Below are 56,566 nucleotides of genomic sequence, written 5' to 3'. Positions count from 1 at the left end.
CTTCACCTACGCGGACACCGAGAACAAGACCTACCGCACCTCCCGCGGCAAGACGCACACCGAGTGCAAGATCAACCCCTTGCGGGACAACGCTCCCCAGACCCTCCCCCGTTACGGGAAGGCCTGCGCCTCCATCCACGTCAACGGCGTCCGCCGGGCGGGCCAGTGCCACCACATCACGAAGTGAGCCGCGCATGACCACCCAGCCCACCCCCGAGGAACCCTCCGGAGAGGCGAAGCGCGGCCCCGCCGGCGTCGCGGCCTTCCTCATCGGAGCCGCCGGGTCGTTCGCGTTCTTCGCCTTCTTCCCCGGCCTGCCCCACGTGATCGACTGGGGCGCGATCCTCATCTCGCTCGCCGTCGGCGCACTCGCCCGCTGGGCCTGGCGCGCCCGCGCCGCGAGGAAGCACGCGGACCCGGGCTGAAGCCCACCCACGTCCGACGACGAAAGTGCGGGCCACTCCCGTGGCCCGCACTCCCTCACCGCGCGCCCGCCCGGCTACTTGCCGTACTGCGCCCACTTCTCGCTCGTCGCCATCTCCTTCAGCTGCGCCATCGTCAGCGCCGGATCCTTGCGGGTCGCGTCGCTCTCCTGGTTCTTGGCGTTGAAGGCCGAGACGATCACGCGGGTGCCGTCGGTCCGCAGCGTGTCCACGTTCCACCAGACCACGTTCTTGCCGCCCTTCTCCCCGGGCGTCTGGCGGGTCACCACCTTCGTGCCGTCGGGCATCACCGTGGCGTGCGTGAACAGGCTGTCCATGCCGCCGTGCTTCCCCGGCGACTGGACCTCCACCGTGACCATCGACTTGCCCCTGCCGTCGTCGAGGACGACGTACGCGCTGTCGCCCTCGCCCCCCTTGGCGACGACCGGGACGCCGTACCCGGCCACCAGCCCGTCCAGGACCGGTGCGGCCGACGCCCCCGGGCGCGGAACCGTGCGCGGCGTCTCCGGACGGGCCCCCGGCAGGTCCTCCAGCGCCCGGCGCCACAACGGCGAGTGCGCGATGGACTTCAGCCGGACCGGCTCCAGCGGAGGGTTGGGCCGCGAGACGGGCTCGCCCTTCTCCGCGGCCGCGTTCCACTCCTGTACGTCCACCAGGTAGCCCTGCGGGGTCACCAGCGTGGCCCGCCAGGACTTCGTGGGGACGCGGCGGTCGGGGTACTCGTAGCCCTGGTAGAGCATGACCCTCGACCCGTCCGCCATCGTCTCGGACGTGCAGCCGTCGTAGTCGAACTTGTTCTTGTCGGGGCAGGTGAGCATCTCGGTGACGCTCGCTCCGTTCGGGTCCACGCGGTTGAGGCTGATCCCGACGGCCGCCTTGCCCTTGCCGTCGTCGAACACGCCGGAGACGCCGGTCCCTCCGGCTCCGTCGCCCGTTCCGCGCCCCTTGAGCTCGGTCAGCTCCCCGTCGGGCAGAAGCTGCCTGAGCCAGGTGACCATCTGCTCGTCGGAGACCGCACCGGTGCCCGACCCCGGCACCTTCCCCTTCGCGGGCGGGGTGCTCGACAGGGCCGGCGGGGCCGCGACCTCGGCCGTACCCACGCCGCCCGTCCCGCCCGCTCCGCCCAGCAGGCCGCCCGTGTAGGCGCCGGCGGTGCCGATCAGCGCCAGCCCCAGCACCGATCCGCCGATCACGGCGGCCCGGCGGCGGACCACCAGCCTGCGCCCGCGCCGCTCACCGCCGGCGACGAGGGCCTGCCGGTCGGGCGTGAAACCGTCCCCCGCCTGTCGCAGGGCTTCAGCGAGCTCATCTTCAAAGGACATGCGAACCCAGACCTTCCACTCAGTAGCGAGGGGGAACGAGGAATGACATCGAGAGAAACCACCGCGGAGGAGCCCGCAGGGCTCAGCGGGCGACCAACTCGGCGAGCGAGCCCCCCAGTTGCCCGCGCAGCCGAGCCAGCGCCCGCGTGCTCCGGGTACGGACCGCCGCCGAGCTGACGTTCATCGCCTCGGCGGTCTCCTCGACGCTGCGGTCCTCCCAGTAGCGCAGCACCAGCACCGCCCGGTCCTTCGGGGCCAGCTGCCCGAGCGCCTGCAGCAGGGTCACCCGCAGCTCCGGGTCGGCGGCGCCGGCCGCCGAGACACCCGACTCGGGGAACTCCCCGACCGGCCGCTCCCCCGCCGAGCGGCGCCGCTGGTGCGTCAGGAAGGACCGTACGAGCACCGTCTGCGCGTACGCGGCCGGGTTGTCGATGCGGGAGACCCGGCCCCAGATCAGGTACATCCGCCCCAGGGTCTCCTGCACCAGGTCCTCCGCGAGGTGCACGTCACCGCTCGCCAGCAGGCACGCCGACCGGTACAAAGGCCCCGTCCGACCCGCCGCGAATTCCCGGAACCCGTCCCTGCGACCCTGCCGCATCTACTCCCCCTCGCGTCCGTCTCACCCCTTCGACGCGATGACGGTCCGGGAATGTTTCAACCAGATTCGCGCAGGCGGAGAAGACCGCCCGCCCGGGTCCCCGTCCTGACGGCATGTCATGATGCCGACACGTTCACGGGGGAGGAGCTGGAGACGATGCCGACGGAGACGCCGGGCCGCACGGCCCGGGACCTGGCCGCCGAGCTGGAAGGCCTGCGGGGGGTGGACTGGGCGTCGGTCTGGGCGGGTCCGCCGCAGGGCGGCTCTCCGGAATGCCGCACCTGGTGCGAGCGCTACGGCTGGGAGCCGCAGACGGCCGACCGCAACCTGGCGGTGCGCAGCGGGACCGGCGGCAGATGGACCTTCGAAGCGGGCGGCAACTGGCGTCCCGTACGCCGCCTGACCCACTGGGCGTGGCACCTCAGGGCGGACGAGGCGTCGGAGAACCCCGCCCTCCTGGCCCGCGCGGCCGACGGCCACCGACACGCCGGGCGGTTCGCGGATCCAGCTGACCGTGAACGCCCCTGAAGGCTCACGGCGGAACCCGTGAGGCCCGACGCCGCCCCGACGCCGGCCGGGACGGCCCGGACGGCCGGGTGAAAAAGCAAAAGCCCCAGGTCACGGCGAGTGAGTCCTGGGGCTTCTACAGAGCCGCCTTCGGGATTCGAACCCGAGACCTACGCATTACGAGTGCGTTGCTCTGGCCAACTGAGCTAAGGCGGCACCGCTGGGAGACGAGAAAAATCCCCGTGGGGAGCCTCTCATCAGCAGCGTCGCCAAGTCTACAGGGTTAAACCCGATGCCCCGAACCAGGGGAGGCCGGCAGGGTCAGCAGCGCTTTCCGGCGGGTGGGGCCTGGCCCTCCAGGAGGTAGCGGTTGATCGCGGAGTCGATGCAGTCGCTGCCGCGGCCGTACGCCGTGTGGCCGTCGCCGTCGTACGTGAGGAGGGTGCCCGAGTCCAGCTGCCGCGCCAGGGCCTCGGCCCACTTGTACGGGGTCGCCGGGTCGCGGGTGGTGCCGACCACCACGATCGGGGCCGCGCCCCGGGCCTTCAGCGGTCCGGCCTTGCCCGTGGCCTTCACCGGCCAGTACGTGCAGTTCAGGGAGGCCCAGGCCAGGCCCGCGCCGAAGACCGGCGAGGCCTTCTCGAAGGAGGGCAGGGCGGCGTCCACCGCCGCCGGGCCGTCGAAGGCCGGGGGCTGGTCGAGGCAGTTCACGGCGGCGTTGGCGAACATGAGGTTGGCGTACTTGCCGTCCGCCTCGCGCTCGTAGTAGCTGTCGGCGAGGGACAGCAGCCCGGCGCCTTCCCCGTTCATCGCGTCCGTGAGGGCCTGGCGCAGGTGCGGCCAGGCGCTCTCGTCGTACAGCGCCGCGATCACCCCGGTCGTCGCGAGGGACTCGCCCAGCGGGCGGTTCGGGTCGCCGGAGGGGACCGGCTGGGCGTCCAGCTTGCGGAAGAACTCCTTCAGCCGCTGCCCCTGCGCCTCCGGGGTGCCCTGCCCCAGCGGGCAGTCGGGCTGCTTCGCGCAGTCCTTCGCGAAGGAGCGGAAGGCCGTGTCGAAGCCCGCCGTCTGGTCGCGGTTGAGTTCGAGCGCCGGCCGCGAGGGGTCCATCGCCCCGTCCAGGACCAGCCGGCCCACCCGGCCCGGGAAGAGGTCCGCGTACGTCGCGCCGAGGAAGGTGCCGTAGGAGGCGCCGACGTAGTTCAGCTTCTCGTCGCCCAGGACCGCCCGGAGCAGGTCCATGTCGCGGGCGGCGTCCACCGTGGAGACGTGCGGCAGGATCCGCGCCGAGTGCTGTTCGCAGGCCGCCGCGAACTCCTTGAACGCCGCCACGAGCTTCGCCCGTTCCTCCTGGTCGTCCGGCGTCTGGTCCACCTGGGTGAAGCGGTCCATCGCCGGGCCGGTCAGGCACTCCACGGGGCTGCTGCGCGACACCCCGCGCGGGTCGAAGGAGACCATGTCGTAGCGGGCGCGCACGGGCGCCGGGTAGCCGATGCCGGCGTACGCCTGGAGGTAGCCGATGCCGGAACCGCCCGGGCCGCCCGGGTTGACCACCAGGGAGCCGAGCCTCTTGCCGGGGCCGGTGGCCGTACGGCGGGCCACCGCGATGTCCACGTCCTGGCCGGAGCCCGGGTTCGCGTAGTCCAGCGGCGCCTTCATCGTGGAGCACTGGAAGCCCTGGACACCGCAGTCCCGCCAGTTCAGCTTCTGCCCGTAGTACGGGCGCAGTCCGGCCGGGACCGCGGACGGCTCGGCCGAGGCCGAGGCCACGTCCGGGCTCCCGGAGGTGCAGCCGGAGAGCAGCAGCCCGGCGGCGGCGATCACGGTCCCGGTGGTACGCAGCACTCGCCTGGTGTCCATGCGGCGAGCGTACGTCCTGCCGGGACGGCTGTCCGTCGGCCGCCGCCCGCCCGGCCGCCCGCCGACCGGGGAAGGCCCCACGCCCGGGCGACCGTCCGGTGTTCCGCGCGTGCGGACCGGGACCGCTCGTACGGGTGAACCCGTCAGCCCGCCCGCAGGGCCATCGTCATGGCCTCCACCGCCAGCAGCGGGGCCACGTTGCGGTCGAGGGCGCCGCGGCAGGCGATGATCGCCTCGATCCGGCGCAGCGTCCGCTCGGGGCCCGAGGCGCGGGCGAGCCGGTCGAGGTCCGGCCGCAGGTCCTCGTTGGCGATGGCCAGGGAGGAGCCGAGCTGGAGCGCGAGGACGTCCCGGTAGAAGCCCGTCAGGTCGGTGAGGGCCAGGTCGAGGCTGTCGCGCTGGGTACGGGTGCGGCGGCGCTTCTGACGGTCCTCCAGCTCCTTCATCACACCGGCCGTACCGCGCGGCAGCCGGCCTCCGGCTCCCGCTCCGGCGCCGAGGGCGGCCCTCAGCTCCTCGGTCTCCTTGGCGTCGACCTCCTCGGCGACCTGCTTGGCGTCCTCCGCGGCGGCGTCGACGAGCTCCTGCGCGGCCTTGAGGCAGCCGCCCACGTCGTCCACCCGCAGGGGGAGCTTCAGCACGGCGGCCCGGCGGGAGCGGGCGGCCTCGTCGGTGGCGAGCCGGCGGGCCCGGTCGATGTGGCCCTGGGTGGCGCGGGCCGCGGCCGCGGCGGCGGCCGGCTCGACGCCGTCGCGCCGCACCAGCACCTCGGCCACCGCCGCCACGGACGGGGTGGTCAGGGTCAGGTGGCGGCAGCGGGAGCGGATGGTGGGCAGCACGTCCTCCAGGGAGGGCGCGCACAGCAGCCACACCGTGCGCGGGGCGGGCTCCTCCACGGCCTTCAGCAGGACGTTGCCCGCGCCCTCGGTGAGCCGGTCGGCGTCCTCCAGGACGATGACCTGCCAGCGGCCCACGGCCGGCGAGAGCTGCGCGCGGCGCACCAGGTCGCGGGTCTCCTTCACGCCGATCGACAGGAGATCGGTGCGGACGATCTCCACGTCGGCGTGCGTCCCGGCCATCGTGGTGTGGCAGCCGTCGCAGAACCCGCAGCCCGGTTCGCCGCCGAGCGCGCGGTCCGGGCTGACGCACTGCAGGGCGGCCGCGAAGGCCCGGGCGGCGGTGGCCCGGCCGGATCCGGGCGGGCCGGTGAACAGCCAGGCGTGGGTCATCTTGGAGCCGGGCGGCAGCGGCCGGCCCTCGGCGGCGGCCGTGACCAGGGCGTCGGCGTCGCGGGCGGCGGCGGCCAGCTGCGCGTGCACGCGCTCCTGTCCCACCAGGTCGTCCCACACGGGCATCCCGCCCACCGCCTTTCACCGTCCGCGGATGCCCCGCACCCGCCTGCTCACATTGTGGCGCGCGCCACCGACAATCCGTCCCCGGCCCGGGGAGCGCCCGCCCGCCGGGTCAGCGGCGGCGGCGCCGTCCGGCGCCGTCGTCCCCGTCACCGCGGTCGTCGCGGTCGTCCCGGTGCGGGCCCAGCAGCTCGTCCGCCAGCGACGGCAGGTCGTCCATCGGGGTCGTCTCGGCCCAGTCGGAGGGGGCGCGGCGCGGCCGGCCGTCCTCGTCGAAGACGGGCAGCTCGCGGGTCACGTCGTTCCCCGAGTCGCGGAAGATCCCCGGCGGCACCCGGTCGGCCGGCGGCTCCTGCGTGTGCGGGGCCGTCGGACGCTCCGCCGGGCGGGTCCGCTCGCCGGGCGCCCGGCCGTCGGGCCGTACGGCGGGCAGGACCGCCGTCTCGTCCGACGCGCGCGCCCCGGAGGCGGGGTCGATCTTGGGCACCGGGACGGTCTGGGTGACGTCGTCGGGCCGCACGACCCGGCGCACCATCGGCGTCTCGACCGTGACGGCCTCGTCCGCCGGGAGCGGGTCCTTGCTCATCACGACCTTCGGCGCGGGCGCCTCGGGGGCCTTCGGAGCGGCGGCCGCCGCCGCGGCGGCCGAGGCCTCCGCGAGCTTGCGCGCCTCCTCCGCCCGCAGCAGGGCCTCCTCGGCGCGCCGCTGCTTCTCCATCCGGCGCTCCTCGGCCTCGGCCCGCTGCCGGGCCTCCTCCGCCTCCTGGAGCCGGATCCGCTCCCGCTCGGCGGCGCGGGCCCGCTCCTCGGCCTCCGCGCGCAGCCGCTCGGCCTCGGCCCGCTCCCGGGCCTCCTCCTCGGCCTTGAGCCGCTGCTCCTCGGCCTTGCGGCGGGCCTCCTCCGCCCTGCGGGCGGCCTCCTCCTCGGCCAGCCGGCGGGCCTCCGCGGCCTCCCGCTCGGCCTTGATCCGGGCTTCCGCCGCCTCCCGCTCGGCCTTCAGGCGCGCTTCCTCGGCCTCGCGCTCGGCCTTGAGCCGCGCCTCCTCGGCCTCGCGGGCCAGGCGGGCCTCCTCCTCGGCCTTCAGCCGGGCCTCCTCCGCCTTGCGGGCGGCCTCCTCCTCGGCCTTGCGGCGGGCCTCCTCCTCGGCGAGCCGGCGGGCCTCCAGCTGCGCGGCGACCTCGGCCTCCGACAGCGGGAGCATCCGGTCCAGCCGGTGGCGCACGACGGTGGTGACGGAGCCGGGGTCCTGGCCCGCGTCGACCACCAGGTAGCGGCCGGGGTCGGCGGCGGCGAGCGTCAGGAAGCCGGCCCGCACCCGCTGGTGGAACTCGGTCGGCTCGGACTCCAGCCGGTCGGGGGCCTCCGTGAAACGCTCCCGCGCGGTCTCCGGCGACACGTCGAGCAGCACGGTCAGGTTCGGGACCAGGCCGTCCGTGGCCCAGCGGGAGATCCGGGCGATCTCGGTCGGCGACAGGTCGCGCCCGGCGCCCTGGTAGGCCACCGAGGAGTCGATGTAGCGGTCGGAGATGACCACCGCGCCCCGCTCCAGGGCGGGCCGGACGACGGTGTCGACGTGCTCCGCGCGGTCGGCGGCGTACAGCAGCGCCTCGGCGCGGTTCGACAGCCCGGCGGAGGAGACGTCCAGCAGGATCGAACGGAGCCGCTTGCCGACCGGGGTGGCACCGGGCTCCCGGGTCACGACGACCTCGTGGCCCTTGCCCCGTATCCAGTCGGCCAGGGCCTCGGCCTGGGTGGACTTGCCGGCGCCGTCGCCGCCCTCCAGGGCGATGAAGAACCCGGTGGTGGACGGGGCCTGTACGGGGTCCCCGCCGCGCAGCGCGTCGCGCAGGTCGCGGCGCAGCGGTACGCCGCCGCGGTCGTCGGCCTTGGTGAGGACCACCACGGCGGCGGGCAGCAGCAGCGCGCCGACCAGCATCAGGGTGTAGGCGGCGCCGCCGTGCGAGAGGACGACTCCGCCGCCCGCCAGCCGGTGCGGGCCGATCGCGGCGGCGAGCAGCGGGGCGGCCACCGCCCCGACGGCCACGGCCACCCGGACCACGGCCTGCAGGTGTCCGGTGACCCGGGCCCGGCGGAACTCCTCGGTCTCCTGGTCGAGCAGGGTGTGGCCGGTGTTGGCGGCGACGCCGGCGGCGGTGCCCGCGAGCAGCGCCAGGAACAGCACGGTCGCCGTGTCCCGGACCAGGCCGGTCAGCAGCAGCGCCACCCCGGCGACGGCCATGGCCAGGGCGAGGAGCCGCCGCCGGGACAGCCCGGGCAGCACCTTGCCGGCCTGGTTGGCGCGGATGCCGGCGGCGGTTCCGCCGACGAGGGCGAGCACCATCAGGGCGTACGAGGAGGGTCCGCCGCCCAGGTCGAAGGCCTGGAGCACACCGACGGAGGCGGCGCAGGCCACGGCTCCGGCGACGGCGGCGCAGGCCAGCACGAGCAGCGGGATCGCGCCCGTACGCCCCTTCTCGGGCCGGTCGCCGGCCCGAGGGGCCCGCAGCCCCTCCAGCGGGGAGCGCGGCCTCGGGGTCTTCACGGCGGGCAGCGTCAGCGGCAGCAGCAGCGAGACGGACGCGGCGAACAGGCCGGCGGCGACGTACGAGCCGAGCGCCGACTGGTTCGAGGCGAACCAGCCCACGCCCAGGCCGAGGGCCCGCCCCGTCAGGGTCGCGGCGAGCAGCGCGACGGCGGCGACGGGCATCGCCGCGAAGGCCGTGCGCAGGCTGAGGCGGCGCAGGGCGTCGAGGTGGTCCGGGAGCGGGCGCACGGTCGCGCCCTCCGGCGGCGGAGCGGGCAGCAGCGCGGGGGCGGCGCTCTCCTTGGCCAGGGTCCACACCCGCTCGGCGGCGCCGGAGACGAAGACGGTGGCCAGCAGGGCGGTCGTGGCGTGCGCCGGGATCCAGTCGAGCCAGAGCGGGGCGACGACGAACAGCACGATCCGCAGCCCGTCGGCGCCGGCCATCGTCCAGCGGCGGTCGAGCCTGCCGCCGGGGGCGGTGAGCCGGGCCAGCGGGCCGAGCAGGACGGCGCCGAACAGGACGGTGGCGAGGACGCGCACCGCGAACACGGCGGCGACGGCGAAGGCGGCACCCCGGTAGCCGCCGCCGAAGAGGTCTCCGGAGGCGGTGGTGACGGTGGCCTGGAGCGTCAGCAGGACGAGCACCAGCAGGGCGAGGGCGTCGCCGATGCCGCTCACCAGCTGGGCGCTCCACAGCCGGCGCAGCCCGGGCGTGCGCAGCAGGGCGCGCACCGCTCGCTCGCGGGAGTCCGCGGCCAGGGCTTCGTCGTAGGTGGGGTTCTCGGAGTCGGTCACGACCGTCGGCTGCTCGGCTCGCGTCATCCGCCCAGCCTATCCGCTGCGCCGGGCCGTTGCCGTGGCCTGTGGACAGGGTCCGGTGTGACCCCGCCCGCAGTGGTTCCCGGGGGCGGCGCCCCCGGGTTCGCGCACCTCGGGCGGCGACGGGGCCGGAGGGTTCCGGCCCCGTCCCCGGGTCCTACTCGTCCGCCGGAGCGGCCGCCGCCTTCTTCGCGGCAGCCGTCGTCTTCTTGGCGACCGTCTTCTTCGCGGCGGTCGTCTTCTTGGCGGCCGTGGTCTTCTTCGCCGCCGTCGCCGTGGCCTTCTTGGCCGGTGCCTTCTTGGCCGTGGCCTTCTTCGCCGGGGCCTTCTTGGCCGTCTTCTTCGCCGGGGCCTTGGCCCGCTTCTCGGCGAGCAGCTCGTAGCCCCGCTCCGGCGTGATCGTCTCGACGTCGTCGTCCCGGCGCAGCGTCGCGTTCGTCTCGCCGTCCGTCACGTACGGGCCGAAGCGGCCGTCCTTGACGACCACCGGCTTCTCGCTGACCGGGTCCGTGCCCAGTTCCTTCAGCGGCGGCTTGGCCGCGGCGCGGCCCCGCTGCTTGGGCTGGGCGTAGATCGCGAGGGCCTCGTCGAGGGTGATCGAGAAGAGCTGGTCCTCGGTCTCCAGCGACCGCGAGTCCGTGCCCTTCTTCAGGTACGGGCCGTAGCGGCCGTTCTGGGCCGTGATCTCCACGCCCTCCGCGTCCGCGCCGACGACGCGCGGCAGCGACATCAGCTTGAGGGCCTCGTCGAGGGTGACCGTGTCCAGGGACATGGACTTGAAGAGCGAGGCCGTCCGCGGCTTGACCGCGTTCTTGCCGGTCTTCGGGGTGCCCTCGGGCAGGATCTCGGTCACGTACGGCCCGTAGCGGCCGTCCTTCGCGACGATCTGGTTCCCGCTGACCGGGTCGGCGCCGAGCTCGAACTCGCCGCTCGGCTTCGCGAACAGCTCCTGGGCGTACTCGACCGTCAGCTCGTCCGGGGCGAGGTCGTCGGGGACGTCGGCCCGCTGGTGGCCCTCGGCGTCCTTCTCGCCGCGCTCCACGTACGGCCCGTAGCGGCCGACGCGCAGCACGATGCCGTCGCCGACCGGGAAGGAGGAGATCTCCCGGGCGTCGATCGCGCCGAGGTCGGTGACCAGTTCCTTCAGGCCGCCGAGGTGGTCGCCGTCGGCCGGGACGACCTCGGAGGCGTCCTCGGAGCCGAAGTAGAACCGCTTCAGCCACGGCACGGACTGGGCCTCGCCGCGCGCGATGCGGTCGAGGTCGTCCTCCATCTTGGCGGTGAAGTCGTAGTCGACGAGCCGGCCGAAGTGGGTCTCCAGCAGGTTCACGACGGCGAAGGACAGGAAGGACGGGACGAGCGCCGTGCCCTTCTTGAAGACGTAGCCGCGGTCGAGGATGGTGCCGATGATCGACGCGTACGTCGACGGGCGGCCGATCTCCCGCTCCTCCAGCTCCTTGACCAGCGAGGCCTCGGTGTAGCGGGCCGGGGGCTTGGTCGAGTGGCCGTCGGCGGTGATCTCCTCGGCGCTCAGCGCGTCGCCCTCGGCGACCTGCGGGAGCCGCTTCTCGCGGTCGTCGAGCTCGGCGTTCGGGTCGTCGGCGCCCTCGACGTAGGCCTTCATGAAGCCGTGGAAGGTGATCGTCTTGCCGGACGCGCTGAACTCGGCGTCGCGGCCGTCGCCCGCCCGGCCGCCGATCTTGACGGTGACCGAGTTGCCGGTCGCGTCCTTCATCTGGGAGGCGACGGTCCGCTTCCAGATCAGCTCGTACAGGCGGAACTGGTCGCCGGTCAGACCCGTCTCGGCGGGGGTGCGGAAACGATCACCCGAAGGCCGGATCGCCTCGTGCGCCTCCTGCGCGTTCTTGACCTTGCCGGCGTAGACGCGCGGCTTCTCCGGCAGGTAGTCGGCCCCGTAGAGCTGCGTGACCTGCGCCCGCGCCGCCGACACCGCGGTGTCGGACAGCGTGGTGGAGTCGGTGCGCATGTAGGTGATGAAGCCGTTCTCGTACAGCTTCTGCGCCACCTGCATCGTCGCCTTCGCGCCGAAGCCCAGCTTGCGCGAGGCCTCCTGCTGGAGGGTCGTCGTGCGGAACGGGGCGTACGGGGAGCGGCGGTACGGCTTGGACTCGACCGAGCGGACGGCGAAGTCGGCGCCCTGGAGCGCGGCGGCGAGCGCCCGCGCGTTCGCCTCGTCGAGGTGCAGCACCTCGCCCTTGAGCTGCCCGTTCGGCCCGAAGTCGCGGCCCTGGGCCACGCGCTTGCCGTCCACCGTGTTCAGGCGGGCGACCAGGGACGACGGGTCGGAGGCGTCACCGGCGCGGCCGGTGCCGAAGGTGCCGGTCAGGTCCCAGTACTCGGCGGAGCGGAAGGCGATGCGCTCGCGCTCGCGCTCGACGACGAGACGGGTGGCGACGGACTGGACGCGGCCGGCGGACAGCCGCGGCATGACCTTCTTCCACAGGACCGGCGAGACCTCGTAGCCGTAGAGGCGGTCGAGGATGCGACGGGTCTCCTGGGCGTCGACCATGCGCTGGTTCAGCTCGCGCGGGTTGGCGACGGCGTCCCGGATGGCGTCCTTGGTGATCTCGTGGAAGACCATCCGGTGGACCGGGACCTTGGGCTTGAGGACTTCCTGGAGGTGCCACGCGATGGCTTCGCCCTCGCGGTCCTCATCGGTGGCGAGGAAGAGTTCGTCGGACTCGGCCAGCAGGTCCTTGAGCTTCCTGACCTGCGCCTTCTTGTCGGCGTTGACGACGTAGATCGGCGCGAAGTCGTGCTCGACGTCCACGCCGAGACGGCGGACCTCGCCGGTGTACTTGTCGGGAACCTCGGCCGCGCCGTTCGGGAGGTCGCGGATGTGCCCGACGCTCGCCTCGACGACGTATCCCGGGCCGAGGTAGCCCTTGATCGTCTTCGCCTTGGCAGGGGACTCGACGATGACGAGTCGGCGGCCGCCCTTTGCGGTCTCGCTAGTCGGGGACAACTTGGCTCTTCTCTCCGGTCGGCACTCGGTCGCGGTACGGCGACGCTGCGGAGTGTGACGGTACAACCCGCCCCCGTGTCAAACGGCACAAGCCCGCAACGGCCACTCGAACGGTAACCCGACAAGTGCCATTTCTGCCGCCCGGATGCCGCGCCGGGCCCCTCCCGGTCACCGGGCCGGGTGGCCTGGGGGCCGTCTGGCCCCGCCCCGGCACCCGTCGCGACGTCGGGTTTCACACACCGCTGGAGATCATCGCCGGTCCGCGCCTCAGAACCGCTGGAGGCACCAGACTCCCAGGGCCAGCGAGCCCGCGCCGGCGAGCAGCGCCAGCGGTACGGCCACGGCGGGGCGCACGCCTTCCGCCACCGGCGCCCGACGGCCCGCGCGCGCCCCCGTCCAGACCAGGAGTGCCGTTCCGAACAGCAGGAACACGCCCGCCGCGAACACCGCCGGACCGCGTTCCATGCCGTTCCCCCTCTACCCCCGGGCCGCTCGGGGGATCCCCCCGAATCCCCCGCTGCCGGGGAGCCTGCCACCCGTGGGGATACGGCGGGCGAACCCCGGGTTACATCACGGGTTCGCCCGCAGCCGGAGCCCGGGAACGGCTACCGGCCCGGCTCCCGGACGGGCTCCAGGAAGCCCTGCTCGACCAGCATCCGGATCGCCTCCGGGGTCCGGTCCCGCAGCAGGACCGGGTCCTCCTCGACCAGCTGGGCGATCGCGTCGAGGATCCGGCCCGCGCTGAGCGAGCCGTCGCAGACGCCGGCGAAGCCCGCGCCGACCGTGTCCACCTTCGTGGCCCGGCGCATCCCGCGGTTCTGCCGCAGCACCACGTGCTCGGGGTCCTCCGCGCCGGGCGCGCCGACCTGCTCCTGGACGACCTCCTCGGTCAGCCGGAAGTAGCCGGCCAGCAGCGCGGCGTCGTCGTGCGCCCGCAGGTAGTCCTGCCGGGCGAAGTGGGCCAGGACGGTCTCGCCGAGCGGCTGTTCCACCGTGTGCGGCCACTCCTCGACGACGATCGAGGGCTCGGCCGCGTCGGTGCGCCGCAGCGTGATCCAGCCGAAGCCGACGGCCTTGGTCCCGCGCGACTCGAACTCGTCCAGCCAGTCCTCGTACCGCGCCGCGTACTCGGCCGGGTCGGTGCGGTGGTCGCCCGCGTCGCGCAGCCACAGCTCGGCGTACTGCGTCACGTCCTGCACGTCGCGCTGCACGATCCAGGCGTCGCATCCGGCCGGCACCCAGGAGCGGACCCGGTCGTGCCAGTCCTCGCCCTCGACGTGCTGCCAGTTGCCGAGGAACTGCGCGAACCCGCCGGGGTTCAGGTGCTCCCCCGCCTGCCGGACCAGGGTCCGGCACAGGTCGTCGCCGCCCATCCCGCCGTCGCGGTACGTGAGCCGGGCGCCGGGGGAGATGACGAAGGGCGGGTTCGACACGATCAGGTCGTACGCGGCGTCGCCGACGGGCTCGAACAGGGACCCGGTGAGCAGCTCGGCCTCCGGCGCGCCGGAGAGCGCCAGCGTCAGCCGGGTGAACTCCAGGGCGCGCGGGTTGACGTCGGTGGCGGTGACCCGGGTGGCGTGCTGGGCCGCGTGCAGCGCCTGGATCCCGGAGCCGGTGCCCAGGTCCAGCGCGGTGCCGACGGGGATCCGGACGGTGATCCCGGCCAGGGTGGTGGAGGCCCCGCCGACGCCGAGGACGACCCCCTCCTCGCGGCTCCCGATGCCGCCGGCCCCGCCGACGGCGCAGCCGAGGTCGGAGACGATGAACCAGTCCTCGCCGTCGGGACCGCCGTACGGGCGTACGTCGACGGTGGCGTGCACCTCGTCGCCCTCCCGGCGCAGCCAGCCGTCGGCGAGCGCGGCCCCGACGGGCAGCGCCTCGGCGGCGTGCACGTGGGGCACGGGGCACTGCAGCAGGAACAGCCGGACCAGGGTGGCGAGGGGGCCGTCGCCGTGGCTGCGGGTGGCGCGCAGGGCGGGGACCGTCTCGCTGCGGGCGAGCGCGGCGTAGGCGGGGGCGCCGAGCAGGTCGAGCAGCCCGTCGGCGGTGAAACCGGCGGCGAGGAAGGCTTCGCGGAGCTCGGCGGCGCGGTCGGGCTGGGGGAGGCTGGTGGTACTCACGGGTCCATTGTGGCCGCTGGTACCGCCGATCCCGTACGCCCGCCCGCGCCCCGCGCGGCGTGCGTCACTTGGGCGCGGAGACCTGGCAGCCCTTCTGGGTGTAGATCACCTTGAGACCCGTCGAGTTGAGCTTCTCCTTGCTCGCGGTCTCGTTGGCGGCGACCTCCGTGAGACCGCCGGCGACCTGCTGGAGGCCGTCCGCGAACTTCCCCTGGTCCTTGGGGTCGAGCGCGTCGATCTTCGTCTTGAGGTCGGTGTAGCCCTTGGAGATCTCGCCGTAGCTCTTCACCACGGCGTCCTGGGCGGCCTTGCCGTCCTTGACCGGGGCCTCACCGGCCGCCGTCAGGGAGCCGGCCATGCTCTTGTAGGAGTCCGAGAGCGTCTGGAACGCGGCCGAGTCGGTCTTCTGGACCTCCTCCGGCTTGCTGCTCTGCGAGGCGACCCGCTTGAGCTCGTCGTTGGTGTCCTTGATCTTGGTGAGCTGGGGCTCCCACTTGTCGCAGACCTTCTTGGCCCAGGCATCGGCCTTCTTGTCGCCGCCGTCGTCACCGCCGCAGCCGGACAGCGCGAGCATCAGTACCGCACCGCAGGACACCGCGGCCGCAAGCTTCTTGTTCACCGGATTGGTCCCTTCGAAGGCTCTCGGCCGGAAGATACACGCCCGCCATCCGAGCACACACAAAGGCGGACGGACGGCGCGTCAGTACGCGCCGCCCGTCCGCCGTTCGGGCGCATCCCCGGGCCGGTCGGCCCAAGGGTCGCGGGCCGTCCTCACGGGCTCCGCGGGGTCAGGAGACGGTCGCCGGGTCCGCCGACTGGGCCACGCGCTCCGCGGCCGCGCTCCCGCCCTCGTCGTCGCCGACGGCGATGCCGCGGCGCTTGGACACGTACACCGCGCCCACGATGACGAGCAGCGCGAGCGCCGCGACGACGGCCCGGACGGTGGCGCTGGTGTCCGCTCCGTAGCTGAACTGCACGACGGCCGGGGCGATCAGCAGGGCCACCAGGTTCATGACCTTCAGCAGCGGGTTGATGGCCGGGCCCGCGGTGTCCTTGAACGGGTCGCCGACGGTGTCGCCGATGACGACGGCGGCGTGCGCCTCGCTGCCCTTGCCGCCGTGGTGGCCGTCCTCGACGAGCTTCTTCGCGTTGTCCCACGCGCCGCCGGAGTTGGCGAGGAAGACCGCCATCAGGGTGCCGCAGCCGATGGCGCCCGCGAGGAAGGAGCCGAGCGCGCCGACGCCGAGGGTGAAGCCGACGGCGATCGGGGTGAGCACGGCGAGCAGGCCGGGGGTGGCCAGCTCGCGCAGGGCGTCCTTGGTGCAGATGTCCACGACGCGCCCGTACTCGGGCTTCTCCGTGTAGTCCATGATCCCGGGGTGCTCGCGGAACTGGCGGCGCACCTCGTACACGACGGCTCCCGCGGAGCGGGACACGGCGTTGATGGCCAGGCCCGAGAACAGGAACACCACGGCCGCGCCCAGGATCAGGCCGACCAGGTTGTTGGGCTGGGCGATGTCGAGGCTGAGGTTCATCTCGCCGGCCTTGGCGCCGACCGTCTTGACCGCGTTGCCGATGGCGTCGTTGTACGAGCCGAAGAGCGCGGCCGCGGCCAGGACGGCGGTGGCGATGGCGATGCCCTTGGTGATGGCCTTGGTCGTGTTGCCGACGGCGTCGAGGTCGGTGAGGACCTGCGCACCGGCGCCCTCGACGTCGCCGGACATCTCGGCGATGCCCTGGGCGTTGTCGGAGACCGGGCCGAAGGTGTCCATCGCGACGATGACGCCGACGGTGGTGAGCAGGCCGGTGCCGGCCAGGGCCACCGCGAAGAGCGCGAGCATGATGGACGTGCCGCCCAGCAGGAAGGCCCCGTAGACGCCGAGGCCGATGAGCAGCGCCGTGTAGACGGCGGACTCCAGGCCGACGGAGATGCCCGCGAGGACCACGGTGGCGGGGCCGGTCAGCGAGGTCTTGCCGATGTCCCGGACGGGGCGGCGGCTGGTCTCGGTGAAGTAGCCGGTCAGCTGCTGGATCAGGGCCGCGAGCACGATGCCGATGGCGACGGCGACCACGGCCAGGATCCGCGGGTCCCCGGAGTGGCCCAGGATCGCGGCGTCCTCGACCCCGGTGAGCTCCTTGTAGGTGGCCGGCAGGTAGGCGTAGACGGCCGCGCCGACGAGCACCAGGGAGATCACGGCGGAGATGAAGAAGCCGCGGTTGATCGCCGTCATCCCGCTGCGGTCGGAGCGGCGGGGGGCCACCGCGAAGATGCCGATCATGGCGGTGATGACGCCGATGGCGGGCACGATCAGCGGGAAGGCGAGGCCGAGGTCGCCGAAGGCGGCCTTGCCGAGGATGAGGGCGGCCACGAGGGTGACGGCGTAGGACTCGAAGAGGTCGGCCGCCATCCCCGCGCAGTCGCCGACGTTGTCGCCCACGTTGTCGGCGATGGTCGCGGCATTGCGCGGATCGTCCTCCGGAATGCCCTGCTCGACCTTGCCGACCAGGTCGGCGCCCACGTCGGCGGCCTTGGTGAAGATGCCGCCGCCCACGCGCATGAACATCGCGATGAGCGCGGCGCCGAGACCGAAGCCCTCCAGCACCTTGGGGGCGTCGGCGGCGTAGACGAGCACGACGCAGGAGGCGCCGAGCAGGCCGAGGCCGACGGTGAACATGCCGACCACGCCGCCGGTGCGGAAGGCGATCTTCATGGCCTTGTGGGCGACCTCGGTCAGGTCCTTGGCGGGTTCGCCCTCGGCGGGGGTGGCCTCGCGGGCGGCCGCGGCGACGCGGACGTTGGCGCGGACCGCGAGGCGCATGCCGATGTAGCCGGTGGTGGCCGAGAAGAGGGCGCCGACGAGGAAGAAGGCGGAGCGCCCGGAGCGCTGCGTCCAGTCGTCGGCGGGGAGCAGGAAGAGCAGGAAGAAGACCACGACGGCGAAGATGCCGAGGGTGCGCAACTGGCGGCCCAGATAGGCGTTCGCGCCCTCCTGCACCGCCGCGGCGATCTGCTTCATGCTGCTGGTGCCCTCGTCGGCCGCGAGGACCTGGCGGACCAGGATCTGCGCGACGACGAGTGCGGCCAGCGCGATGCCCGCGATGACGAACACGATGAGCCGGTTGTCATCCGTGAGTACTGCGGCCGCGAGATCACCGGCGTGATCCACGGCATTGGGGGTGAAGAGCCCCGTCATTCGTCCTCCTTGACGTGATGAGCTCAAGATGTGGACGGATTGTAGGGAGCTCGCCCTGATCAAAACAGTGGGCGTGAAACGGAATTGGCGTGCTCTTGCTCCTCAGCAATAGATCACGTCACTCCTTTACCCCCGAAAGAAGTAATGGGGCAAAGGCATTGACGGTCGATCAGCGATCTAGAGGATTTCCCGGGAAATGAAAAAGGCCCTGCTCAGCAGGGCCTTGATAAAGATCGGAAGATAGGACGGGCGCGGGCTTACGGAAGATCGGAGACCCCGGTGACGGGCCACCGCATCCGGATCGTTCCGCCCGATTCCCCACTGGTCACGGAGACGTCGTCGACGAGCCCGCTGATCACCGCGAGGCCCATCTCGTCCTCGCCGTCGGCGTCCGGGTCCAGGGCCGCGTCCATGCCGGGCACCGGCTCGGAGGAGCCGCCGGCCGGGCCGGGCACCTCGTCGCCGACCTCGATGGAGAACAGCTCCTCCTCCTCGGTCAGCACCACCCGGACGGGCGCGGTCAGCCCGTTGCTGCGGTGCAGTCCGACGGCACGCGAACAGGCCTCGCCCACGGCGAGGCGGACCTCGTCGAGGACGGCCTCCTCCACCCCCGCCCGGCGCGCCACGGCGGCGGCGACCAGACGGGCCGTGCGGACGTGTTCGGGCTGGGCGCTGAAACGCAGTTCAACGGTGGCCATGGCGTCCCCCTCGGACTACAGGCGTGCCTTGACAGGGGCCCGGACCACCCGTGGTCCGGTACCCCCTGCTCCTCATCGGCTCCCGCGCCGCCGGGCGGCGCTCGCCGGGAGCCGTCAGTCGGTGGCGCTGACGGCGTCGTCCACAGAGGTGTGGATCGGGAACACCTTCGTCAGACCGGTGATCCGGAAGATCTTCAGGATGCGCTCCTGGTTGCAGACCAGACGCAGCGAGCCCTCGTGCGCGCGGACGCGCTTGAGGCCTCCCACGAGCACACCGAGGCCGGTGGAGTCGAGGAAGTCCACTCGCTCCATGTCGACAACCAGGTGGTAGCTGCCGTCGTTCACCAACTCCACCAACTGCTCGCGCAGCTTGGGCGCGGTATACACATCAATCTCGCCACCGACCTCTACGACCGTGCGGTCGCCGACAGTGCGAGTCGACAGGGACAGGTCCACGGATCCTCCAGCACCTTGCTATCGAGCGGCGCCCCCCAGGGGCCTCCCACCCGAAGGTAGGGGAGGGATCGGCTGCCGCGATGGCATTCAATCACTTACCGGCAGGCGCGCACGACGCCTTGAGACCATTGTCCCGCACGCCGGTGACACACTCGGTTCCAATGGCCAACACTCACCGCCCCGGTCCGGCCACGGCACCGGCGGACCCACGACCCACCCCCGGCACCGTTCTGGACCGCCTGTCACGGGGGCCTTCCCGGGCTGCGCGCATCACCCATACGGAGCACTTGCCCCCTCGGGAGGGCCGTCATGCGGTCTGGCCGCATGAGGTCCGAACGGATGTCGTAGCCGCGATCCGGGCCGCGGGGATCGAACATCCCTGGGAACACCAGGCCGCGGCCGCCGGGCACGCCCTGGACGGCGAGTCGGTGGTGATCGCCACCGGAACCGCCTCGGGCAAGTCCCTGGCGTACCTGGCCCCCGTGCTCTCCGCCCTCGCGGACGGCGCCGAGGCGCCGAACGGCCGGGGTGCGACCGCCCTCTACCTGGCTCCGACCAAGGCTCTGGCCGCCGACCAGCGGCGCGCCGTGCAAAAGCTGGCCGCGCCCCTCGGCAACGCCGTGCGACCGGCCGTGTACGACGGGGACACACCCGTCGAGGAGCGCGAGTGGGTGCGCCAGTACGCCAACTACGTGCTGACCAACCCCGACATGCTGCACCGCGGCATCCTGCCCTCCCATCCCCGCTGGTCCTCCTTCCTGAAGGCCCTGCGCTACGTGGTCGTCGACGAGTGCCACAGCTACCGGGGGGTCTTCGGCTCCCACGTCGCCCAGGTGCTGCGGAGGCTGCGCCGGCTGTGCGCCCGCTACGGCTCCGAGCCGGTGTTCCTGCTGGCCTCGGCCACGGCCGGCGACCCGGCGACCGCCGCCTCCCGGCTGACCGGGGTCCCCGTGACGGGGATCACCGACGACGCCTCCCCGCGCGGCGAGGTGGTCTTCGCCCTGTGGGAGCCGCCGCTGACCGACCTGAAGGGCGAGAAGGGCGCCCCGGTGCGCCGCACGGCGACGGCGGAGACCGCCGACCTGCTGACCGACCTGGTCGTCCAGGGAGTCCGCACGGTGGCCTTCGTCCGCTCCCGGCGCGGCGCCGAGCTGATCTCCGTGATCGCCCAGGAGCGACTGGCCGAAATCGACCGGTCCCTGCCCCGGCGGGTCGCGGCCTACCGGGGCGGCTACCTGCCCGAGGAGCGCCGCGCCCTGGAGCGGGCCCTGCACTCCGGGGAACTGCTCGGGCTGGCCGCCACCACGGCCCTGGAGCTCGGCGTGGACGTGTCCGGCCTGGACGCCGTCCTGATCACCGGCTACCCCGGCACCCGGTCCTCGCTGTGGCAGCAGGCCGGGCGGGCCGGACGCTCGGGGCAGGGGGCCCTGGCGGTGCTGATCGCCCGCGACGACCCGCTGGACACCTACCTGGTCCACCACCCCGAGGCCCTCTTCCGGCAGCCGGTGGAGGCCACCGTGCTGGATCCCGACAACCCCTACGTCCTGGCCCCGCACCTGTGCGCGGCCGCCGCCGAGCTGCCCCTGACCGAGGCCGACCTGGACCTCTTCGGCCCTGCCGCGGCCGGGCTGATGCCCCAGCTGGAGGCCGCGAGACTGCTGCGGCGGCGGACCGCGGCCTGGCACTGGACCCGCCGGGAGCGGGCCTCGGACCTGGCCGACATCCGCGGCGGCGGGGGCCGCCCGGTGCAGATCGTCGAGGCGGCGACCGGCCGGCTGCTGGGCACGGTCGACGAGTCCGCCTCCCACACCGCCGTCCACGACGGCGCCGTCCACCTCCACCAGGGCCGCACCTACCTGGTGCGGCGCCTGGACCTGGAGGAGTCCGTGGCCCTGGTCGAGGAGGCCGACCCGCCCTTCTCCACGACGGCCCGCGACACCACCTCGATCTCCATCCTGGAGACCGAGACCGAGGTCCCCTGGGGCGCGGCCCGGCTCTGCTACGGCTCCGTCGAGGTCACCAACCAGGTCGTCTCCTACCTGCGCCGCAAGCTGATCACCGGCGAGGTGCTCGGCGAGGCCAAGCTGGACCTGCCGCCGCGCACCCTGCGCACCCGGGCCGTGTGGTGGACGGTGACCGAGGACCAGCTCGACGAGGCCCGGATCAACCCGGAGATCCTCGGCGGCGCCCTGCACGCCGCCGAGCACGCCTCCATCGGCCTCCTCCCGCTGTTCGCCACCTGCGACCGCTGGGACATCGGCGGGGTCTCCGTCCCGCTGCACCCGGACACCCTGCTGCCCACGGTCTTCGTGTACGACGGCCACCCCGGCGGCGCCGGCTTCGCGGAGCGGGCCTTCCACACGGCCCGGGAGTGGCTGACGGCCACCCGGGACGCCATCGCCGCCTGCGAGTGCGAGGCGGGCTGCCCCTCCTGCATCCAGTCCCCCAAGTGCGGCAACGGCAACGACCCCCTCCACAAACGCGGCGCGATCCGCCTCCTCACCCGCCTCCTGACCCCACCCCCCGCCTGACCACCCGCCCCGGGACGGGCCCACGACCGGCGGACCCGCCCCGCCCGCCACCGCCGTCGAAGCCTCCGGCACCTGCACCGGACCCTCCGGCAGCGGACCGTCCGCCGCTGGACCCTCCGGCACTGAACCGTCCGGCACTGAACCGTCCGCCGGCGGACCGTCCGGCGGCGGACCGTCCGGCCGGGTGGCCGTCGGCGGGCCCGCGCGGGAGCGGGACGTCGGGGCGAAGGGGCCGGCCCGGACGGACACCGTGACCTCGGCCACCTCGCCCCCGACGCCGCACCGGACCACCGCCGCCCCCTGGGCCGCCGCCACCCGCCCGGCCGCCGCGCAGGCGGCCTGCGGGCCGTGCGCCCAGGTGGCTGCCGCCGCGAGGGCCGCCAGATCCGCCGCTGCCCCCGCCCGGTGGCGGGCCACCACCGCCTGCCCGAGCAGCAGCACGCCCCCGAACACGGCCACCAGCGCCGTGGCCACCACGGTGGCCCACACCGTCGCGGAACCCCGGTCCCGGCTCACGGCGGCGGCCCCACGCTGTCCTCGGCCAGGGCCACCGCCCGCGCCCCGATCCGCACCGGCAGCCCGGCCGGCCCCGGGGCGGGCGCCGCCACCCGCACCCGCCACAGGTCGCCGGACCGCTCCACCTCCACCTCCGCCCCCGGCGGGGCGGCCTGCCGGGCGGCCGCCAGCACCGCCCCGGCCGGCTCCGACCGGGCCGCCGCCCGGGCACCGGCCCGGGCGGCGTCCACACACCGGATCTGCGCGGCCGCCGCCATCAGCGCCCACACCAGCAGCGCCGCGAACAGCACCAGGGCGGGAATGACGAGCGCCGCCTCGGCCGTCACATAACCCCGGTCCGCGAGGGCCGACGGCTTTCGCTCAGAAGGGCGCATCGAGCGCCTTCCCGATGGTCGACTGAAGGGCCGCCGAGACCACGTCACTCGTCACCACCTTGTACAGAACAGCGGCGAACGCACAGGCCGCGATGGTGCCCATGGCGTATTCCGAGGTCGACATTCCCGCGTCGCTCCCGCGACCGCTCACAGCCGCCCGCAGACGAAACCAGATGATCCTCATGACAACCTCCTGTGGGATTACGTTCTTGATGTGATTTCAGGTTTGAATTCCGGAACTCCGCACCGGACCCGGCGGACTCCGCGCTTTCAGCCGGCCGACAGCAGACCCGAGGCCATTCCGATCACCACCGGCGCCACCCCGACCGCGAGGAACGCGGGGAGGAAGCACAGCCCCACCGGCGCGGTGACGAGCACCGCGGCCCGCTGCGCCCGGGCGCCCGCCCGCCGGGAGCGGTCCGCCCGCAGGGCCGCCGCCAGCCGGGAGACCGGCTCCGCCGCCGGCGCCCCCGTCCGCGCGGCGCGCTCCAGGCACTCCGCCAGCCCCCGGGCCCCGGGTATGCCCGCCAACCTCCCCCACGCCGCGCCCGGTTCACCGCCGAGCCGCAGCTCCGCCCCGGCGAGCGCCAGCCGCTCGCCCACCGGGCCGCCCAGCGACTCCCCCACCACCTCGGCCGCCTCCACCGGGCCCGCGCCCGCAGCCAGACAGGCGGCCAGCAGGTCCGCCGCGAGCGGCAACTGCCGCTCCGCCTCCCGCGGATCGACCCCGGCGGGCGGCCGGGGCCGCGCCGACCACCACCGCACCCCGGCCGCGGCGGCGCACCCGACCGCCGGCCCGAGCACCCCGCCGATCAGCACCCAGCCCGCCAGCAGCGCCCCGGCCGGCCCCGCCCAGGCGGCCACCGCCGCACGCACCCGGCCACTCCGCACCGGACCGCCCCGCACCGGCTCCGCCGGCCGGAAGACGGCCGCGAGCCTGCGCCGGGCGGCCCGCCGCCCCAGCCGCGCCGCCACGGCGGACGCCAGGCACCACACCCCCACCGCCAGGCACAGGGCCATCCCCAGCCTGTGGACCGCCGGCACGCCCATCACCGCTCCCCCGTCCGCACGATCCGCCGGCACCACAGCAGCCCCAGCGCCTCCAGCACCCCGCCCGCCGCCAGACAGCCCCACCCCACCGGGGAGTGCAGCAGCACCTTCAGCGGATCCGCGCCGAGCGCGGTCCCCATCAGCAGCCCCACCAGCGGCAGCAGCGCGAGCACCACCGCCGTCGACCTCGCCCCCGCCAGCTGGGCGCGCAGCGACTCCCTCCGGTCCCGCTCGGCCCGCAGGGCCCCTTCCAGCCGGTCCAGCCCGGCCGCCAGACCTGCACCGCCGTCCACCGAGACCCGCCAGCAGGCCGCCATCCCGGCCAGCCCCTCCGCGCCCGGCTCCCGCGCCGCCTCATGGAGTGCGGAGGACACGTCCCCGCCGAAGGCCGCGGCCGCCAGGACGGCCGCCTCCGCCGGACCCGGGCCCCCCGGGCCGGCCGCCGTACGCCGTATCGCGGCCGTCAGCGCCTGCCCCGGCTGGGCTCCGGCCCGCAACTCGCCGACCACGGCCCCGCACAGCTCCACCACCCCGGCGGCCCGGGCGTCCCGGGCCCGCTCCCGCTCCCGGGCCCGCAGCCACCGCCGCAGCAGCGGCACCGAGGCCGCCCCCAGCACCAGCGGGATCACCGACCCGCCCAGTACGGCGACCAGCAGACCCGCCGCGAGCCCCGCCCACTCCCGCCACCGCGAGGCCCGCGCCCGCACCCCGGCCGCCATCCGCCACCCGGGCGACGGCCCGGCCCGCTCGACGGGGACTCCCCCGGCCAGCACCAGCCGGGCCCGGCGGGCCGCCCCGTCGCCCCCGGCCAGCCCCCAGGCGGCCGCCCCGGCGCAGAGCACCCCGGCGAACACCGGCACCGACCCGAGCGCCCCGGCGTTCACCGCGCACCCCGCAGCAGCGGGCCGAGCCGCTCCCAGCCCCGCTCCCGCACGAAGCCGCGGGCACCCCACCGCAGCGCGGGCACGGTCACCACGAGCCCGGCCGGATCCCGCTCCAGCACATGGACCTCGGCCACCTTCCGGCGCCCCGACCGCTCCCGGGACAGATGGACCACGAGGGTCAGCGCGGCCGCCAACTGGCTGTGCAGGGAGGCCCGGTCGAGCCCGGCGGCGGTACCGAGCGCCTCCAGCCGGGCGGGCACGTGCTCGGCGGCGTTGGCGTGGACCGTCCCACAGCCCCCTTCATGACCGGTGTTCAGGGCGGCCAGCAGGTCGGCCACCTCGGCGCCGCGCACCTCGCCGACCACCAGCCGGTCGGGGCGCATCCGCAGGGCCTGGCGGACCAGGTCGGCCAGGGTGACCAGTCCCGCGCCCTCCTGGTTCGCGGGCCGGGTCTCCAGCCGCACCACATGGGGGTGGTCCGGCCTCAGTTCGGCGGAGTCCTCGGCCAGCACGATCCGTTCGGCGTGACCGACCAGTCCGAGCAGGGCGCTGAGGAGGGTGGTCTTGCCCGTGCCCGTCCCACCCGAGACGAGGAAGGACAGCCGGGCCTCGACCATCGCCCGCAGCAGCCGCTGCCCGCCCGGCGGCAGGGTCCCGGCGGCGACCAGCTCGTCGAGCGTGAACGCCTTGGGCCGCACCACGCGCAGCGACAGGCACGCCGACCCGACGGCCACCGGCGGGAGGACGGCGTGCAGCCGGGTGCCGTCCGGCATCCGGGCGTCCACCCAGGGCCGGGCGTCGTCCAGCCGCCGCCCGGCGACGGCGGCCAGCCGCTGGGCCAGCCTGCGCACGGCCTCGGCGTCGGGGAAGGTCACCGCCGTCAGCTCCAGCCCGCCGCCCCGGTCCACCCACACCCGGTCCGGGGCGGCCACCAGCACGTCGGTGACCCCGGGGTCGTCGAGCAGCCGCTCCAGCGGGCCCGCGCCGACCAGTTCGGACCGCAGTTCGGCGGCCACGCCGAGCACCTCCGCGTCCCCGAGCAGTCGTCCCTGTGCCCGCAGGGCCGCCGCGACCCGGGCCGGTGTGGGCTCCGCGCCGCTCTCGGCCAGCCGCCGGCGCACGGCGTCGAGCAGGACCGCGCTCATGCCGGCACCCCCTGCGCCGGGCCGAGCGCCCGCTGCCAGAAGCCGTCGCAGAACCGGGCCAACGCGCCCCGCGCCCCCGGCGGTTCCCCTTCGGCCACCCGCCCCGGGAGCCCCACCTCCACCGGCACCTCGCCGGCCAGCGGCGCCCCGAGCAGCCCCGCGACGGCTTCGGCGTCGAGCCCCTGGCGGCAGCGGCCCCGTACGACGACGCGGACGTCCCGGGCCACCATCCGCACCCCGGCGGCGACCCGGCCCGCCGCCGCCACGGACCGCAGCTCGCCGGGGACCACCAGCAGGACGAGGTCCAGCTGGGCCAGCACCTCGGCCACGGTCTCGTCGATCCGCCGGGGCAGGTCGACCACGACCACCCCGCCCCTGCGGCGGGCGGCGGCCACGACGGACCGCATCGCGGCGGGCGGCACCACCACCCGGTCGCCCCGGTCCCAGCTCAGCACCCGCAGCGCGTGCAGTTCGGGCAGGGACTCCTCCAGCGCGCCGGCCCCGACCCGGCCGCGCGAGGCGGCGAAGTCCGGCCAGCGCAGCCCCTCGGCACCCTCACCGCCGAGCAGGACGTCCATGCCGCCGCCGAGGGGGTCTCCGTCAATGAGGATGGTGCGCTCCCCGGCGCGGGCCGCGCGGAGCGCGAGGGCGCAGGCGAGGGTGGAGGCGCCGGCGCCTCCGCTGCCGCCGATGACCCCGACGGTGAGGGCGGGCCGCCCGGCCCCTTCGACCACGTCGGCGAGGCGGTCCACGAGCCGGTTCTCGGCTTCTGGCAGCCGCAGCACCTCCTCGGCGCCGATCCCCACCGCCCGCTGCCAGACGAAGGGGTCGTCGAGGTCGCGGCCGACGAGGAACACCCCGTCCCGCCGCGGCGCCCCGCGCACCCGGCGGGCGGCGTCGTCCCCGACGAGGACGAGTGGGGCGGTGTCCCAGCCGACGCCCGCGCGAGCCCCGGCGGCGCCCGCGTCACTCCCGCCACCGGGGTCACCCCCGGTTCCGCTTTGCTCAGGCACCGCATGGTGCACGTGCGGCTCGGCGCCGGCGGCGGCGCACAGCCGCAGCAGGTCGTCCAGGAGCAGCGGGTCCTCGGTGATGATCAGCGGCCGCCCGCCGCCGGGCCCGGCCCCCGCGGCACGGGCGGACGGCCCGCCCCCACCCGCCACGACGGGCTCCAGCGCTTCACACGACTTCGATCCAGCCACGATCTCCGCCCCCTTCTCACTGCAAATCCACACGCCGCGGACTTCGCGGCTGGAATCACGGTGGAGGGATCCGGAAAAAGAAGTGGATCTTGCTCGAAAACTGTGGACGGGAAGGCGCTTGTGAATATCTTCGCCACCCCCGCGGGTGAGTTCCGGAGTGCGCCGGAACGACTACGCAGCGTCACGCGTCAGAGGGGGTGAGGGCCGGCGCAGGGCGGGCCCGTCGAGAAGGAAGGGCCGGGAAGATGTCCGTCGGAACACCGAAGTGTGGGGCGCAAACCGCGTCCGGACATGCGACGACCCCCGCCGGGGGGGAGAGCGGGGGTCGTCCCCACGGTCCGACTCGGGGGGGGAGGAGCCAGACCGGGTTAGCACGGTCGCGAACGATCCGTGACTTCCATGGTGTACCCGAGAGCCTTCTCAGGCAAACCCACGCGCCACACCTTACGCCGAATGGTGGGCGCATATGCTCGGTGCGTGGAAAATCAGCCCTTGCCGCACTCCTCGCCTCGGACCGCCGCCTTCTTCGACCTGGACAAGACGGTCATTGCGAAGTCCAGCGCCCTGACGTTCAGCAAGTCCTTCTACCAGGGCGGCCTGATCAACCGTCGGGCCGTCCTGCGGACCGCGTACACCCAGTTCATCTTCCTGGCCGGCGGCGCCGACCACGACCAGATGGAGCGGATGCGCGAGTACCTGTCCGCCCTCTGCAAGGGGTGGAACGTCCGGCAGGTGCGGGAGATCGTGGCCGAAGCGCTGCACGACCTGATCGACCCGATCATCTACGACGAGGCCGCGTCCCTCATCGAGGCCCACCACACCGCGGGCCGTGACGTGGTGATCGTGTCGAGCTCCGGCGCCGAAGTCGTCGAGCCCATCGGCGAGATGCTCGGCGCGGACCGGGTCGTCGCCACCCGCATGGTGGTCGGCGAGGACGGCTGCTTCACCGGGGAGATCGAGTACTACGCCTACGGCCCGACCAAGGCGGAAGCGGTGCGCGAGCTCGCCGAGTCCGAGGGCTACGACCTCGCGCGGTGCTACGCGTACAGCGACTCCATCACCGATGTACCGATGCTGGAGGCCGTCGGGCATCCGCACGCGGTCAACCCCGACCGGGCCCTGAGGCGCGAGGCGGTCGCGCGGGAGTGGCCGGTGCTGGTGTTCAGCAAGCCGGTCCGGCTGAAGCAGCGCCTGCCCGGGCTGTCCGTGCCCGCCCGCCCCGCTCTCGTCGCCGCCGTCGCGGTCGGCGCGGCCGCCGCCACGGCCGGGCTGGTCTGGTACGCGAGCCGCCGGCGGGCGGCCGCCCTCACCTCGGCCTGAACCCCGGGAGACTTGCCCCGACCTGGGGCGATACGGGTGTCCGAATGGACCCGGATCGTCCCGGAAAGTAAAGAACCCGGGCCAGGGGTTTCACTCCGCTCCGAAGCGAGGTACAAAGGAGTCACGGCCCGCGAGACCAAAGAACATCCGAGAGGATCATCTTTAAAACGCAGTAAGGCCCACGGACCGAAGCAGGAACGCCGAGCACCCACGCGACGTCGACCCGTCGATTACGGGCCAGCCGCACCAGGCCACGGGCAAAGTACCCGGCCTGATGGGCACCATCGAGGACGCTTGGTAACTGGGCGTGAATGCCAGCGGCGACACCAGAGCAGTACGGTGTCGCCGCAACCCTTTGCCCGGGCCCGCCTGCCGCCGGACCCGCGCCAGCCCCGCGCCGGCCCCACCCGCGCGTACCGCCCTACGCCGCGCCGCGCTGGAGCGCCTCGCACACCGCCGTCGACTCGCGCGCACCGAGCTCGATCGCGCGTCCGCAGTGCGCGATCCAGGCCGCCATCCCGTCCGCCGTACCGGACACGTACCCCTTGAACGCCTCCAGGTAGGCCTCCGCCCCCTGTTCGGCGTGGCCGACCTCCGCCGGGCAGATCGCCTTCGGGTCCAGACCGCTGTTGATCAGCACGATCCGCTCCGCGGCACGCGCCACCAGGCCGTTGTGCGAGCCGAAGGGCCGCAGCGCCAGCAGCTCGCCGTGCACCACCGCCGCCGTCACCAGGGCCGGGGCCGACCCGCCCGCGATGACCACGCGGGACAGCCCGTCGAGCCGCCCCGCGACCTCGTCGGCGTCCGGGAGCGGGAGGTCCACCAGCGGCTCGTCCACCGGCTCACCGGCCAGTCGCGGCCGGCCCACCACGTCCCCCGCCTCCGCCCGGCCTGAGGCGACCAGGTGCAGCCGGGCGAGCACGCGCATCGGGGACTGCCGCCAGATGCTCAGCAGCTGGCCGCCCTCCGCCGTCAGACGCAGCGCCGCGCCGACCGTCAGCGCCTCCGGGTCCGCGCCGAAGTCGGTCCGGCGGCGCACCTCCTCCAGCGCCCAGTCGGCCCCCGAGAGCGCCGCACTGCCCCGGGCGCCGCGCAGCGCGGCCTCCGAGGTGATCTCCCCGCCGCGCCGGCGCATGACCCGGTGCCCGTAGACCCGGTCCACGGCCTTGCGTACGGATTCCACGGACTCTGCGACGCCCGGGAGGGCACCCAGGGCCGCCAGCGGGTCAGAAGCGCTACTCATAAGTAGGGAGCCTACGCACTGCGGACCCATAGCACCGACCCCTCCTTGGAGTGGTCTTCTTCACTCACCTTGACCACACCCCGCTGTCGAGCCACTACGCTTGGTGAACATGAAGATCGCTTTCGTGGGAAAGGGCGGCAGCGGCAAGACGACGCTGTCCTCCCTCTTCATCCGCCACCTCGCAGCCGGCGCGGCCCCCGTCGTCGCGGTGGACGCCGACATCAACCAGCACCTCGGAGCCGCCCTGGGCCTCGCCGAGGAGGAGGCCGCCGCACTGCCCGCACTGGGCGCGCACCTGCCCCTGATCAAGGAATACCTGCGCGGGTCGAACCCGCGCATCGCCTCGGCCGACAGCATGATCAAGACGACGCCGCCCGGGGCCGGTTCGCGCCTGCTGCGGGTGGACGAGGACAACCCGGTCTACGAGGCCTGCGCGCGGACGGTGCTGCTGGACGGCGACCCCGTGCGCCTGATGGCGACGGGCCCCTTCACCGAGTCGGACCTGGGGGTGGCCTGCTACCACTCGAAGGTCGGGGCGGTCGAACTCTGCCTCAACCACCTGGTCGACGGGCCGGACGAGTACGTCGTCGTCGACATGACGGCCGGTTCGGACTCCTTCGCCTCGGGCATGTTCACCCGCTTCGACATGACCTTCCTGGTCGCCGAGCCCACCCGCAAGGGCGTCTCCGTCTACCGCCAGTACAAGGAGTACGCCCGGGACTTCGGGGTGTCGCTGCGGGTCGTCGGCAACAAGGTGCAGGGGCCGGAGGACATCGAGTTCCTCCAGGACGAGGTCGGCGAGGACCTGCTGGTCACCTTCGGGCACTCGGACTGGGTGCGGGCGATGGAACGGGGCCGCCCGGCCCCGTTCGAGCTGCTGGAGGCGACCAACCGGCTCGCCCTGCAGGCCCTCCGGGAGGCGGCGGAGGACTCCTACTCCGGCCGCGACTGGGGCAAGTACACCGAACAGATGGTCCACTTCCACCTGCGCAACGCGGAGAGCTGGGGCAACGCCAAGACCGGGGTCGACCTGGCGGAGCAGGTCGACCCCGGCTTCGTCCTCCACGAGGGCCTGGTCAGCCCTCGTCGGGCTCTCCGGCCGACCCCGCAGCCGGCTTGACCTTGCCCGGCGCCGGGGCGGCCGGGGCGGCCGGCGGCCCCGCGGTGAGGAACTTGGTCCAGCCCTCCTTCGGCGCCTGGCCGACCTCCAGGCCGCGCAGCCAGTCGAGCGTCTTCGGGTCCTGGGCGTCCAGCCAGTCGGCCAGTTCGCGGAAGGGCACGCAGCGGACCTCCGGCCGGCCGCACATGCTCTTGATGGACTCCTCGACGGCGTGCATGTAGGTGCCGCCGTTCCACGACTCGAAGTGGTTGCCGATGATCAGCGGTGCGCGGTTGCCCTCGTAGGCCCGGTCGAAGGCCTGCTTGAGGCCGTCGCGCATCTGGTCGCCCCAGTACTGGTGCTGGGAGGGGTCGCCCTGGGTGGTCGTACCGGACTGGTTGACCATGTAGTTGTAGTCCATGCTCAGCGTGTCGAAGGCCCGGCCGGGCATCGGCACCAGCTGGAGCGGGAGGTCCCACAGCCCGTCCGTCCTCTTGGGCCAGACCTGCTTGCTGATCCCGCTGGAGTCGTAGCGGAAGCCCATGTCCTTGGCCGCCAGCATGAAGTTCTTCTGGCCTTCGAGGCAGGGGGTGCGGGCGCCGATGAGCTCCTTGTCGTAGTCGAAGGGGAGCGGGTCCATCTCCTTCAGGCCGGCGTTCGTCTTCCAGTTCTTGACGAAGGACTTGGCCTGGTTGATCTCGCTCTTCCACTCCTCGACGGACCAGGTGCCGACGCCGCCGTCCGGGCCGCAGAAGTGGCCGTTGAAGTGGGTGCCGATCTCATTGCCCTCCAGCCAGGCCGCGCGGACCTGGGTGGCGGTGTCCTTGATGCCCTGGAGGTCGCCGAAACCGATGTCGGAGCGGCCCGGCGAGTGCTGCGGCGCGGTGTAGAGGGAACGCTTCTCCTCCGGCAGCATGTACACGCCGCTGAGGAAGTACGTCATCCGCGCGTTGTACTCCTTGCCGACCTCGCGGAAGTGCGAGAAGAGCTTCTGGCTGTCCTCGCCGGCCCCGTCCCAGGAGAACACCACGAACTGCGGGGGCTTCTCACCGGGCTTCAGCTTCTGCGGCTTCCGCACGTTCGGCTGCGGACCGGTGTAGGCGGTCGAACCGTCGCCGATGGGACGGTTGACGCTGCCGGGGGCCTCGGGGGCGGCGGCGCCCTTCCTCCCGTTCGGCGCGCCGGGGGCCGCGCGGTCCGCGGACCCCGAGCCGCTGCACCCGGCGGCGCACAGGACCAGGGCCGTGGCGACCAGCCCGCCGGCGATCTTCTTCGTGGCGGCCATCATCCGCACACCTCTCCCTCGCAGTACCGATGCAGGACGTTCGCGACGCAACGTCCCATGCGGTGCGGTTTTAGGAAGGTGTGACAAGCCAGACAAAATGCTTAATCACCCTCAAGGGTGGGTTTCTAGGCTGTTTGCCCGTATTACCTCCCTCTCTTCTTTACTCTCCATTACCATCCATTTACCGAGTGTTGAGACTCCCGCCGCTTCATCCCTCCCCAGAGGAGACGGGACCCCATGACAGCCACCGCATCAGCCCCATCCGCCACCCGGCAGCCACCGGGCGCGAGGAACTTCCGCAAGGACCTCCCGGCCGACCTGTCCGCCTCCGCAGCCGTCTTCCTGATCGCCCTGCCGCTCTCCCTCGGCATCGCCCTGGCCACCGGCGCCCCCCTGCAGGCGGGGCTGGTGGCCGCGGCGGTGGGCGGGATCGTGGCCGGCCGGCTCGGCGGCGCGCCCCTCCAGGTGAGCGGCCCCGCCGCCGGACTCACGGTCGTGACGGCCGAGTTGATCCAGCGCTACGGGTGGCGCACCACCTGCGCCATCACCGTCCTCGCGGGCTGCTGCCAGCTCGGGCTCGCCTTCCTGCGCACCGCGCGGTCCGCGCTCATGGTGAGCCCGGCCATCGTGCACGGGATGCTCGCCGGCATCGGGGTGACGATCGCGCTGGCCCAGCTGCACATCGTCCTCGGCGGCACCCCGCAGAGCTCGGCCGTGGCCAATGTGGTCGGCCTGCCCGCCCAGTTGGCCGATCCGCATCCGGCCGCGCTGGCGGTGAGCGCGCTGACGCTGTGCGTCCTGCTCGGCTGGAACCGGCTTCCCGGGCGGGCCGGCCGGGCCCTGCGGAAGGTGCCGGCCGCGCTGGCCGCCGTCGCCTCGGCCACGGCGTTCGCGGCCCTGGCCGGACTCGCCCTGCCCCGGGTCGACCTGCCGTCCTGGAGCAGCCACGCGCTGCCGGAGCTGCCCGAGGGGCCGGTGCTCGGGCTGATCGCCGCCGTCCTGACGATCACGCTGGTCGGCAGCGTGGAGTCCCTGCTGTCCTCGGTCGCCACCGACAAACTGATCGCCTCCGAGCGCGGTACGGAGGACCGTCCGCCCCGTGCCGACCTGGACCGCGAACTGCGCGGCCAGGGCGCGGCCAACATCGTCTCCGGGCTGCTGGGCGGACTGCCCGTCACGGGTGTGGCCGTGCGCAGCGTGGCCAATGTGAAGTCGGGTGCCGTCAGCCGGAAATCAGCCATGTTCCACGGGCTCTGGGTGGTGCTCGCGGCCGGGCTGCTCGTCCCGGTCCTGGACCTGATCCCCCTCGCGGCCCTGGCCGCGCTGGTGATGTTCGTCGGGGTCCAGATGGTCAGCATCACGCACCTGCGGACGGTCACCCGGCACCGCGAGGTCCTCGTCTACGCGACCACGATCGCGGCCGTGGTGCTGGGCGGGGTGCTGGAGGGCGTGGCCGTCGGGATCGCGGTGGCCGTGGCCCTGGCGCTGCGCCGGCTGGCCCGGACCCGGATCACGGTCGAGGAGTCCGGGGCCGGCCACCGGGTCACGGTGCGCGGGCAGTTGACCTTCCTGGCGGTCCCCCGGCTGAGCCGGGTGCTGAACCAGGTGCCGCACGGCGGGCACGCCGTGGTCGAGCTGGACGGCTCGTTCATGGACCACGCCGCCTACGAGACCCTGCACGACTGGCAGGAGTCGCACCTGGCGCACGGGGGCTCGCTCGAACTGACCGGCCGGGGCGGCGCGGCGTTCTCCGGCGCGGCGTTCTCCGGCGCGGCCGCGGAGGCAGCGGGCGGCCTCCCGTCCGGCGGGGACGGCGGATCCGGCGCCCGGGCCGGCGCGGCGTCCGGCGGACACCGGGCCGAGGCGGGCCGGGGGGCGCACCACTGCTGCCGCCCGTGGACGCCCTGGCAGAACCACTGCGACCACCGGGCCGCCCCGGCCGCGTCCACCGCCCCGGCGGGAGGTGGCGGCGCCACCGGGGCCGAGAGCGCGGAACTCCGTACGGTTCCCGGCGCGCCCGGGGTCCCCGGCGCCTCGGCGGCGGCCGCCGTACGGCCCGGGGCGGGGCAACTCGCCAGCGGGATCGGCGCCTTCCAGCGGGACACCGCCCCGCACGTGCGGGAGGAGCTGGCCCGGCTGGCCCGCGAGGGGCAGCGGCCCTCGCAGCTCTTCCTGACCTGCGCGGACTCCCGCCTGGTCACCAGCATGATCACCGCCAGCGGCCCGGGCGACCTGTTCACCGTGCGCAACGTGGGCAATCTCGTCCCGCTGCCCGGTGCGGAGTCCGGCGACGACTCCGTCGCGGCGGCCATCGAGTACGCCGTGGACGTGCTCCAGGTCTCCAGCATCACCGTGTGCGGGCACTCGGGCTGCGGGGCCATGCAGGCCCTGCTCAACTCCCGGCCGGGTGCTCCGGTCACCCCGCTGACCCGCTGGCTCAGGCACGGTCTGCCCAGCCTGAAGCGGATGGGCAGCCGGCACCACGCCTGGGCCCGGATCTCGGGACGGCTCCCGGCCGACGCGGTGGAGCAGCTCTGCCTGACCAACGTGGTGCAGCAGCTGGAGCACCTGCGGGCCCACGAGTCGGTGGCCCGGCGACTCGCCGAGGGAACGCTCGAGCTGCACGGGATGTACTTCCACGTGGGTGAGGCCCAGGCCTACCTCCTGTCCGCCGGGGAGGACTTCTTCGACTGTCGGGTTTTCGACAGTGTCGGCCAGAACGCCTGACCAGAGGCCCTCTCGAACCGATACCCTCCCGTATCCGTGCAAGCTGTCGGCCCCTTGCCCGCGCCCGTCGCGGGAAGGGGCCGTCGGCACGCCCGCGACGGCGGGCACGGGCCCAGTCGTGGTATAGGTCTAAACCAATTTTCGGCAACCCCTTGTCACCTGGGCGTCTGACTGATGAGCTGTCCCCGGGGACACAGCTATGCCCGGGGGACAACGGACACCCTGGGAAAGGGAGATGTCGTGAGCAACGAAAGCCTGGCCAACCTGCTGAAAGAGGAGCGGCGGTTCGCACCGCCCGCCGATCTGGCCGCCACCGCGAATGTGACCGAGGCCGCCTACGCGCGGGCCGACGCGGACCGGCTGGGCTTCTGGGCCGAGCAGGCCCGACGGCTTTCCTGGGACACCGAGCCCACCGAGACGCTCGACTGGAGCAACCCGCCCTTCGCGAAGTGGTTCGCCGACGGCAAGCTGAACGTCGCGTACAACTGCGTGGACCGGCACGTGGCGGCCGGCAACGGCGAGCGCGTCGCCATCCACTTCGAGGGCGAGCCCGGCGACAGCCGCTCGATCACCTACGCCCAGCTCAAGGACGAGGTCTCGCAGGCCGCGAACGCCCTCACCGAGCTCGGCGTCCAGGCGGGCGACCGGGTCGCCGTCTACCTGCCGATGATCCCCGAGGCCGTCGTCGCGATGCTCGCGTGCGCCCGCGTCGGCGCCGCGCACTCGGTGGTCTTCGGCGGCTTCTCCGCCGACGCCGTCGCCTCGCGCATCCAGGACGCCGACGCCAAGCTGGTCATCACCGCCGACGGCGGCTACCGCCGCGGCAAGCCCAGCGCGCTCAAGCCCGCCATCGACGAGGCCGTCGCCAAGTGCCCGCAGGTCGAGCACGTGCTCGTCGTCCGCCGCACCGGCCAGGACACCGCCTTCACCGAGGGCCGCGACGTGTGGTGGCACGACCTCGTCGGACGCCAGTCCACCGAGCACGCCCCGCAGGCCTTCGACGCCGAGCACCCGCTCTTCATCCTCTACACCTCGGGGACCACGGGTAAGCCCAAGGGCATCCTGCACACCTCCGGCGGATACCTCACGCAGGCCTCGTACACCCACCACGCCGTCTTCGACCTGAAGCCGGAGAGCGACGTCTACTGGTGCACCGCCGACATCGGCTGGGTCACCGGGCACTCCTACATCGTCTACGGCCCGCTGGCCAACGGCGCCACCCAGGTGATGTACGAGGGCACGCCGGACACCCCGCACCAGGGCCGGTTCTGGGAGGTCGTGCAGAAGTACGGCGTCACCATCCTCTACACCGCGCCCACCGCGATCCGCACGTTCATGAAGTGGGGCGACGACATCCCCGCGAAGTTCGACCTGTCGAGCCTGCGCGTGCTCGGCTCGGTCGGCGAGCCGATCAACCCCGAGGCCTGGATCTGGTACCGCAAGCACATCGGCGGCGACCGCTGCCCGATCGTGGACACCTGGTGGCAGACCGAGACCGGCGCGATGATGATCTCCCCGCTGCCGGGCGTCACCGCGACCAAGCCGGGCTCGGCCCAGCGCGCCCTGCCCGGCATCGGCGCCACCGTCGTCGACGACGAGGGCCACGAGGTCCCGAACGGCGGGGGCGGCTACCTGGTCCTCACCGAGCCGTGGCCGTCGATGCTGCGCACCATCTGGGGCGACGACCAGCGGTTCATCGACACCTACTGGTCCCGCTTCGAGGGCCGCTACTTCGCGGGCGACGGCGCCAAGAAGGACGACGACGGCGACATCTGGCTGCTGGGCCGCGTCGACGACGTGATGCTCGTGTCGGGCCACAACATCTCCACCACCGAGGTGGAGTCGGCGCTCGTCTCCCACCCCTCGGTCGCCGAGGCCGCCGTGGTCGGCGCGGCCGACGAGACCACCGGCCAGTCGATCGTGGCCTTCGTCATCCTGCGCGGCAGCGCCTCGGAGACCGAGGGCCTGGTCGCGGAGCTGCGCAACCACGTGGGCGCCACGCTCGGCCCGATCGCCAAGCCGAAGCGGATCCTGCCGGTGCAGGAGCTGCCGAAGACCCGCTCCGGCAAGATCATGCGCCGTCTGCTGCGCGACGTGGCGGAGAACCGCGAGGTCGGTGACGTCACCACGCTCGCCGACTCCTCCGTGATGGACCTGATCCAGACGAAGCTGCCCAGCGCCTCCGACGAGGACTGACCCGCGGCGGGCTCGAACCGCCCTGGAGGGCGTCCGGCGCACAGCGCGCCGGACGCCCTCCATCCGTTTAAGGTGAAGATCACCCGATACGACCGAACGGACCCTGTAAAATATGAGAAGCGTCAAGATTTGACGCTCTAAAAGTCTCTACGTCTCTGGGTGCGCCGGGAAGTCTGGTCGGCAACTGCATGTGTCATGCCGTCGACCGACCGGAGGTTCCCCCGTGGCCGCCACGCCCGCTCCCCGCCGCAAGCTGCTCGGACGCCTCTCCCTCCCCGAGCGCCGCTTCGTCGCGGACGCGCTGCGCACCGAGACCGTCGGCGGCGTGCTCCTGCTGGTGGCCGCGATCGCCGCCCTGCTGTGGGCGAACATCCCGGCCCTCTCGGGCGCCTACGACAGCGTCCGGTCCTTCCACATAGGCCCCGCCTCCCTCGGCCTGGACCTCTCGCTCCAGCACTGGGCGGCCGACGGACTGCTCGCCGTCTTCTTCTTCGTCGCCGGCATCGAGCTCAAACGCGAACTCGTCGCGGGCGACCTGCGCGACGCCAAGGCCGCCGCGCTCCCCGTCGTCGCCGCGCTCTGCGGCATGGCCGTACCGGCCCTGGTCTACCTGCTGGTCAACACCCTCGGCGGCGGCTCGACCGACGGCTGGGCGGTCCCCACCGCCACCGACATCGCCTTCGCCCTCGCCGTCCTCGCGGTCATCGGCACCTCGCTGCCCTCCGCGCTGCGCGCCTTCCTGCTGACCCTGGCCGTCGTCGACGACCTCTTCGCCATCCTGATCATCGCGGTGTTCTTCACCAGCAGCATCGACTTCGCGGCGCTGGGCGGCGCCGTGGCGGGCCTGGTCCTCTTCTGGTTCCTGCTGCGCTCCGGCGTCCGCGGCTGGTACGTCTACGTCCCGCTCGCCCTGGTCAACTGGGGCCTGATGTACAACAGCGGGGTCCACGCCACCATCGCCGGCGTCGCCATGGGCCTGATGCTGCGCTGCACCCGCCGGGAAGGGGAGGCCCACTCCCCCGGCGAGCACATCGAACACCTGGTCCGGCCCCTGTCGGCGGGCCTGGCCGTACCCCTCTTCGCGCTGTTCTCCGCCGGGGTCTCGCTCTCCGGCGGGGCGGTCGCGCAGGTCTTCACCCGCCCGGAGACCCTCGGCGTGGTCCTCGGCCTGGTCGTCGGCAAGACGGTGGGCATCTTCGGCGGCACCTGGCTGGCCGCCCGCTTCACCCGGGCCGAGCTGAGCGAGGACCTGGCCTGGCCCGACGTGCTGGCCGTGGCCTCACTCGCCGGCATCGGCTTCACCGTCTCCCTGCTGATCGGCGAACTCGCCTTCACCGAGGACCCCGTCCTCACCGACGAGGTCAAGGCAGCGGTCCTGCTCGGCTCGCTGATCGCGGCGGTCGTCGCCGGCGTCATGCTCAAACTGCGCAACCGCAAGTACCGCGCCCTGACGGAGGCCGAGGAGCGCGACGAGGACAACGACGGGATCCCGGACATCTACGAGGAGGGCAACCCGGAGTACCACCTGCGGATGGCGCGGATCCACGAGGAGAAGGCCGCGGAGCACCGCCGCCGGGCCGCCGCCACCGCCCTGGCGGTGGACCCGGAGCCGGGCGACGGCGCGGGCGAAGCAACGGGCGGGTCCAGCACGCGGGCCGACCGTCCGGCATGATCTGACTGACGACGGAGGACAGCCGCCGGCAGACGACGACAGAGGGAGACAGAGATGAGCGCAGTGGACCAAGGGGCTCCGGGGGCCGAGCGGACCCTGGGCCAGCTCGTCGCCGCGGCCACCGCCGAGATGTCCGCCCTGGTGCACGACGAGATCGCGCTCGCCAAGGTGGAGATCAAGCAGGACGTCAAGCGCGCGGGCATCGGCAGCGGCGCCGCGATCGCGGCCGGCGTGCTCGTGCTCTTCTCCCTCCCCGTACTGAGTTTCGCCGCGGCCTACGGCATCCACAACCTCGGTCTCGGGCTCGCCTGGTCCTTCCTCATCGTCGGCGGCGCGTTCTGGCTGCTGGCGGGCCTGATCGGGCTGCTGGCGGTGGCGAAGTTCAAGAAGATCAAGCCGCCGGTGAAGACGATGGACTCCGTCAAGCAGACGGCGGCGCTGGTGGGAACCGTCAAGCCGCATCCCCGGCCGTTCAGTGACCAGGCCGTGGGTGTGGGACGCTCGTCCTCATGACAGCCCCCTCGCCGGACTCCAGCACTCCGCCCACCGCCGCCACGGCGGTACGGATCGCCCTGCCGGACGGCAGGGCGGTGACCCACCGGGACGTCGCCGCCAACGGCGCCCGGTTCCATGTCGCGGAGCTCGGCGACGGGCCGCTGGTCCTCCTGCTGCACGGCTTCCCGCAGTTCTGGTGGACCTGGCGGCACCAGCTGACCGCCCTCGCGGACGCCGGGTACCGCGCGGTGGCGATGGACCTGCGCGGGGTGGGCGGCAGCGACCGCACCCCGCGCGGCTACGACCCCGCGAACCTCGCGCTGGACATCACCGGGGTCATCCGGTCCCTCGGCGAGCCCGACGCCGCCCTCGTCGGGCACGACCTCGGCGGCTACCTCGCCTGGACGGCCGCCGTGATGCGGCCCAAGCTGGTGCGCCGGCTGGTCGTCTCCTCCATGCCGCACCCGCGCCGCTGGCGCTCGGCCATGCTGGGCGACCTCGGCCAGACCCGGGCGAGCTCCCACATCTGGGGCTTCCAGCGGCCGTTCGTCCCCGAGCGGCAGCTGGTCGCCGACGACGGGGCCCTCGTGGGAGAGCTGATCCGCGAATGGTCCGGGCCCCGGCTCCAGGAGGACGGCGCGGACGAGGAGGCGCTCGGCGTGTACCGGCGGGCGATGTGCATCCCGTCCACCGCGCACTGCTCGATCGAGCCCTACCGCTGGATGATGCGGTCGATGGCCCGCCCGGACGGGCTCCAGTTCTACCGCCGGATGAAGCGGCCCGTACGGGTGCCGACGCTGCACCTGCACGGCTCGCTGGACCCGGTGATGCGCACCCGCAGCGCCGCCGGATCCGGGGAGTACGTCGAGGCCCCCTACCGCTGGCGGCTCTTCGACGGCCTGGGGCACTTCCCCCACGAGGAGGACCCGGCCGCCTTCTCCGCCGAGCTGGTGAACTGGCTCAAGGACCCGGAGCCTGACCGCCCCTGACGGGGCTTTGGCCAATACCTGACGGGCCGGTGACCGGTTCCTGACGGGCCCGCAGTTTATCCGTACGACGGTCTTACGGTCTTTCAATTGCCCGGCGCATAGGCCAATTGGCCGCCCCGGACGGGGTTACCGACCTTGGAGGCCGGGCACAGCTCGTTGTATGGGCTGGACGCACGACCACGGTGACACCGCACGCGAACGCCGCTCGGCCACGGTGCCGGGTACGCACGACAGGGGGGCCGGCCGGGAAGGCCACGACCCCCGGCTCGGGATTCCGCGCATCCTGCGCCGCCGCGCCCGCTGGGTGTCGGCGCGCCTGCGCCATCCACGGGTGTAGCGGCGCGCCGCTCCCTCCTGCCCCGGGCCGGACCCGGGACGGGAGGAGGCGGCCCGGGGTCAGAGGGCGCAGCCCTGGGTGTCGACCCGCCGGTCGGCGATCCTGCCGATCCGGATGTCGTCCCGGATCTCGTCCGCCGTCAGGGCGTACCCGGTGTTCGGGTCGTCCAGCGACTTCGCGAAGACGACCCCGTACACCCGGCCCTCCGGCGTGAGCAGCGGGCCGCCGGAGTTGCCCTGGCGGACGGTCGCGTAGAGCGAGTAGACGTCGCGGCGGACGGTGCCCCGGTGGTAGATGTCCGGGCCGTTGGCGTTGATCCGGCCGCGGACGCGCGCCGCGCGGACGTCGTAGCCGCCGTTCTCCGGGAAGCCGGCGACGATCGCGTCGCTGCTGCTCGTCGCGTCCTTCTCGGTGAACTCCAGGGCCGGGGCGCGCAGCTTCGGCACGTCGAGGACGGCGATGTCGCGCTCCCAGTCGTAGAGCACGACCTTGCCGTCGTAGAGCTTGCCCTCGCCGCCGACCTGCACGGTCGGCTCGACCACCCCGCCGACGACATGGGCGTTGGTCATCACCTTGCCGGGGGCGAAGACGAAGCCGGTGCCCTCCAGGACCTTGCTGCAGCTGGGCGCCGTGCCGACGACCTTCACGATGGAGAGCCTGGCCTGCTGGGCCACCACGCTGCCGGCGAGCGCCGGGTCGGGCGGCTTCACCTCGGTGATGGGCTCGTTCGAGAAGGGGCTGAAGACCTGCGGGAGGCCGTTGCGGGCGAGGGTGGAGCTGAAGTCCGAGAACCAGGTGTTGGCCTGGGCGGGCAGCACCCGCGACACGCCCAGCAGCACCTTGGAGTTGCGGACCTCCTTGCCCAGCGTGGGCAGCGAGGTCCCGGCCAGGGCGGAGCCGATCAGCCAGGCCACCAGCAGCATCGCGACGACGTTGACCAGCGCGCCGCCGGTCGCGTCGAGCGCGCGCGCCGGCGACCAGGTGATGTGGCGTCTGAGGCGGTTGCCCAGATGCGTGGTCAGCGCCTGCCCGATCGAGGCGCAGATGATGATGACCACGACGGCGATCACCACGACCGTGGTGGACACCTGGGTGCCGTTGTCCGTCACCCGGTCCCAGATCAGCGGCAGCAGGGACACGGCGATGAGACCACCGCCCAGGAACCCGATCACCGACAGGATGCCGACGACGAAGCCCTGGCGGTAGCCGACGATCGCGAACCACACGGCCGCGAGCAGCAACAGGATGTCCAGCACGTTCACGAGGGTCACCGTCTCATGCGTGCCAGTCGAGCGGGACCTGACGTGAGCGGTCCCACGGGCGCTCCCATCCGGCGTAGTGCAGGATCCGGTCGATGACGCCGGCGGTGAAACCCCAGACCAGAGCCGATTCCACGGTGAAAGCGGGCCCCTGATGGCCCCTCGGGTGGACCACGGTGACCCGGTGGGCGGGGTCCGTGAGATCCGCCACGGGCACCGTGAAGACCCGGGCCGTCTCCGCCGGGTCCACGGGGCCGACCGGCGAGGGCGCGCGCCACCAGCCGAGGACCGGGGTCACGACGAACTCGCTGACCGGGATGTAGAGCCGGGGCAGGACGCCGAAGAGCTGCACGCCCTCCCGATCCAGGCCGGTCTCCTCCTCGGCCTCGCGCAGCGCGGCGCGCAGCGGGCCGGTGGTGTGCGGGTCGCCGTCCTCCGGGTCGAGGGCGCCGCCGGGGAAGGAGGGCTGGCCCGCGTGCGAGCGGAGGGTGCCGGCGCGCTCCTGGAGCAGGATCTCGGGGCCGCGCGGGCCCTCCCCGAAGAGGATCAGCACGGCGGACTGGCGGCCCCCGCCGTCCTCGGGGGGCAGGAAGCGGCTGAGCTGGCGGGGCCGGACCGTCCGGGCCGCCTCGACGACGGGGTCGAGCCAGCCGGGCAGGCCGGCGGTCGTGAGCGCCGGCCCGGCGGCCCGGCGCTCCGCCTCCGCCGTCGTGTCGTCCTGCGTACCGCTCGTCATGGGCAACCCCTGTCCGTGTTCTCCCCGTCCGCTGAACGCGGCCCGGGTACCGATTCGTTCCGCCGGGGGCGCGCGGCGGCGCGGCCGCGCTCCCCCGGGCGGCACCCGTGCCCCGCTCAGGGCTCCGTACGGGCCCCCAGGGGCGCGGCCGGGAGGCCCGGGTAGTCCGGGGGCGGGGAGAGCCGCTGGCCCGGCTGGCCGCCCTTCTCGTACTTCAGCAGCTTCTTCGCCTTCTCCGGGTCGGTCTCGCCCTCCCCGTAGGCCGGGCAGAGCGGGGCGATGGGGCAGGCGCCGCAGGCGGGCTTGCGGGCGTGGCAGATCCGGCGGCCGTGGAAGACGACGCGGTGCGAGAGCATCGTCCACTCGCTCTTCGGGAAGATCGCGCAGATCTCCGCCTCGACCTTCTCCGGGTCCTCCTGCTCGGTCCACTTGAACCGGCGCACCAGCCGTCCGAAGTGGGTGTCGACGGTGATCCCGGGGACCCCGAAGACGTTGCCGAGGACGACGTTCGCCGTCTTGCGGCCCACTCCCGGCAGCTTGACCAGGTCCTCTATCCGGCCCGGCACCTCACCGCCGAAATCGTCGCGCAGCGCCTGCGAGAGGCCCATGAGGGACTTCGCCTTGGCCCGGAAGAACCCGGTCGGCCGAATGATCTCCTCCAGCTCCTCCGGCACGGCCGCCGCCATGTCCTCGGGGGTGGGGTAGGCGGCGAAGAGGGCCGGGGTCGTCTGGTTCACGCGCAGGTCGGTGGTCTGCGCGGAGAGCACGGTGGCGACCAGCAGCTCGAAGGGGTTGCGGAAGTCCAGCTCCGGGTGGGCGTACGGGTACACCTCGGCGAGCTCGCGGTTGATGCGGCGGGCCCGGCGGATCATGGCCAGGCGGGACTCGGGCTTCGGCGCCGCGGGCGCCTTGGCGGGTTTCACGGCCTTCGCGGCTCCCGCGGCCCCGGCGGCACCGGCCTTCGTCACCGCCCGCGTTTTCTTGGCCGAAGCTTTGCCCTGGGGGGCAGGTCGGGCCTTTTCGGACGTCGCCGCGGGGGCCTGTTCGCCCACGGCTGAATTCTGGGCCGCCGTCACTCCCGCGGACCCCTTGGCCTGTGCTCTCACCGGCATATTGGACACCCGGCCAGCCTAAGGCCGGGGCCTGACACCCCGCCCGGACCTCAGGTAACACCACCCCGATCGGCCTCTCGCCGCACAGCACGCCCGTCCGTCCGGCATCCTTGTGATTGATCGCACTGTTTGAGCCGTCCGGCAAAATGGGGAACGGTCCCCACTGGCCGGTCGACATAGGAGAGAGACTCGTGGACGACGTTCTGCGGCGCGCCCCGCTCTTCGCGGCGCTCGATGACGAGCAGGCCGCGGAGCTCCGCGCCTCCATGGGCGAGGTGACCCTCGCACGCGGTGACGCCCTGTTCCACGAGGGCGACCCCGGTGACCGGCTGTACGTCGTGACCGAGGGCAAGGTGAAGCTGCACCGCACCTCCCCCGACGGCCGCGAGAACATGCTGGCCGTCCTCGGCCCCGGCGAGCTGATCGGCGAGCTGTCGCTCTTCGACCCGGGCCCGCGCACCGCCACCGCCACCGCCCTGACCGAGGTCAAGCTCCTGGGCCTGGGCCACAGCGACCTCCAGCCCTGGCTGAACGCCCGGCCCGAGGTCGCGACCGCGCTGCTGCGCGCCGTCGCCCGGCGCCTGCGCAAGACCAACGACCAGATGTCCGACCTGGTCTTCTCCGACGTCCCGGGCCGTGTGGCCCGTGCGCTCCTCGACCTGTCGCGCCGCTTCGGCGTCCAGTCGGAGGAGGGCATCCACGTCGTCCACGACCTGACGCAGGAGGAGCTGGCCCAGCTCGTCGGCGCCTCGCGCGAGACCGTGAACAAGGCCCTCGCCGACTTCGCCGGCCGCGGCTGGCTGCGCCTGGAGGCCCGCGCCGTGATCCTGCTGGACGTGGAGCGGCTCGCCAAGCGCTCGCGCTGACGTAGCGCGGAGTTCTACGGAGGGGCCCCGTCCGGCTGTCGGACGGGGCCCCTCCGCGTGCGCGGCGCCGGCGGTAAATGCGTGGGGCCAGGGGGGTCCGGCGTGCAGAGTGGGGCCCATGGAGCGCAGAGGGCTGGACGCGGACGGGTACATCGAGCGGGAGGGTTCCCTCGGGCGGATCCAGCCCGCGTTCGCGGACCTCGTCGCCGCCGCGCGCGGGCGGCTCGTGGAGGCGTACGGGGGCCGGCTGCACAGCGCCTACCTGTACGGCTCGGTGCCGCGCGGCACCGCCCGGCCCGGAATCTCCGACCTCGACCTGCTGATCGCCCTGCACCGGGAGCCCGCCGACGAGGACCGGGACACGGCCGAGGTGCTGGGCCGCGGGCTCGACCAGGACTTCCCGGCGATCGACGGCGTCGGGATCCTGCTGTACGGCAAGGACCGGCTGCTGAGCGAGGGGGAACGGTACGACCTGGGCTGGTTCCTGGCGTGCCTGTGCACCCCGCTGCTCGGCGCCGATCTGGCCGAGCACCTCCCCCGGTACCGTCCCGACGGCCAGCTCGCCCGCGAGACCAACGGCGACCTGGCCGCCCTGCTGCCCCGGTGGCGGGCCCGGTTCGAGGCCGCCTCGGAGCCCGCCGAGTTCCGCCGGATGAACCGGTTCTTCTCCCGGCACCTGGTGCGGACCGCCTTCACGCTGGTCATGCCCGAGTGGGGCGGCTGGACGAGCGACCTCACCGAGTCCGCCGAGGTCTTCGGCCGCTACCACCCCGAGCGGGCGGCGCAGCTGCGGGAGGCGGCCGCCGTGGCCCTGGCCCCGGTCGGGGACCCGGACGTGGCGCGCAGCTACCTGGACGACCTCGGGCCCTGGCTGGCCGCCGAGTACACGGCGCGGCACGGCACGAAGGCCCCGCGCCCGGAGGCCTGAGGCCGGAGCCCTGAGGGCTGAGGGGTGAGCCCTGAGGGCTGAGGGCTGAGGGCTAGACCTTGAGGTCGAGGGACTCGACGGCCTTCTTGGCCTCCGCCAGGCCCGCGCCGGTGGTCTCGCGGTAGGCCTTGATCGCCGAGACGGTCCGGCCCTCGCGCATCAGCGCCCGTACCGCGTCCATCCCGGCCGGCTCCGGCTCCTCGATGCCCAGGTGGTCCAGGACCAGGCCCAGCCGCCGCTCCAGCCGGTCCGCGCGGTCCTGGAGGGCGCGCATCCGCAGGGTCACCGTCGAGGTGATCCATCCCGCGGCCGCGAGCAGCGCCATCAGGACGTACAGCGTGTTCATTCAGGTCCCCCCGGGATCAGTCCGTGATCGCGAAGGTACTCGAGCTGGGCCCGGACGGACCATTCGGCGGCGGGCCACAGGGAGCGGTCCACGTCCGCGTAGACGTGCGCGACGACGGCCTCCGGGGTGAGGAGGCCGTCCTCGACCGCCGTCTCGACCTGGGCGAGCCGGTGGGCGCGGTGGGCCAGGTAGTACTCCACGGCGCCCTGGGCGTCCTCCAGGACCGGCCCGTGCCCCGGGAGCACGGTGTGGACCCCGTCGTCGACGGTGAGGGAGCGCAGGCGGCGCAGGGAGTCCAGGTAGTCGCCCAGGCGGCCGTCGGGGTGCGCGACGACCGTCGTACCGCGGCCGAGGATGGTGTCGCCGGTGAGCACGGCCCGGTCGGCCGGCAGGTGGAAGCAGAGGGAGTCCGAGGTGTGCCCGGGGGTGGGCACGACCCGCAGCTCCAGGCCGCCGGTGCGGATCACGTCCCCGGCGGCCAGGCCCTCGTCGCCCAGGCGCAGCGCGGGGTCCAGTGCGCGCACCTTGGTGCCGGTCAGCTCGGCGAAGCGGCCGGCGCCCTCGGCGTGGTCGGGGTGGCCGTGGGTGAGGAGGGTGAGCGCGACGCGCTTGCCGGCCTGCTCGGCGGTGGCGATGACGGCCCGCAGGTGCGCCTCGTCGAGGGGGCCCGGGTCGATGACGACGGCGAGTTCGGAGCCGGGCTCGGAGACCAGCCAGGTGTTGGTGCCGTCCAGGGTCATGGCCGACGGGTTGGGCGCCAGGACGTTGACCGCACGGGCGGTGGCCGGTCCGGAGACGACCGTTCCGCGGGGCTGGCCGGGCAGGGCGGCTGCGTCGGTCATACGGGGCCTCCTCCGAGGGTGACGCGCTTGGTGAACTCGTCGTGGCCCGGCCAGCTGAGCACGACCACCCCGTCCTCCAGCACGGCCTCGGCCAGCACCGGAGCGAGGTCCTGGGCGCCGGCCGCCGCGAGGGCGTCGGCGGCGGCCCGGTACGGCTCCAGGGAGCGCAGGGTGGAGATGGTGGGCGGCATCATCAGCAGCTCGCCCGCGTCGTAGCCGTCGGCGGCGTCCCGGGGGCGGATCCACACGGTCCGGTCGGCCTCGGTGGAGGCGTTGCGGGTGCGCTGGCCCTCCGGGAGGGCGGCGACGAAGAACCAGGTGTCGTAGCGGCGCGGCTCGAACTCGGGGGTGATCCAGCGGGCCCACGCCCCGAGCAGGTCGGAGCGCAGCAGCAGGCCGCGGCGGTCGAGGAACTCGGCGAAGGACAGCTCGCGGCCGACGAGGGCCTCCCGGTCGGCCTCCCAGTCGTCCCCGGTGGTGTCGCCGACGACGGTGCCGGGGGTCTCGCCGGCGAGGAGGACGCCGGCCTCCTCGAAGGTCTCGCGGACCGCGCCGCAGACGATGGCCTGGGCGGTGGCGGCGTCGGTGCCGAGGCGGGCCGCCCACGCCTCCTGGTCCGGGCCGGCCCAGCCGATGCGGTGGTCCTCGTCGCGGGGGTCGACCCCGCCGCCGGGGTAGGCGTAGGCGCCGCCGGCGAACGCCATGGAGGCGCGGCGGCGCAGCATGTGCACGGCGGGGCCGGCGGGGGTGTCGCGGAGCAGCATCACCGTGGCGGCGCGCCTGGGCTCCGCCGGGGTGAGCGCGCCTTCCGCGAGGGCGCGGATGCGGGCGGGCCACTCCGGGGGGTACCACTGGCCTCCGGCGGGGGGCTCGGGCGAGGGCTGTCCGTGCTGACCATTCGGCATGGCCGGATGCTACGACCATCCGGCCCGATGTTCGAGGCCCCTCCTGGCGGGGGCCCGCCGCGCGGAGCCGGCTCCGCGCCTCGAACGCCGGCGGGGCTGTGGAGAGAGCCCCGCCGGCGTCCGGTCAGGCGTCCGGGGTGAGTTCCACCTGGATCTCGACCTCGACGGGGGCGTCCAGCGGCAGGACCGCCACGCCGACCGCGCTGCGGGCGTGCACGCCCTTCTCGCCGAGGATCTCGCCCAGCAGCTCGCTCGCGCCGTTCAGCACGCCGGGCTGCCCCGTGAAGTCGGGGGCCGAGGCGACGAAGCCGACGACCTTGACGACGCGGGCGATCTTGTCGAGGTCACCGACCACGGACTTCACGGCGGCCAGCGCGTTCAGCGCGCACGTCGCCGCCAGCTCCTTGGCCTGCTCCGGCGAGACCTCCGCGCCGACCTTGCCGGTCAGCGGGAGCTTGCCCTGCACCATCGGGAGCTGGCCCGCGGTGTACACGTACGCGCCCGAGCGCACCGCCGGCTGGTACGTGGCCAGCGGCGGGACGACCTCGGGGAGGGTCAGGCCGAGCTCGGCGAGCCGGGCGTCGACGGCGCCGCTCATGCCTTCTCCCGCTTGAGGTAGGCCACGAGCTGCTCGGGGTTGTTCGGGCCGGGCACGACCTGGACGAGCTCCCAGCCGTCCTCGCCCCAGGTGTCCAGGATCTGCTTGGTGGCGTGGACCAGCAGGGGGACCGTCGCGTATTCGAACTTCTTGGTCATGGGGGCGAGCGTAACGCCTGAGCGGGAGTGGTTAGGCTCGGAGGTTGTGAGCAGGCTCCAGGTGGTCAGCGGCAAGGGCGGCACCGGCAAGACCACGGTCGCCGCCGCACTCGCGCTGGCCCTCGCGCGCGAGGGCAGGCGGACTCTACTCGTGGAGGTCGAGGGCAGGCAGGGCATCGCACAGCTATTCGGCACGGAAGCGCTCCCCTACGAGGAGCGGAAGATCGCGGTCGCGCCCGGCGGGGGCGGCGGCGAGGTGTACGCGCTCGCGATCGACGCGGAGCGGGCGCTGCTGGACTACCTCCAGATGTTCTACAAGCTCGGGTCGGCCGGGCGCGCCCTGAAGAAGCTCGGGGCCATCGACTTCGCGACGACCATCGCGCCCGGTCTGCGGGACGTCCTGCTGACCGGCAAGGCGTGCGAGGCGGTGCGGCGCAAGGACAAGGCCGGGCGGTTCGTCTACGACCACGTGGTCATGGACGCTCCGCCGACCGGCCGGATCACCCGCTTCCTGAACGTCAACGACGAGGTGGCGGGGCTGGCCCGGTTCGGGCCGATCCACAACCAGGCGCAGGCCGTCATGAAGGTGCTCAAGTCCCCGGACACCGCCGTGCACCTGGTGACCCTGCTGGAGGAGATGCCCGTCCAGGAGACCTCCGACGGGATCGACGAACTGCGCGCGGCCGGACTTCCGTTCGGGCGCGTCATCGTCAACATGGTCCGCCCGCACCATCTGGACGAGGACACCCTGCGCACGGCCGCGGAGGGCCGCCGGTCCGAGATCGCCAAGGCCCTGTCCCGGGCCGGGCTCGGCGGGGCGCGGCGGGGCGGGCTGGCCGAGCGGCTGGTCGACCCGCTGCTGGCGCAGGCCGCCGAGCACGCGAGCCGGGTGGAGCTGGAGCGGGAGCAGCGGGCGGTGCTGGCGGGGCTGGACGTGCCGACGTACGAACTCCCCCTGCTCGGCTCGGGGATGGAGCTGGCCGGGCTGTACGAGCTGGCGACGGAGCTGCGCAAGCAGGCGGACGCCGTATGAGCGAGGGCGGGAACACCATGGGCCTGGACACGCCGCAGCGGCTGGCGGTCGACGCGCTGCTGGACGACCCGAAGACCCGGATCATCGTGTGCTGCGGCGCGGGCGGGGTCGGCAAGACCACGACGGCCGCGGCGCTGGGCGTACGGGCGGCCGAGCGCGGACGGAAGGCGGTGGTGCTGACCATCGACCCGGCGCGCCGGCTGGCCCAGTCGATGGGAATCGACTCGCTGGACAACACCCCGCGCAGGGTCGAGGGCGTGGACGGCGACGGCGGTGAACTGCACGCCATGATGCTGGACATGAAGCGGACCTTCGACGAGATCGTCGAGGCGCACGCCGACCGCGAGCGGGCGCGGGCGATCCTGGCGAACCCCTTCTACCAGTCCCTGTCGGCCGGTTTCGCGGGCACGCAGGAGTACATGGCGATGGAGAAGCTGGGCCAGCTGCGGTCGAAGGACGACTGGGACCTGATCGTCGTGGACACCCCGCCGAGCCGGTCCGCGCTGGACTTCCTCGACGCGCCCAAGCGGCTCGGGTCCTTCCTGGACGGGAAGTTCATCCGGGTGCTGATGGCCCCGGCGAAGGTCGGCGGGCGGGCGGGGATGAAGTTCCTGAACGTCGGCATGTCGATGATGACGGGCACGCTGAGCAAGCTGATGGGGGCCTCGCTGCTGAAGGACGTGCAGACGTTCGTGGCGGCGATGGACACCATGTTCGGCGGGTTCCGCACCCGTGCGGACGCCACGTTCCGCCTGCTCCAGGCGCCGGGCACGGCCTTCCTGGTGGTCGCGGCGCCCGAGCCGGACGCCCTGCGCGAGGCGGCGTACTTCGTGGAGCGGCTGGCCGCGGAGAGGATGCCGCTGGCCGGCCTGGTGCTGAACCGGGTGCACGCGAGCGACGCGCCGCAGCTGTCGGCGGAGCGGGCCCTGGCGGCCGCAGAGAATCTTGAAGAAGGCGGCATTGTCGATCAGGAGTCCGGGAAGGCTGGACTTCGTGACGCCGCCGACGACGGCTCCCCCGCCGTGGACGACGTGAGTGACGTGGACGACACGAACGACATGCGCGACGTGGAGAACGCCCAGGACGCAGGAGACGCGGAGGGCACGAGCAGTCCCGGTGACGCTGACGCGATCACCGCGGGGCTGCTGCGCCTGCACGCGGAGCGGATGCAGGTGATCGCGCGGGAACGGCGCACGCGCGACCGCTTCACCTCGCTGCATCCGGAGGTGGCCGTGGCCGAAGTGGCCGCCCTGCCCGGCGATGTGCACGACCTCGCCGGGCTGCGGGCCATTGGAGAGCGACTCGCGGCCGGGGTTCCGGCCGGAGCTTGACCGTACGTACGAGGGGCCGGCGCGGCTCCCGGGTGGTTACCCGGCTGCCGCGTAGGTCTCGTACGCCACGTCGATCTCCGCGCCGACATCCACGGTGAGGATGCCGGTACTGCGCTCGTACTCCGTGCGAGCGGTTTCGAGCAGCCGTCGCCACGAGGTGACGGTGGGACGCCTGCGCAACAAGGCGCGGCGTTCCCGCTCGGTCATTCCGCCCCACACTCCGAACTCGACACGATTGTCGAGCGCGTCGGCCAGGCACTCGGTCCGCACCGGGCATCCGGTGCACACCGCCTTGGCCCTGTTCTGTGCCGCTCCTTGAACGAACAGTTCATCCGGATCGGTAGTGCGGCAGGCTGCCTGCGCACTCCAGTCGGTTACCCAGCCCATCCCGGTGCCGTCCTCTCCCGAATCGAGGCTCCCCCACGGCGGTAGCGGCATATTCACCGCTGCCAGTTGAGGACGTTACGGAAGGCGGGGACGGTGCAACACCCCCGACGGGCCCAATCTTGAATGGTCCGAACGGACTATGGGTAAGCGGCAGATCACCCGACGGAGTGATCCGGCGACATGCCCGGCCATTCCGGCGATTCGGGTGAAATCAGGGAAGCGCCGGTGAGCGGCCGTCAGAGCGAAGGGCGAGATTCGGACATGCGTCCACCCCATTCGGGGAGGGTGAAAATCAAGCCGAAGGGTTGATGTCGCACCACACTGCTGTGACAGTTGGGGACAGCTTAGGCCAAGGCATTCGCGCGTGTCCGGTGAATGAGAACGTAGGCTGCCCTCTATGGGAAAGAAGCGCTCGGGCGCAGGGCTCACGGGGCCGCAGCAGGCCACCAGGTTCCTCGGTTTGTCGGTTCTCTCCGGAGTCGTTCTCGCCGGCGTGGCGATCCCGGGCGCCGGTGCGCTGGGTCTCGCCGCCAAGGGCACCGTCGAGGGCTTCGATGAGATCCCGGCCAATCTCAAGACGCCTCCGCTGAGCCAGCGGACCACCATTCTGGACGCCGAGGGTGGCCTGATCGCCACGGTCTATTCGCGGGACCGGCAGGTGGTCCCGCTCACGGCCATCTCGCCGTACATGCAGAAGGCGATCGTCGCGATCGAGGACTCCCGTTTCTACGAACACGGAGCCGTCGACCTCAAGGGCATCCTGCGCGCGGTCAACCGCAACGCGCAGGAGGGCGGCGCCGCACAGGGCGCCTCCACGCTGACGCAGCAGTACGTGAAGAACGTCTTCGTCGAGGAGGCCGGCGACGACCCGGCCAAGGTCGCCGAGGCGCAGCAGAAGAGCCTGGGCCGCAAGATCCGCGAGCTGAAGTACTCGATCCAGGTCGAGGAGGAGCTCGGGAAGAAGAAGATCCTCGAGAACTACCTCAACATCACCTACTTCGGGCAGGCGGCCTACGGGATCGAGTCCGCGGCGCAGCGCTACTTCAGCAAGCCCGCCAAGGACCTGACCCTGGACGAGTCGGCGCTGCTGGCCGGCGTCGTCCAGTCGCCGAGCCGGTTCGACCCGGTGAACGACTCCCAGGAGGCGATGAAGCGCCGCAACGTCGTCCTCCAGCGGATGGCCGACGTGAAGGACATCTCGCAGGCGGAGGCGGACGAGGCGAAGAAGCTGCCGGTCACCCTGAAGGTGACCCGCCCGAAGAACGGCTGCATCACCGCGGTCAAGGGCGCGGGCTTCTTCTGCGACTACGTGCGCAACACCTTCCTGTCGGACACGGTCTTCGGCAAGACCCGCGAGGAGCGGGCGAAGATCTGGAACCAGGGCGGCCTGACGATCCGCACCACCCTGGACCCGCAGTCGCAGGACGCCGCGAACAACTCGATCCGGGACCACGTCAACCAGGACGACTCGATCGCCACGGCCGTGACCATGGTCCAGCCGGGCACCGGCCGCGTCCTGGCCATGGGCCAGTCGAAGCCGTACGGCTTCGGCAAGAACGAGACGCAGATCAACTACTCCGTCGACAAGCGGATGGGCGGCTCCAACTTCGGCTTCCAGGTCGGCTCCACCTTCAAGCCCTTCATCGCGGCCGCGGCCATAGAGAAGGGCATGGAGCCGACGAAGGTCTACTCGGCGCCGAACAAGATGGAGTACCCGAGCCCGGTGTCCCGCTGCGAGGGCTCGCCGCCCTGGCAGAACCTGCCGCTGGCCGGCGGGAAGATGCAGACCGCCGAGAACGAGACGGCGGACGAGGTCGGCCCGTACGCGCTGAAGACGGCGATGGAGAAGTCCATCAACACCTACTTCGTGCAGATGATCTCCGACATCGGCCTCTGCCCGGTGACGGAGATGACGCAGAAGCTCGGCGTGGTCCCGGCCAGCGGCGTGAAGCTGCCCGAGGAGCCGTCCATCGCGCTGGGCTCCGCCGAGATGTCCCCGCTGACGATGGCCAACGCCTACGCCACCTTCGCCAACCGGGGCGTGTACTGCACCCCGATCGCCCTGGAGTCGATCACCGACGCCCACGGCAAGGCGCTCGCGGTGCCGAAGAGCAAGTGCGACCGGGCGATGTCCCAGGACACCGCCGACACGATCAACACCCTGCTGCGCGGAGTGGTCGACTCCGGCACCGGTGAGAAGGCCGGCCTGACCGACCGCGACAACGCGGGCAAGACCGGTACCACCGACGGCCGCTACAACGCCTGGTTCGTCGGCTACACGCCGAACATGTCCGGCGCGGTGTGGGTCGGCTCGGGCGGCGCGAAGAAGATCACGATGGAGGACATCACCATCGGCGGGCAGTACTACCCGAAGGTCTTCGGCGGCGGCCTGCCCGGACCGATCTGGAAGGACGCGGTCTCGGGCGCGCTGTCCGGACGCGAGGCCCCGGCCTTCGCGAACGTCCACATCGCCGACCCCTCGGTCCCGGGCGGCGGCGCCGGGAACGGGAACGGAAACGGGAACGGGAACGGGAACAACGGCGGGGGCGGCCGGGGCAACACCCCGAACCAGCCGACCACACCGCGCAAGCCCGGGAAGCCCGGCAAGCCCGGCGGTGACGGCAAGCCGGGCGACAACCGCCCCGGCACCGCCGCCGGCGGCGCGGGCGACACCCCGGCCAACCCGCCGACCAACCCGATCCCCGGGCTCCCCGCGGACCCGGGCCTGATCGGCGGCAACGAGACCCAGTAGGTGCCGCAGCAGAACGGGGGAGGCCCCGGCCGGATGATCCGGCCGGGGCCTCCCCCGTTCTGCGTCCGCGTTCCGCGTCCGCTTCCGCTTACGACAGGCGCTTCTTCACGGCGGCGGCGACGCGGCCGCCCTCCGCCAGACCCGCCACCTTCGGGTTCACGATCTTCATGACGGCGCCCATGGCCCGCGGCCCCTCGGCACCCGCGGCCCTGGCCTCCTCGACGGCCTGCGCGACGATCGCGTCGAGCTCGTCGTCGCCGAGCTGCTTGGGCAGGTAGGCGTCGAGGAACTCGCCCTCCGCCGTCTCGCGCGCGGCCTGCTCGTCGCGGCCGCCCTGGGCGAAGGCCTCCGCGGCCTCGCGGCGCTTCTTCGCCTCCTTCGCGATCACCTTGAGGACCTCGTCGTCGGAGAGCACGCGCGCCTCCTTGCCCGCGACCTCCTCCTTGGTGACGGCGGCGAGGGTCAGGCGCAGCGTGGACGAGGCGAGTTCGTCGCGCGCCTTGATGGCGGTGGTGAGGTCTTCCTGGAGCTTGGCCTTGAGCGTGGTCATGCCCTTGAGTCTGCCAGGTACGGGGCCTGTGGCGCCCATCGGTTTTCCGCGTCTGCGACCATGGGGCCATGCGCGCGCGTTACGGAGTACCCCTGAAGGTCACCGCCGGAATCGCTGCGGTGGGGGCCGCGGGAGTGGCCTATGCCGCCGGATTCGAGGCCCGCTCCTTCCGGCTGCGCCGGGTCACCGTACCCGTGCTCCCCGCCGGGGCCCGTCCGCTGCGCGTGCTCCAGGTGTCGGACATCCACATGGTCGGCGGGCAGCGCAAGAAGCGCGCCTGGCTCCAGTCCCTGGCCGGGCTGCGCCCCGACTTCGTCGTGAACACCGGCGACAACCTCTCCGACACCGAGGGCGTGCCGGAGCTCCTCGACGCGCTCGGCCCGCTGATGGAGTTCCCCGGCGTGTACGTCTTCGGCTCGAACGACTACTACGGGCCGCGGCTGCGCAACCCCGGGCGCTACCTGATCGAGAAGGCCCAGGGCCGGCACGGCCTCAACGGCAACAAGCCGGTCGTCGGCGCCGTCCACAACCCGTGGGAGGGGATGCGGGACGCCTTCGACGCGGCGGGCTGGCTGAACCTGACCAACACCCGGGGGCGGCTGAAGCTGAACGGCATGGAGCTGGCGTTCACCGGCCTGGACGACCCGCACATCAAGCGCGACCGCTACGAGCGGGTCGCGGGCGGCCCGGAGGCGGACGCCGACCTGTCGATCGCCGTCGTGCACGCCCCGTACCTGCGGGTGCTGGAGTCCTTCACCGCCGACCGCTACCCGCTGATCCTCGCCGGGCACACGCACGGCGGACAGCTCTGCGTCCCCTTCTACGGGGCCCTCGTCACCAACTGCGACCTCGACACGAAGCGCGTGAAGGGCCTGTCCACGTACGAGGCCGGGGACGAGCGCTCCTACCTGCACGTCTCGGCCGGCTGCGGCACCAACCGCTTCACCCCGGTCCGCTTCGCCTGCCCCCCGGAGGCCACCCTCCTGACCCTGGCCCCGAAGGCCTAGGGCCGGCCGGGGGACCGCCGCCGGCCCCCTGTGAAAACCGGATTTCGTCTCCGGCGCCGGGTCCGCTAAAGTAATCGATGTCGCCAGGCGGAAACGCCGAGGGTGACGATCGGGGTGTAGCGCAGCTTGGCAGCGCGCTTCGTTCGGGACGAAGAGGTCGTGGGTTCAAATCCCGCCACCCCGACAGTGTTTGACAGCGAAGGGCCTGATCCACATCAGTGGATCAGGCCCTTTGCTGTTGTGCGTTCCCCCGCGGGGCCGTGTGACCGGGGTGGCCGCGCGTGAGGTGCGGGTGGGGGTCGGGGGTGCTGCAATGCCCGGAGGGGGGTCGGCCGTCGGTGAGGAGGAGCGGGCATGGGGTACGGCTGCTCCTCGCGCCGGCTGGTGCTCGGGCACGTGCTGCGGGCCTGCGGGGCGACGGCGCTGATCACCTGGCTGTACTACCTGGCTCCGCTCGACTACGGCTTCGGGGCCGTCGCCGTCGTGGCGCTGGCCGGGGGGCTGGTGCTCTTCGGGTGCCTGGTGCTGTGGCAGGTCGGCGCGATCGCCCGCTCGGTCCATCCGCGGCTGCGGGTCCTGGAGGCGATGGCGACGGCGGTGCCGTTGTTCCTCGTGCTGTTCGCGTCGACGTACTTCCTGCTGTCGCGTGACCGTCCCGCGTCCTTCTCGGAGCCCCTGAGCCGGACCGACGCCCTGTACTTCGCGGTGACGGTGTTCGCGACCGTGGGCTTCGGGGACATCGCGCCGGCCGACGGGGCCGCGCGGGCGCTGACCACCGTGCAGATGGTGGCCGATCTGATCGTGGTGGGACTCGTCGCCAAGGTGCTCCTGGGCGCGGTCCAGACCGGGCTGTCCCGGCAGCCCGAAAGGAGCGGGCCATGACGGCGACGCCGCCGGCGGAGGCAGAACTGCTGCGGGGACTGCTGAAGACGCCCGCGTACCGCAAGACACTGGCGCTGTGCGCGCTCGTCGGCATCCCGGTGTCGCTCGTGTGCTTCTGGTTCCTGGCCGGGCTGCACGAGCTGGAGCACCTGCTGTGGGTGAGCCTGCCGCACGGGCTGGGCTGGGACGCGCCGCCGTGGTGGTGGCCGCTTCCGCTGCTGCTGGTCGCGGGGGCCGTCGTGGGCTGGGTGGCGGCCCGGCTGCCCGGCGCGGGCGGGCACGTTCCGGCGGCCGGGCTGGCCGTGGGCGGAGCGTCGACCAAGGCACTGCCCGGGGTGGTGCTGGCCGCTGCCGCGAGCCTGCCGCTGGGTGCGGTGCTGGGTCCCGAGGCGCCGCTGATCGCGCTGGGCGGCGGGCTCGCGCTGCTGCTGCGGGACCTGGCGCGCGGGCCGGGGACTCCGCAGGCCAGCGTGCTGATGGGGGTGGCGGGGGCGGCCGCCGCCATCGCGGCGATCTTCGGGAGCCCGCTGATCGCGGCGGTGCTGCTGATCGAGGTGGTGGGCGTGGGCGGGCCGCAGCTGGTCGCCGTCATGCTGCCCGCGCTGCTGTCCAGCGGGGTGGGGGCGCTGGTGTTCACCGGGTTCGGGCGGTGGACCGGGCTGAAGACCGGCGGCCTGACCGTCAGGATCCCGGACGCGGTCCCCCGGCTGGACGCGGCGGACGTGGGCTGGGGGCTGCTGCTGGCGGTGGCCGTGGCGGTGGTGCTGCGGCTGACGATGGGCGCGGGGCAGGCCGTGGCGGCGTTCGTCACCACGCGGACCGTCACCCGTACGGCGCTGTGCGCGCTCGGCGCCGGTGTGTGCGCGGCGGTCTACGCCCTGGTCACGGGGCGCTCCCCGGAGGAGGTGGCCTCCTCCGGGCAGGCCCTGATGA

The 56,566-nt window shown here is 73.2% G+C and carries 49 protein-coding genes, 2 tRNA genes and 1 pseudogene (2 of these 52 running past the window's edge); 20 read left to right on the top strand and 32 right to left on the bottom strand.

What is annotated here, in order from left to right:
* Together AB0O29_RS02180 and AB0O29_RS02175 are read left to right on the top strand one after the other, a co-directional pair.
* A protein-coding gene (locus AB0O29_RS02180; RefSeq protein ID WP_365144654.1) for a hypothetical protein crosses the window boundary here: on the top strand, positions 1–187 show its final stretch. The gene continues 278 nt to the left of window position 1, outside the view; only the last 187 of its 465 coding nucleotides appear in the window; its start codon lies off the left edge, out of view; its stop codon occupies positions 185–187.
* A 7-nt stretch (positions 188–194) separates the two neighbouring features.
* The gene (locus AB0O29_RS02175; RefSeq protein ID WP_365144651.1) at positions 195–425 is read left to right on the top strand and encodes a hypothetical protein; all 231 of its coding nucleotides are present in this window, start codon (positions 195–197) and stop codon (positions 423–425) included.
* 74 nt (positions 426–499) lie between these two features.
* On the opposite strand, the gene AB0O29_RS02170 is transcribed toward AB0O29_RS02175, so the two are convergent.
* Positions 500–1,765, bottom strand: coding sequence for a hypothetical protein (locus AB0O29_RS02170; protein WP_365144648.1), 1,266 nt, complete (start codon positions 1,763–1,765; stop codon positions 500–502).
* Positions 1,766–1,847: 82 nt separating this feature from the next.
* A complete protein-coding gene (locus tag AB0O29_RS02165; protein ID WP_365144645.1) occupies positions 1,848–2,363 on the bottom strand; it encodes a SigE family RNA polymerase sigma factor in 516 nt (171 codons plus the stop codon).
* Positions 2,364–2,519: 156 nt separating this feature from the next.
* Between AB0O29_RS02165 and AB0O29_RS02160 the strand changes: the two genes are divergently transcribed.
* A complete protein-coding gene (locus AB0O29_RS02160) occupies positions 2,520–2,891 on the top strand; it encodes a hypothetical protein (RefSeq protein ID WP_365144642.1) in 372 nt (123 codons plus the stop codon).
* Positions 2,892–3,012: 121 nt separating this feature from the next.
* On the opposite strand, the gene AB0O29_RS02155 is transcribed toward AB0O29_RS02160, so the two are convergent.
* The 11 genes from AB0O29_RS02155 to bldG form a co-directional block, all read right to left on the bottom strand.
* A tRNA-Thr gene (locus tag AB0O29_RS02155) sits at positions 3,013–3,086 on the bottom strand.
* Positions 3,087–3,191: 105 nt separating this feature from the next.
* Positions 3,192–4,727 carry an alpha/beta hydrolase gene (locus AB0O29_RS02150; RefSeq protein ID WP_365144639.1) on the bottom strand — a complete coding sequence of 512 codons (1,536 nt, stop codon included), beginning with the start codon at positions 4,725–4,727 and terminating at the stop codon, positions 3,192–3,194.
* A 143-nt stretch (positions 4,728–4,870) separates the two neighbouring features.
* The gene (locus AB0O29_RS02145; RefSeq protein WP_365144636.1) at positions 4,871–6,082 is read right to left on the bottom strand and encodes a DNA polymerase III subunit delta'; all 1,212 of its coding nucleotides are present in this window, start codon (positions 6,080–6,082) and stop codon (positions 4,871–4,873) included.
* A gap of 109 nt (positions 6,083–6,191) precedes the next feature.
* Positions 6,192–9,425 (bottom strand): dTMP kinase, encoded by a 3,234-nt coding sequence (gene tmk, locus AB0O29_RS02140; RefSeq protein ID WP_365144633.1) that lies wholly within the window; start codon positions 9,423–9,425, stop codon positions 6,192–6,194.
* A gap of 154 nt (positions 9,426–9,579) precedes the next feature.
* The gene (gene topA / locus AB0O29_RS02135) at positions 9,580–12,408 is read right to left on the bottom strand and encodes a type I DNA topoisomerase (RefSeq protein ID WP_365144630.1); all 2,829 of its coding nucleotides are present in this window, start codon (positions 12,406–12,408) and stop codon (positions 9,580–9,582) included.
* 267 nt (positions 12,409–12,675) lie between these two features.
* On the bottom strand, positions 12,676–12,873 hold the full coding sequence (locus tag AB0O29_RS02130) for a hypothetical protein (protein WP_045945854.1): 198 nt from the start codon (positions 12,871–12,873) through the stop codon (positions 12,676–12,678).
* A 140-nt stretch (positions 12,874–13,013) separates the two neighbouring features.
* The gene (locus tag AB0O29_RS02125; RefSeq protein WP_365144627.1) at positions 13,014–14,528 is read right to left on the bottom strand and encodes a methyltransferase; all 1,515 of its coding nucleotides are present in this window, start codon (positions 14,526–14,528) and stop codon (positions 13,014–13,016) included.
* A 64-nt stretch (positions 14,529–14,592) separates the two neighbouring features.
* Positions 14,593–15,147: a small secreted protein gene (locus tag AB0O29_RS02120; protein WP_365144624.1), complete on the bottom strand. Its 555-nt coding sequence runs from the start codon at positions 15,145–15,147 to the stop codon at positions 14,593–14,595.
* Positions 15,148–15,316: 169 nt separating this feature from the next.
* Positions 15,317–17,722 (bottom strand): sodium-translocating pyrophosphatase, encoded by a 2,406-nt coding sequence (locus AB0O29_RS02115; RefSeq protein WP_365144621.1) that lies wholly within the window; start codon positions 17,720–17,722, stop codon positions 15,317–15,319.
* Positions 17,723–17,979: 257 nt separating this feature from the next.
* Complete coding sequence (locus AB0O29_RS02110) at positions 17,980–18,420, bottom strand: ATP-binding protein (RefSeq protein WP_365144618.1); 441 nt, start codon at positions 18,418–18,420, stop codon at positions 17,980–17,982.
* Between the two features lie 114 nt (positions 18,421–18,534).
* Positions 18,535–18,876, bottom strand: coding sequence for an anti-sigma factor antagonist BldG (gene bldG, locus AB0O29_RS02105; protein WP_049716377.1), 342 nt, complete (start codon positions 18,874–18,876; stop codon positions 18,535–18,537).
* A gap of 80 nt (positions 18,877–18,956) precedes the next feature.
* On the opposite strand from bldG, the gene AB0O29_RS02100 reads away from it, so the two are divergent.
* Entirely contained in the window at positions 18,957–21,407 is a 2,451-nt protein-coding gene (locus AB0O29_RS02100; RefSeq protein ID WP_365144613.1) for a DEAD/DEAH box helicase, read from the top strand.
* Between the two features lie 255 nt (positions 21,408–21,662).
* Here the strand turns inward: AB0O29_RS02100 and AB0O29_RS02095 are convergent.
* The 7 genes and pseudogenes from AB0O29_RS02095 to ssd form a co-directional block, all read right to left on the bottom strand.
* Positions 21,663–21,860 (bottom strand): annotated as a pseudogene (locus tag AB0O29_RS02095) (Rv3654c family TadE-like protein); the annotation flags it as partial.
* A gap of 59 nt (positions 21,861–21,919) precedes the next feature.
* Positions 21,920–22,297 (bottom strand): TadE family type IV pilus minor pilin, encoded by a 378-nt coding sequence (locus AB0O29_RS02090; protein ID WP_365144610.1) that lies wholly within the window; start codon positions 22,295–22,297, stop codon positions 21,920–21,922.
* A complete protein-coding gene (locus tag AB0O29_RS02085; protein WP_365144607.1) occupies positions 22,284–22,481 on the bottom strand; it encodes a DUF4244 domain-containing protein in 198 nt (65 codons plus the stop codon). Before AB0O29_RS02085 ends, AB0O29_RS02090 begins: the two co-directional genes overlap by 14 nt.
* An 86-nt stretch (positions 22,482–22,567) precedes the next feature.
* Positions 22,568–23,347, bottom strand: coding sequence for a type II secretion system F family protein (locus tag AB0O29_RS02080; protein WP_365144604.1), 780 nt, complete (start codon positions 23,345–23,347; stop codon positions 22,568–22,570).
* On the bottom strand, positions 23,347–24,231 hold the full coding sequence (locus AB0O29_RS02075) for a type II secretion system F family protein (RefSeq protein ID WP_365144601.1): 885 nt from the start codon (positions 24,229–24,231) through the stop codon (positions 23,347–23,349). The genes AB0O29_RS02080 and AB0O29_RS02075 overlap by 1 nt, the downstream gene beginning before the upstream one ends.
* Positions 24,228–25,376, bottom strand: coding sequence for a TadA family conjugal transfer-associated ATPase (locus tag AB0O29_RS02070; protein ID WP_365144598.1), 1,149 nt, complete (start codon positions 25,374–25,376; stop codon positions 24,228–24,230). The genes AB0O29_RS02075 and AB0O29_RS02070 overlap by 4 nt, the downstream gene beginning before the upstream one ends.
* A complete protein-coding gene (ssd, locus tag AB0O29_RS02065; RefSeq protein WP_365144741.1) occupies positions 25,373–26,539 on the bottom strand; it encodes a septum site-determining protein Ssd in 1,167 nt (388 codons plus the stop codon). Before ssd ends, AB0O29_RS02070 begins: the two co-directional genes overlap by 4 nt.
* Positions 26,540–27,031: 492 nt before the next feature.
* On the opposite strand from ssd, the gene AB0O29_RS02060 reads away from it, so the two are divergent.
* Complete coding sequence (locus tag AB0O29_RS02060; RefSeq protein ID WP_365144595.1) at positions 27,032–27,898, top strand: HAD-IB family hydrolase; 867 nt, start codon at positions 27,032–27,034, stop codon at positions 27,896–27,898.
* Between the two features lie 421 nt (positions 27,899–28,319).
* On the opposite strand, the gene AB0O29_RS02055 is transcribed toward AB0O29_RS02060, so the two are convergent.
* Positions 28,320–29,141 (bottom strand): oxidoreductase, encoded by an 822-nt coding sequence (locus AB0O29_RS02055; protein ID WP_365144592.1) that lies wholly within the window; start codon positions 29,139–29,141, stop codon positions 28,320–28,322.
* 109 nt (positions 29,142–29,250) lie between these two features.
* On the opposite strand from AB0O29_RS02055, the gene AB0O29_RS02050 reads away from it, so the two are divergent.
* Positions 29,251–30,261: an ATP-binding protein gene (locus AB0O29_RS02050; protein ID WP_365144589.1), complete on the top strand. Its 1,011-nt coding sequence runs from the start codon at positions 29,251–29,253 to the stop codon at positions 30,259–30,261.
* Here AB0O29_RS02050 and AB0O29_RS02045 read toward each other — a convergent pair.
* Positions 30,218–31,528: a hypothetical protein gene (locus AB0O29_RS02045; protein WP_365144586.1), complete on the bottom strand. Its 1,311-nt coding sequence runs from the start codon at positions 31,526–31,528 to the stop codon at positions 30,218–30,220. The two genes, AB0O29_RS02050 and AB0O29_RS02045, sit on opposite strands and share 44 nt — an antisense overlap.
* A gap of 234 nt (positions 31,529–31,762) precedes the next feature.
* On the opposite strand from AB0O29_RS02045, the gene AB0O29_RS02040 reads away from it, so the two are divergent.
* From AB0O29_RS02040 to AB0O29_RS02020, 5 genes are all read left to right on the top strand, one after another.
* Entirely contained in the window at positions 31,763–34,252 is a 2,490-nt protein-coding gene (locus AB0O29_RS02040) for a SulP family inorganic anion transporter (protein WP_365144583.1), read from the top strand.
* Between the two features lie 240 nt (positions 34,253–34,492).
* Complete coding sequence (gene acs / locus AB0O29_RS02035; protein ID WP_365144580.1) at positions 34,493–36,448, top strand: acetate--CoA ligase; 1,956 nt, start codon at positions 34,493–34,495, stop codon at positions 36,446–36,448.
* Positions 36,449–36,671: 223 nt separating this feature from the next.
* On the top strand, positions 36,672–38,120 hold the full coding sequence (nhaA, locus tag AB0O29_RS02030) for a Na+/H+ antiporter NhaA (RefSeq protein WP_365144577.1): 1,449 nt from the start codon (positions 36,672–36,674) through the stop codon (positions 38,118–38,120).
* 54 nt (positions 38,121–38,174) lie between these two features.
* Entirely contained in the window at positions 38,175–38,633 is a 459-nt protein-coding gene (locus AB0O29_RS02025; protein ID WP_365144574.1) for a phage holin family protein, read from the top strand.
* Positions 38,630–39,604 carry an alpha/beta hydrolase gene (locus AB0O29_RS02020; RefSeq protein ID WP_365144571.1) on the top strand — a complete coding sequence of 325 codons (975 nt, stop codon included), beginning with the start codon at positions 38,630–38,632 and terminating at the stop codon, positions 39,602–39,604. The genes AB0O29_RS02025 and AB0O29_RS02020 overlap by 4 nt, the downstream gene beginning before the upstream one ends.
* A 396-nt stretch (positions 39,605–40,000) precedes the next feature.
* Here the strand turns inward: AB0O29_RS02020 and AB0O29_RS02015 are convergent, their stop codons facing one another.
* The 3 genes from AB0O29_RS02015 to nth all read right to left on the bottom strand — a co-directional run bounded on the left by AB0O29_RS02015 (position 40,001) and on the right by nth (position 43,057).
* A complete protein-coding gene (locus tag AB0O29_RS02015) occupies positions 40,001–41,203 on the bottom strand; it encodes a MarP family serine protease (RefSeq protein WP_365144738.1) in 1,203 nt (400 codons plus the stop codon).
* A 13-nt stretch (positions 41,204–41,216) separates the two neighbouring features.
* Entirely contained in the window at positions 41,217–41,936 is a 720-nt protein-coding gene (locus AB0O29_RS02010) for a CoA pyrophosphatase (RefSeq protein WP_365144568.1), read from the bottom strand.
* A 116-nt stretch (positions 41,937–42,052) separates the two neighbouring features.
* A complete protein-coding gene (gene nth / locus AB0O29_RS02005; RefSeq protein WP_365144565.1) occupies positions 42,053–43,057 on the bottom strand; it encodes an endonuclease III in 1,005 nt (334 codons plus the stop codon).
* 182 nt (positions 43,058–43,239) lie between these two features.
* Here nth and AB0O29_RS02000 point away from each other — a divergent pair, with 182 nt between their 5' ends.
* Positions 43,240–43,914 (top strand): Crp/Fnr family transcriptional regulator, encoded by a 675-nt coding sequence (locus tag AB0O29_RS02000; protein ID WP_042811540.1) that lies wholly within the window; start codon positions 43,240–43,242, stop codon positions 43,912–43,914.
* A gap of 118 nt (positions 43,915–44,032) precedes the next feature.
* Positions 44,033–44,842 carry a nucleotidyltransferase domain-containing protein gene (locus tag AB0O29_RS01995; protein WP_365144561.1) on the top strand — a complete coding sequence of 270 codons (810 nt, stop codon included), beginning with the start codon at positions 44,033–44,035 and terminating at the stop codon, positions 44,840–44,842.
* A gap of 52 nt (positions 44,843–44,894) precedes the next feature.
* Here the strand turns inward: AB0O29_RS01995 and AB0O29_RS01990 are convergent, their stop codons facing one another.
* The 5 genes from AB0O29_RS01990 to AB0O29_RS01970 form a co-directional block, all read right to left on the bottom strand.
* Positions 44,895–45,188, bottom strand: coding sequence for a hypothetical protein (locus AB0O29_RS01990; RefSeq protein WP_365144558.1), 294 nt, complete (start codon positions 45,186–45,188; stop codon positions 44,895–44,897).
* Positions 45,185–46,030, bottom strand: a complete 846-nt coding sequence (locus tag AB0O29_RS01985) for an MBL fold metallo-hydrolase (protein ID WP_344169459.1) — start codon at positions 46,028–46,030, stop codon at positions 45,185–45,187. Before AB0O29_RS01985 ends, AB0O29_RS01990 begins: the two co-directional genes overlap by 4 nt.
* Positions 46,027–46,935 (bottom strand): NUDIX hydrolase, encoded by a 909-nt coding sequence (locus tag AB0O29_RS01980; RefSeq protein WP_365144555.1) that lies wholly within the window; start codon positions 46,933–46,935, stop codon positions 46,027–46,029. Before AB0O29_RS01980 ends, AB0O29_RS01985 begins: the two co-directional genes overlap by 4 nt.
* 124 nt (positions 46,936–47,059) lie before the next feature.
* Positions 47,060–47,533 (bottom strand): RidA family protein, encoded by a 474-nt coding sequence (locus AB0O29_RS01975; protein ID WP_365144552.1) that lies wholly within the window; start codon positions 47,531–47,533, stop codon positions 47,060–47,062.
* Positions 47,530–47,691 carry a DUF4177 domain-containing protein gene (locus AB0O29_RS01970; RefSeq protein WP_007264966.1) on the bottom strand — a complete coding sequence of 54 codons (162 nt, stop codon included), beginning with the start codon at positions 47,689–47,691 and terminating at the stop codon, positions 47,530–47,532. The genes AB0O29_RS01975 and AB0O29_RS01970 overlap by 4 nt, the downstream gene beginning before the upstream one ends.
* Before the next feature lie 46 nt (positions 47,692–47,737).
* On the opposite strand from AB0O29_RS01970, the gene AB0O29_RS01965 reads away from it, so the two are divergent.
* Positions 47,738–48,724 carry an ArsA-related P-loop ATPase gene (locus AB0O29_RS01965; RefSeq protein WP_365144549.1) on the top strand — a complete coding sequence of 329 codons (987 nt, stop codon included), beginning with the start codon at positions 47,738–47,740 and terminating at the stop codon, positions 48,722–48,724.
* Positions 48,721–50,055: an ArsA family ATPase gene (locus AB0O29_RS01960; protein ID WP_365144546.1), complete on the top strand. Its 1,335-nt coding sequence runs from the start codon at positions 48,721–48,723 to the stop codon at positions 50,053–50,055. The genes AB0O29_RS01965 and AB0O29_RS01960 overlap by 4 nt, the downstream gene beginning before the upstream one ends.
* Positions 50,056–50,091: 36 nt before the next feature.
* Here the strand turns inward: AB0O29_RS01960 and AB0O29_RS01955 are convergent, their stop codons facing one another.
* Positions 50,092–50,442, bottom strand: a complete 351-nt coding sequence (locus tag AB0O29_RS01955) for a WhiB family transcriptional regulator (RefSeq protein WP_052713450.1) — start codon at positions 50,440–50,442, stop codon at positions 50,092–50,094.
* A gap of 397 nt (positions 50,443–50,839) precedes the next feature.
* Here AB0O29_RS01955 and AB0O29_RS01950 point away from each other — a divergent pair, with 397 nt between their 5' ends.
* Complete coding sequence (locus AB0O29_RS01950; protein WP_365144542.1) at positions 50,840–53,194, top strand: transglycosylase domain-containing protein; 2,355 nt, start codon at positions 50,840–50,842, stop codon at positions 53,192–53,194.
* Positions 53,195–53,282: 88 nt separating this feature from the next.
* On the opposite strand, the gene AB0O29_RS01945 is transcribed toward AB0O29_RS01950, so the two are convergent.
* Complete coding sequence (locus AB0O29_RS01945; RefSeq protein ID WP_365144539.1) at positions 53,283–53,744, bottom strand: GatB/YqeY domain-containing protein; 462 nt, start codon at positions 53,742–53,744, stop codon at positions 53,283–53,285.
* Positions 53,745–53,812: 68 nt separating this feature from the next.
* Between AB0O29_RS01945 and AB0O29_RS01940 the strand changes: the two genes are divergently transcribed.
* The 4 genes from AB0O29_RS01940 to AB0O29_RS01925 form a co-directional block, all read left to right on the top strand.
* Complete coding sequence (locus AB0O29_RS01940; protein WP_365144536.1) at positions 53,813–54,751, top strand: metallophosphoesterase; 939 nt, start codon at positions 53,813–53,815, stop codon at positions 54,749–54,751.
* A 110-nt stretch (positions 54,752–54,861) separates the two neighbouring features.
* A tRNA-Pro gene (locus AB0O29_RS01935) sits at positions 54,862–54,935 on the top strand.
* A 170-nt stretch (positions 54,936–55,105) separates the two neighbouring features.
* Positions 55,106–55,633 carry a potassium channel family protein gene (locus tag AB0O29_RS01930; protein ID WP_365144533.1) on the top strand — a complete coding sequence of 176 codons (528 nt, stop codon included), beginning with the start codon at positions 55,106–55,108 and terminating at the stop codon, positions 55,631–55,633.
* A protein-coding gene (locus AB0O29_RS01925; protein ID WP_365144531.1) for a chloride channel protein crosses the window boundary here: on the top strand, positions 55,630–56,566 show its 5' portion. Its footprint extends 392 nt past the window's final position; the window shows 937 of its 1,329 coding nt (coding positions 1–937); the start codon lies at positions 55,630–55,632; its stop codon lies off the right edge, out of view. The genes AB0O29_RS01930 and AB0O29_RS01925 overlap by 4 nt, the downstream gene beginning before the upstream one ends.

The organism is Streptomyces sp. NPDC089915 (assembly GCF_040684675.1).
In the GTDB taxonomy this organism is placed as follows: Bacteria; Actinomycetota; Actinomycetes; order Streptomycetales; family Streptomycetaceae; genus Streptomyces.
This window is presented reverse-complemented; position numbering and strand designations above follow the sequence as displayed.

What these genes read in the sequence shown, in the direction of transcription:
- AB0O29_RS02175 (WP_365144651.1), top strand. Translation starts at nt 195, where the DNA reads ATGACCACCCAGCCCACCCCCGAGGAACCCTCCGGAGAGGCGAAGCGC.
- AB0O29_RS02170 (WP_365144648.1), bottom strand. Translation starts at nt 1,765, where the DNA reads ATGTCCTTTGAAGATGAGCTCGCTGAAGCCCTGCGACAGGCGGGGGAC.
- AB0O29_RS02165 (WP_365144645.1), bottom strand. Translation starts at nt 2,363, where the DNA reads ATGCGGCAGGGTCGCAGGGACGGGTTCCGGGAATTCGCGGCGGGTCGG.
- AB0O29_RS02160 (WP_365144642.1), top strand. Translation starts at nt 2,520, where the DNA reads ATGCCGACGGAGACGCCGGGCCGCACGGCCCGGGACCTGGCCGCCGAG.
- AB0O29_RS02150 (WP_365144639.1), bottom strand. Translation starts at nt 4,727, where the DNA reads ATGGACACCAGGCGAGTGCTGCGTACCACCGGGACCGTGATCGCCGCC.
- AB0O29_RS02145 (WP_365144636.1), bottom strand. Translation starts at nt 6,082, where the DNA reads ATGCCCGTGTGGGACGACCTGGTGGGACAGGAGCGCGTGCACGCGCAG.
- tmk (WP_365144633.1), bottom strand. Translation starts at nt 9,425, where the DNA reads ATGACGCGAGCCGAGCAGCCGACGGTCGTGACCGACTCCGAGAACCCC.
- AB0O29_RS02130 (WP_045945854.1), bottom strand. Translation starts at nt 12,873, where the DNA reads ATGGAACGCGGTCCGGCGGTGTTCGCGGCGGGCGTGTTCCTGCTGTTC.
- AB0O29_RS02115 (WP_365144621.1), bottom strand. Translation starts at nt 17,722, where the DNA reads ATGACGGGGCTCTTCACCCCCAATGCCGTGGATCACGCCGGTGATCTC.
- AB0O29_RS02110 (WP_365144618.1), bottom strand. Translation starts at nt 18,420, where the DNA reads ATGGCCACCGTTGAACTGCGTTTCAGCGCCCAGCCCGAACACGTCCGC.
- AB0O29_RS02100 (WP_365144613.1), top strand. Translation starts at nt 18,957, where the DNA reads ATGGCATTCAATCACTTACCGGCAGGCGCGCACGACGCCTTGAGACCA.
- AB0O29_RS02090 (WP_365144610.1), bottom strand. Translation starts at nt 22,297, where the DNA reads ATGCGCCCTTCTGAGCGAAAGCCGTCGGCCCTCGCGGACCGGGGTTAT.
- AB0O29_RS02085 (WP_365144607.1), bottom strand. Translation starts at nt 22,481, where the DNA reads ATGAGGATCATCTGGTTTCGTCTGCGGGCGGCTGTGAGCGGTCGCGGG.
- AB0O29_RS02080 (WP_365144604.1), bottom strand. Translation starts at nt 23,347, where the DNA reads ATGGGCGTGCCGGCGGTCCACAGGCTGGGGATGGCCCTGTGCCTGGCG.
- AB0O29_RS02070 (WP_365144598.1), bottom strand. Translation starts at nt 25,376, where the DNA reads ATGAGCGCGGTCCTGCTCGACGCCGTGCGCCGGCGGCTGGCCGAGAGC.
- AB0O29_RS02060 (WP_365144595.1), top strand. Translation starts at nt 27,032, where the DNA reads ATGGTGGGCGCATATGCTCGGTGCGTGGAAAATCAGCCCTTGCCGCAC.
- AB0O29_RS02055 (WP_365144592.1), bottom strand. Translation starts at nt 29,141, where the DNA reads ATGAGTAGCGCTTCTGACCCGCTGGCGGCCCTGGGTGCCCTCCCGGGC.
- AB0O29_RS02050 (WP_365144589.1), top strand. Translation starts at nt 29,251, where the DNA reads ATGAAGATCGCTTTCGTGGGAAAGGGCGGCAGCGGCAAGACGACGCTG.
- AB0O29_RS02045 (WP_365144586.1), bottom strand. Translation starts at nt 31,528, where the DNA reads ATGATGGCCGCCACGAAGAAGATCGCCGGCGGGCTGGTCGCCACGGCC.
- AB0O29_RS02040 (WP_365144583.1), top strand. Translation starts at nt 31,763, where the DNA reads ATGACAGCCACCGCATCAGCCCCATCCGCCACCCGGCAGCCACCGGGC.
- AB0O29_RS02025 (WP_365144574.1), top strand. Translation starts at nt 38,175, where the DNA reads ATGAGCGCAGTGGACCAAGGGGCTCCGGGGGCCGAGCGGACCCTGGGC.
- AB0O29_RS02020 (WP_365144571.1), top strand. Translation starts at nt 38,630, where the DNA reads ATGACAGCCCCCTCGCCGGACTCCAGCACTCCGCCCACCGCCGCCACG.
- AB0O29_RS02010 (WP_365144568.1), bottom strand. Translation starts at nt 41,936, where the DNA reads ATGACGAGCGGTACGCAGGACGACACGACGGCGGAGGCGGAGCGCCGG.
- AB0O29_RS01995 (WP_365144561.1), top strand. Translation starts at nt 44,033, where the DNA reads ATGGAGCGCAGAGGGCTGGACGCGGACGGGTACATCGAGCGGGAGGGT.
- AB0O29_RS01990 (WP_365144558.1), bottom strand. Translation starts at nt 45,188, where the DNA reads ATGAACACGCTGTACGTCCTGATGGCGCTGCTCGCGGCCGCGGGATGG.
- AB0O29_RS01985 (WP_344169459.1), bottom strand. Translation starts at nt 46,030, where the DNA reads ATGACCGACGCAGCCGCCCTGCCCGGCCAGCCCCGCGGAACGGTCGTC.
- AB0O29_RS01980 (WP_365144555.1), bottom strand. Translation starts at nt 46,935, where the DNA reads ATGCCGAATGGTCAGCACGGACAGCCCTCGCCCGAGCCCCCCGCCGGA.
- AB0O29_RS01975 (WP_365144552.1), bottom strand. Translation starts at nt 47,533, where the DNA reads ATGAGCGGCGCCGTCGACGCCCGGCTCGCCGAGCTCGGCCTGACCCTC.
- AB0O29_RS01970 (WP_007264966.1), bottom strand. Translation starts at nt 47,691, where the DNA reads ATGACCAAGAAGTTCGAATACGCGACGGTCCCCCTGCTGGTCCACGCC.
- AB0O29_RS01960 (WP_365144546.1), top strand. Translation starts at nt 48,721, where the DNA reads ATGAGCGAGGGCGGGAACACCATGGGCCTGGACACGCCGCAGCGGCTG.
- AB0O29_RS01955 (WP_052713450.1), bottom strand. Translation starts at nt 50,442, where the DNA reads ATGGGCTGGGTAACCGACTGGAGTGCGCAGGCAGCCTGCCGCACTACC.
- AB0O29_RS01950 (WP_365144542.1), top strand. Translation starts at nt 50,840, where the DNA reads ATGGGAAAGAAGCGCTCGGGCGCAGGGCTCACGGGGCCGCAGCAGGCC.
- AB0O29_RS01945 (WP_365144539.1), bottom strand. Translation starts at nt 53,744, where the DNA reads ATGACCACGCTCAAGGCCAAGCTCCAGGAAGACCTCACCACCGCCATC.
- AB0O29_RS01940 (WP_365144536.1), top strand. Translation starts at nt 53,813, where the DNA reads ATGCGCGCGCGTTACGGAGTACCCCTGAAGGTCACCGCCGGAATCGCT.
- AB0O29_RS01930 (WP_365144533.1), top strand. Translation starts at nt 55,106, where the DNA reads ATGGGGTACGGCTGCTCCTCGCGCCGGCTGGTGCTCGGGCACGTGCTG.